The organism is Acidovorax sp. GW821-FHT11A03, assembly GCF_058809075.1.
Genome location: NZ_JBXASG010000007.1, coordinates 57,672 through 105,473 on the forward strand (window position 1 = coordinate 57,672; position 47,802 = coordinate 105,473).

A 47,802-nucleotide genomic window follows, 5' to 3' on the forward strand; every position below is an offset into this window, starting at 1 on the left:
TTAAAGAGCGATCCGCCTGTATCGGAAGCCGAAGCGAACGAGCGACAGAGCCGCGCACTGGAGAAGATGCAGATCATCTTTCTGTGGGCCAACGAAGGCCAAGTGAGCGGCCTTCAGGTTGCCGGTGCAAGTCGTGACTTCCCAGCGACCAACGAGCTCGTCCCGCTCCGGTTCGAGAACTGGGACAGTTCCGCGAACCTCTTGGCGAATGCTGCCTACGGACCGAGCATCACCAATGGGCTTGGGTTTCTAAATCGAGAAAGGCTCTGCACGCCGGCAGGAGAGGCTCTGGCCGCAGCGTTTGAGGAGAGTCTTCCGACGGATGCGCAACTGGGCTGGCTCCGCGACGTGAACGTCCTGGAGGCCCGTCGGAGTCAAATTGAGCGGATACGAGGCGCGTTGGACCTTCAATCTCCTCGAAAGGCTGAGAAGGACGCCTTCCTAGCTGCCTTCTTTCCAAGAAAGCAGGCGAGCCTCGCTGGCGCCCAAGCCAAGAACAGATGGTCAGGAATTCACCTCACGCTGGCGTCGGTTGCTGCGTCCCGCTCCAATAGCGCAACGGAAAGCGAGATTCGCGGAACCATGGCGCGAGGCATTTCCCCGTCTGGGGCACTAGTGATCAAGCCTGGACTCGAGGAAATGCAATCGGTCTGGGCGATCCTACAGCTGCATCAGCTGCAAAGACTAGCTGCCGAAACGCTTTTCGGAGCTGTGCTGATGTGGATCGAGAGGAATCAACTCACGGGAGCGGGCATCGACGAGTGCGTAAAGGCGATGTGCGATTCCGCGGAGAAGGAATATGACAAGCACGGCATCACTTTGTCTGCAGACCTGGAGACGTATCTCAGAGGCTTTCAAGGCAACAAAGGAACGTTCTACGAAGCAGCTTCGCGCGTTCCGGGCACGCCGGCTGACGTGTTGGAATACCTCAGGGTCGTAGGCAGCGCCAACTCTCTCCAGTGGACCGAAGGTGGCTGCCGTGCTGTCGCCGAAGCCGTCACGGCACTAACCTTCGTGGCGATGGAAACACTGAATCTGACACGGTCTGATAAGCATCGTGACCTATTGAACGAACTATCCGCGGAACGCGGCTCCCTGCTATCGATGGCAAGAAGCCAACAACGACTGCGATCCGACCCCGTCAGTAAGTGGATCGCTCATCTCGTTGTCGATTGGACATTCGCCAGGTACTTCGAGGTGGTGACAGGTCGGTCGGAGGGGCCGAACGGCAAGCTGCGATTCGCGTTCACGACTGGCGAAAGCGGACTCGAGATGTGTGGTCCACATGCAGCGCCCTTTGAGCCGAACTTTTCAACAGACAAGCTGCGACACACCCTGCTACTTTGCATCCAGTGCGGACTGGTGCGCTCTACTGGCGACGGTGACCAAACCATGTACTCGCTCACTGCCGCAGGACGCGCTCGAGTCGACTCCTATGAAACGGACAGAGAGGTAGCGTAAGTGAGCTGAACGCTCTATACAGATTGGCAGCATGCATACAGGGTGCCTACTAAGAACCTGACCTTCGCTGGCGTCAGCATCTGGCCGATGGTACGCATTCGCCAAAGATCGCTGGATGACTGCAACCGCTGCAGAACGGCCGTTCACACCGCCAAGCTCACACGCTTTGCCGACAGGGTCTCAACATCAGTTGGAGAGAAACTGCCATCGATTCATGGCAAACCACCGCAGTGACCAAGCCCAGCAAAACGGCAGATCAGGTATTTGCATTGCCAAGAGTTTTGGAAGTCATCTTGCCTGCTGCTGCTTTGCCTTCTCTCAGCCTGTCCAGATAGTCTGCCCACCGTTGCATCATCTTCGTTCGATGAGCCAGATACTGGGTCCTGTTGTAAGCGCGCCCATTGGCGTCCTTCACGGCGTGAGCCAGTTGCGCCTCAATCACCAGCGGGTCGGCATCCAATCGCTCCGCCAGCATTGTTCGCGCCGTGGCGCGAAATCCATGCCATGTTTGGATCTCCGGCGTATAGCCCATCGTGATGAGCGCGGTTCGCACTGAGTTCTCTGAAATAGGCCGACTGTGGTTGCGCTCCCCGGGAAACACCAAGGCGCTGTGGCCCGTCAACGGATACAGCTCCCGCAACACTTTCACAGCCTGGGTTGAAAGAGGCACCAGATGTGGATCCCCATTTTCCTTCCCGTCTTTGCCCCGCTTCATCCGTGCAGCCGGAATCGTCCAGAGGGCAGCATCCAGGTCCACTTCGGCCCAAGCCGCACCGCGCAATTCACCGGGTCTTTGGAACAGCAAGGGCGCCAAATGCAATGCAGCCCGCACAATAGGCCCACCCTTGTAGACTTGGATGGCCCGCAACAGCTCAGCCAGCTTGCCCGGCTCGGTGATCGCGGCAAAATGCTTGCCACGATACGGAGACAACGCGCCTTTGAGGTCTCCCGTGATGTCCCGCCCTACCCTGCCTGTCGCGACGCCATAACGCCAGACTTGGCGAGCCAACATCAATCCACGATCGGCCGTCTCTACAGCCCCGCGCTCTTCCACCTTGCGCAGGGTTGCCAGCAGTTCCACCGGCTCAATCTCAGCTAGGCGACGCCCCCCTAGCCACGGAAAGAGATCACGTTCGAACTGGCGCAGCGAGCGCTCAGCGTGAGAATCACTCCATAGAGGCTTCTGTTTGTCGTACCACTCCAGAGCGACAGCTTTGAAGGTATCCCCTGCACTGGCAGAAGCCTTCAGCCTTTCCACCTTTCTGGCATGCACAGGATTTATCCCTGTCGATTTCTGCAGCCTGGCGGCATCACGAGCCTTGCGAGCTGCCGTCAGGCTGACCGAGGGATAGCTGCCCAGAGCCATGCGCCCTTCCTTGCCCTCATGCCGATACTTCCAGAACCAGCGCCTCGATCCCCCGGGAGCGACTTCCAGGTACAAGCCTCCCGAGTCCGACAAACGCTCCCGCTTCGATGAGGGGGAACAGACGGCGTTGCGGCACTGTGCGTCGGTCAACATGGGGGAACACCTCCAGCGGTTTAGCTCGGATTTCCCCTCTGAAACGGGGGAACAAACGCCGCCAGTCTACCCTTTTCGGATTTTGTTCCCCCGTCTGTTCCCCCGCCTCAGCCTGGCTGCCAGGAGACTCCTCCGGACGTCTCCGCACCGTAACCCATTGATTTACCAAAGAAAAAGGGCGTTCACCGGATGTTGGTGAACGCCCTTGGACGTCGTAATGGTGGAGCTGGCGGGAATTGAACCCGCGTCCGCAAGCCTTCATCGGGCAGATCTACATGTTTAGCGGTCTGATTTGAATCTCGCTGCCTGCGTCGCGCAGTCGCACGCTACACAGGCCGCCAGCACCCTATTTTCTCGCCCCAATCCAAGGTACCCGGATCAGGACCAGCCCATGTAATTATCCTTGCAGCCGGGAGGCGCTGATTGCTCAGAACCCCCTTGCCCAGCCCATCGGCCAACTGTTGCAAGGCTCACTGGCAATTAAGCAGCGAGTGCGAAACGTTCGTCGTTTGCAGTTAGTTTTTTAAATCGAGATTTACGAGCGTGACTCAAGCTCGACATGCACCACACCGATTCCGAACCCACGTCGAAACCAGGACAGCCCCAGAGCTTCTATTTTAGGCGTTCCCCAGCAATTGCAAGAGCTCGAAGGGAGATTTAATTGCGGCATGGGCGCCCCACTCCATCGGATTGGTTTTTGCACCCAGGTAGCCATAGGTTGCGGCCACGGTCCCCATTCCTGCGGCCAAGCCTGCCACGATGTCGCGCTCGTCATCGCCAACATAGATGCACTGCCCGGGCTCCACTTTCAGGCGCGCTGCCGCCTCAAGCAAAGGAGCAGGATGCGGCTTCGCATGGGGAGTGGTGTCCCCGCTGACGACCGCCCGCGCAGTGACGAACAGGGGAATGGAGCGGGTCAGCGGGTCCGTGAAGCGGGCTGCCTTGTTGGTAACCACGCCCCATGCCATGTTGCGTTGCAGTATCTGGGATACGAGTTCTGGAACGCCGTCAAAGATGCTGGTGCGCTCCGTCATGCGCGACTCATAGTTCACAAAGAACTCCTCGCGCATGGTCATGAAATCAGGATGGTCGGGGGCCATACCGAAGGCTTCGCCCAGCATGCCGCGCGCGCCGGCACCCGCCATGGGGCGGTAGCGCTCCAGCGGCAGCGACGGCAATCCGCGGTCCGTGCGCATCTTGTCGGCAGCGGCGCCCAAGTCCGGGGCACTGTCGATCAGCGTTCCGTCCAAATCAAACAACACCGCACGAATATTGTGAAACATGGGTGTGCCCTCAGGCAGTGCGCCGCGTGGCCACAAGATAGTTCACGCTGGTGTCCGCACTCAGCCAATAGCGCCGCGTGAGGGGGTTGTATTCCAGGCCCCGGGTATTTTGTACATGCAGGCCCGCGCCTCGGCAACTTGCGGCCAGTTCGCTGGGTCGAATCATCTTGGCGTACTCATGCGTTCCCCGTGGCAGCATGTTCAGCACATATTCAGCCCCTACGATGGCCAGCATGAAAGCCTTGGCATTGCGGTGGATGGTGGAGAAAAACACCCAGCCTCCCGGTTTCACGAGCTCTGAGCATGCCCTCACCACCGATCCTGGATCAGGTACGTGCTCGAGCATTTCCATGCATGTGACGACATCGAAGCTGGCAGGTTGCTCCTTGGCCAAGGCTTCCACGCTGATTTCCCGGTACTGGATATTGGTGGTCTGAGCTTCCAGCGCATGCAATTGCGCCACGCGCAGGGCCTTGGAGGCCAGATCGATGCCCGTCACCTCTGCGCCCTTGCGGGCCATGGAGTCGGCCAGGATGCCGCCGCCACAGCCGACATCCAGAACGCGCTTGCCCGACAGGTCGCACTGCCCCAGGATCCAGTCAAGCCGCAAGGGATTGATCTGGTGCAAGGGACGGAATTCACTTTCAGGGTCCCACCAGCGATGGGCCAATTCGGAAAACTTGGCCAGTTCGGCCGGATCTGCATTGACGGTTTCACTCATGCCAGAGATTGTCCATAAAGGAAGGAAAATGGAGGATAAAACCCCCAGACGCAAAAAAGCCCCGTTGCCGGGGCTTTTTTGTGAAGCAATCCGAGGATTACTTGGAAGCGCGGGTACCGACCACTTCGATTTCCACGCGACGGTTCTTCGCACGGCCTTCGGCGGTCTTGTTGTCGGCGACGGGTTGCTTTTCGCCCTTGCCTTCGGTGTAGACGCGGTTCTTTTCGATGCCCTTGGACACCAGATAAGCCTTCACGGCTTCGGAACGGCGAACCGACAGCTTCTGGTTGTATGCATCAGAGCCCACGGAGTCGGTGTGACCCACGGCAATGATCACTTCCAGGTTGATGTCCTTGACCTTGGAAACCAGATCATCCAGCTTGGCCTTGCCTTCTGGCTTCAGCACCGACTTGTCGAAGTCGAAGAATGCGTCAGCGGCATAGGTCACCTTGGTAGCGACAGCAGGTGCTGGAGCTGGTGCGGGAGCTGGAGCGGCAGCGGGTGCTGGGGCGGCGGCTGGAGCAGCAGCGGCAGCTGGAGCGGGGGCGACGATCGCGCCATCGCAGCCAGGAGCAGCAGTGGCAGGCGTCCAGTTGGCATTGCGCCAGCAGTATTCGTTGGTGCCGTTCTTCCAGACCAGTTGGCCAGAAGCATCTCTCCAGTTGTCAACGGTTTGTGCGCCAGCGGCGGTTGCGAGCGCTGCAGAGGCAAACAACATCGCCACTTTGTTCAGTTTCTTCATGGTTCTCCTCTTGGGGAAAAAGCCGCAGCCGCGCTGCGAATCAGGACGCTTGGGGTGACCACCACCCGAAGCGTTCAAACGATTGTGCCATACGTAACAGGGCAAAAGCGGTGGAGGCTACCCAGGGCCCGTAGGACAAAACCGGAATTGCTTCGATATGTTGCGTGGTCGCTACACGGTCTTACCTCTAAAATGGTTCTCCTTCGCCGCCACCGCCGTCCCCAATGACCCAGTTTGCCAAAGAAACCCTGCCGATCAGCCTCGAAGAAGAGATGCGGCGCAGTTACCTCGATTACGCGATGAGCGTGATCGTGGGCCGGGCCCTGCCCGATGCGCGCGATGGGCTGAAGCCTGTACACCGCCGCGTACTTTTTGCGATGCACGAGCTCAACAACGACTGGAACCGGCCTTATAAAAAGTCGGCCCGTATCGTGGGAGACGTGATCGGCAAATACCACCCGCATGGTGATTCCGCCGTTTACGACACCATCGTGCGGATGGCGCAGGATTTTTCGCTGCGCCACATGCTGGTGGATGGCCAGGGCAATTTCGGGTCCGTGGACGGCGATAACGCTGCGGCAATGCGGTATACCGAAATCCGGCTGGCCAAGATCGCCCATGAAATGCTGGGCGACATCGACAAGGAAACCGTCGATTTCGGGCCCAATTACGACGGCAGCGAAAAGGAGCCGCTGGTATTGCCCAGCAAACTCCCCAATCTGCTGGTCAATGGCTCGGCCGGTATTGCCGTGGGCATGGCCACGAATATTCCGCCCCACAACCTCAACGAGGTGGTGGATGCCTGCCTGCACATGCTGCGCAACCCGGACGTGTCCATCGACGAGTTGATGGAGATCATTCCGGCGCCCGACTTCCCCACCGCCGGCATCATCTACGGCATCAATGGCGTGAAGGACGGCTACCGCACAGGGCGCGGGCGCGTGATCATGCGCGCCAAATGCCACTTCGAAGACATCGATCGCGGGCAGCGCCAGGCGATCATCGTGGACGAGCTGCCCTACCAGGTCAACAAGAAGACGCTGCAGGAACGCATGGCCGAGCTGGTGCACGAGAAGAAGATCGAGGGCATCAGCCACATCCAGGACGAATCCGACAAGTCGGGCATGCGCCTGGTGATCGAGCTCAAGCGCGGCGAAGTGCCCGAGGTGGTGCTCAACAACCTGTACAAGCAGACGCAGCTGCAGGACACCTTCGGCATGAACATGGTGGCGCTGATCGACGGCCAGCCCCGCCTGTGCAACCTGCGCGACCTGATCAGCGTCTTTCTGCAGCACCGCCGCGAGGTGGTCACCCGCCGCACGGTGTTCGAGCTGCGCAAGGCGCGCGACCGCGGCCACGTGCTCGAAGGCCTGGCCGTGGCCCTGGCCAACATCGACGACTTCATCGCCATCATCCGCAACGCGCCCACGCCGCCCGTGGCCAAGGCCGAGCTGATGGCCCGCCCCTGGGACAGCAAGCTGGTGCGCGAGATGCTCACCCGCACGCGCGCCGATGGCGGCGTGATCAACGCCGACGACTACCGCCCGGACGGCCTGGAGAAGGAATTCGGCATGGGCCAGGACGGCCTGTACCGCCTGTCGGAAACGCAGGCCCAGGAAATCCTGCAGATGCGCCTGCAGCGCCTCACCGGCCTGGAGCAGGACAAGATCGTGGCCGAGTACAAGGAAGTCATGGCGGTCATCGAAGACCTGCTGGACATCCTGGCCAAGCCCGAGCGCGTATCGGTCATCATCGGCGACGAACTCACCTCCATCAAGCAGGAATTCGGCCAGCACAAGCTGGGCGCACGCCGCAGCATCGTCGAATACAGCGCGCAGGACCTCTCCACCGAGGACCTGATCACCCCCACCGACATGGTGGTCACGCTCAGCCACACCGGCTACATCAAGAGCCAGCCCCTGTCCGAATACCGCGCCCAGAAGCGTGGCGGGCGCGGCAAGCAGGCCACGGCGACCAAGGAAGACGACTGGATCGACCAGCTCTTCATCGCCAACACGCACGACTACATCCTGTGCTTCTCCAACCGCGGCCGCCTGTACTGGCTCAAGGTCTGGGAAGTGCCGGCAGGCTCGCGCGGCTCGCGCGGCCGCCCCATCGTCAACATGTTCCCCCTGCAGGACGGAGAGAAGATCAACGTCGTGCTGCCGCTCACGGGCGACATGCGCACCTTCCCGGCGGACCGCTATGTCTTCATGGGCACCAGCATGGGCACCGTGAAGAAAACGGCGCTGGATGAATTCAGCAACCCGCGCAAGGGCGGCATCATCGCCGTGAACCTGGACGACGGCGACTACCTGATCGGCGCCGCCCTTACCGACGGCCAGCACGACGTGATGCTGTTCAGCGACGGCGGCAAGGCCGTGCGCTTCGACGAGAACGACGTGCGCCCGCTGGGCCGCCAGGCCCGCGGCGTGCGCGGCATGATGCTGGAAGACGGCCAGAGCGTGATCGCCATGCTGGTGGCCGAAGACGAAACGCAAAGCGTGCTCACCGCCACCGAAAACGGCTACGGCAAGCGCACCAGCATCACCGAATACACGCGCCACGGCCGGGGCACCAAGGGGATGATCGCCATCCAGCAGAGCGAGCGCAACGGCAAGGTCGTGGCCGCCACGCTGGTGCATGCCGACGACGAGATCATGCTGATCACCGACAAGGGCGTGCTGGTGCGCACCCGCGTCTCCGAGATCCGGGAACTGGGCCGCGCCACGCAGGGTGTGACGCTGATCGCTCTGGACGAAGGGTCCAAGCTCAGCGGCCTGCAGCGCATTGTCGAAAACGATGCCAACGTCGCAGATGCCGAGGCCGACGGCGAAGGCAATCCGGACAGCGCAGCCCCCACGCCCCCCGACACCCCGGAAACACCCGACGCCTGACCTCCCGGTGGATGCGGGGCCTGCGGGCCCCCTCCAGGAATGCTATTGAAAGTGAAGCTGCCAGCGCTTACCCCATAAGCGCTGGCAGCCTTTTTGACCAAGAAACATGATGCGCCCCTACAACTTCTCGGCCGGCCCGGCCGCCATACCCACCGAAGTCCTGGAGCAGGCCGCCGCCGAAATGCTGGACTGGCACGGCAGCGGCATGGGCGTGATGGAGATGAGCCATCGCGGCAAGGAGTTCCTGTCCATCTACGAACAGGCGGAAGCCGACCTGCGCGGGCTGCTGGCCGTGCCGGCGAACTTCAAGATCCTGTTCATGCAGGGCGGCGGCCTCGCCGAGAACGCCATCGTCCCGCTCAATCTCTCGCGCGCCGGCGTGGTCGATTTCGTGGTGACTGGCAGCTGGAGCCAGAAGTCGCAAAAGGAGGCGCGCAAGTACGCCAGTGAAGTCAACCTCGTCGCCAATGCCGAAGACACCGGGTTCACCACCCTGCCTGACCCTTCGACCTGGACGGTCAGCCGGGGGGCCAGCTACCTGCACCTCTGCAGCAACGAAACCATCAATGGCATCGAATTCCACCAGTTGCCCGACCTCAAGGCACTGGGCAGCGATGCCCCGCTGGTCATCGATTTCTCGTCGCACGTTGCCTCGCGCCCGGTGGACTGGTCGCGCGTCGGCCTGGCATTCGGCGGCGCGCAGAAGAACCTGGGACCCGCCGGCCTCACGCTGGTCGTGGTGCGCGAAGACCTGCTCGGCCACGCCCTGCCCGCCTGCCCGAGCGCCTTCGACTACAAGACCGTGGCCGACAACCAGTCGATGTACAACACGCCACCGACCTGGGGCATCTACATCGCAGGCCTGACCTTCCAGTGGCTCAAGCGCCAGACCGAAGGCAGCCTGACCGGCGTGGCCGCCATGGAGCAGCGCAACATCGCCAAGGCCGACCTGCTCTACAGCGCCATCGACAGCTCGCAGTTGTATGTGAACAAGGTCGCCGCCAACTGCCGCTCGCGCATGAACATCCCGTTCTTCCTGCGCGACGAAAGCCGCAACGACGCCTTCCTGGCCGGGGCCAAGGAGCGCGGCCTGCTGCAACTCAAGGGCCACAAGTCCGTGGGCGGCATGCGCGCCAGCGTCTACAACGCCATGCCATTGGCCGGCGTGCAGGCGCTGGTGGACTACATGCGAGAATTTGAACAAAAACACGCCTGAGAAGGCGCAAAACGAACCCGGCATGCCCGTACGCCCCACGAAAGCGCCCTCGGACACACCGGATTCCTTTGCACCTTCTGAACGCCGGTGGCACACCGGTTGACGAGCAGCCCCGCACAGACATCCCCATTCATGAACACTCCGCAAGCCTCACCCGACCTCGCCAGCCTGCGCGTGCAGATCGACTCCATCGACCAGCAACTGCTCACGCTGCTGAACCAGCGGGCGCTGGTGGCCGAGCAGGTGGGGGAAGTCAAGAAACGCGAAGGCACACCCTTCTTCCGCCCCGACCGCGTGGCCCAGGTCATCGAGAAGATCCAGACCGCCAACCCCGGCCCGCTCAAGGGGCCGCACGTGGCCGCCATCTGGCGCGAGATCATGTCCGCATGCCTGGCGCTCGAATCGCCCCAGCGCGTGGCCGTGCTGGGCCCCGAAGGCACGTTCTGCGAGCAGGCGGCCATTGAATTCTTCGGCGGCGCGGCCGACCTGATGTACTGCGCCAACTTCGACGAGGTGTTCCACGCCACGGCCGCCGGCAGCGCCCAGTACGGCGTGGTGGGCGTGGAGAACTCCACCGAAGGCGTGGTGACCCGCTCGCTCGACCTGTTCCTGCACACCCCCACCCATGTGGTGGGCGAAGTGAGCCTGCTGGTGCGCCACAACCTGCTGCGCACCACGAACTCGCTCGATGGCATCGAGGTGGTGCTGGCGCATCCGCAGGCGCTGGCCCAATGCCAGGCCTGGCTGACCAAGCACCTGCCCCATGCCGAGCGCCGCCCCGTGTCGAGCAATGCCGAGGGCGCCCGACTGGCCACCACCAACCCGGCCTGGGCCGGCCTGTCGAGCGAACGCGCGGCCCAGCAGTTCGGGCTGCACATCGTGGCCCACGCCATCCAGGACGACGCCTACAACCGCACGCGCTTTGCCATCATCTGCCTGCCGCACACCCTGCAGACGCCACCGCCCTCGGGCAAGGACTGCACCAGCCTGGTGGTCTCGGTGCCCAACCAGCCCGGCGCGGTGCACGACCTGCTGGTGCCGCTCAAGACCCATGGCGTGTCCATGACGCGCTTCGAGTCCCGCCCTGCCCGCACCGGCCAGTGGGAGTACTACTTCTACATCGACCTCGACGGCCATCCCGCCCAGCCCCATGTGGCACGGGCCCTGGAAGAACTGCGCAGCCTGTGCGCGTTCTACAAGGTCCTGGGCACTTACCCCGTGTCGTCCTGAGGAGCCACCGCCATGTTCGAACAATTGGGACTGATCGGCTGCGGACTCATGGGCGGCTCGTTCGCCCTGGCCATGAAGAAGGCCGGCCTCGTCAAGCGCGTGGTGGGCTACAGCAAGTCGCCCTCCACCACCGACCGCGCACGCCAGCTGGGCGTGATCGATGTGGAGGCGCCCTCGGCGCTGCTCGCGGTGGCCGGCGCCGACATCGTGCTGCTGGCCGTGCCCGTGGCCGCCACCGAGGCCACGCTCAAGGCCATCAAACACCTCGTCACGCCCCAGATGCTGATCATGGACGTGGGCTCGACCAAGGCCGATGTGGTCCAGGCCGCACGCCGCGCCCTGCGCGACCAGGTGGGCTCGTTCGTGCCGGCGCACCCGATCACGGGGCGCGAAGTGTCGGGCGTGGAACACGCCGAGGCCGACCTCTACAGTGGCCGCCAGGTCATCCTCACGCCCATCGAGCGCACGCTCACCGTACAGCTGCAAAGGGCCGACGACATCTGGACCGCGCTGGGTTGCCGCGTGACCAGCATGTCGCCCGAGTCGCATGACGCGGCCTTTGCCGCGGTCAGCCACCTGCCCCATGTGCTGGCCTTTGCGATGATGAACAGCATCACGGGCCAGTCGACCGGCGACGAATTCCTGTCGCTGGCGGGCCCGGGGTTCCGGGACTTCACCCGCATCGCGGCCAGCGATCCGAAGGTCTGGCGCGACATCCTGCTGTCCAACCGGGAAGAGCTGATCGCCCAGTCCAAGCTCTTCCAGCAGGCGCTGCACACCATCGAGCAGGCCATGGAAAAAGGTGACGCCCAGGCGCTGGAAGACATGCTGACGCTGGCCAGCGAGACCCGCGCGCACTGGCGCATGGGCGCGAAGAGAAAATAACCCCCCTGAGTCGCCTGCGGCGCCTTCCCCCAAGGGGGACGCCACCCGTGGCCTGGCAACGCCAGTTCCACGGTGGCACTGGCCTAGGACACGCCGGTGCACAGGCCATTGGCCTAACCGACAAGATACACCGATGTACAGCACCGCATTCCTCGACCTGCCTCCCCTGCAAACCGCGGCGGGCGAAGTCCACCTGCCCGGTTCCAAGAGCATCTCCAACCGGGTGCTGCTGCTGGCGGCGCTCAGCAACGGCACCACCACCGTGCACGACCTGCTGGCATCCGACGACACCCGCGTGATGCTCGACGCGCTGCGCCAGATCGGCTGCACCGTCGACGAAAACGGCAGCACCGTGCACATCACGGGCCTGGGCGGACGGGCGCCCCAATCGCCCGCCAAGCTCTTCATGGGCAATGCCGGCACCGCCATGCGGCCCCTGACGGCTGCGCTGGCACTGCTGGGTGGCGAATTCGAGCTGTCCGGCGTCCCGCGCATGCACGAACGCCCCATCGGCGACCTGGTGGACGCGCTGCGCCAACTGGGCTGTCAGATCGACTACCTGGGCAATGACGGCTACCCGCCGCTGCGCATCGCCCATGCGAACGGCGTGCCTGCCCTGGCGCTGGCGGCGCCCATCCGCGTGCGCGGCGATGTGTCGAGCCAGTTCCTCACCGCCCTGCTCATGGCGCTGCCGCTGGCCGCCGGCGCGCAGGCCATCGTGATCGAGGTCATGGGCGAACTGATCTCCAGGCCCTACATCGCCATCACGCTGCAGCTGCTGGCGCGGTTCGGCATCGTGGTCGAACACCGGGACTGGCAGCGTTTCACCATCCCCGCCGGCAGCCGCTACCAGTCGCCGGGCAGCATCCACGTAGAGGCCGACGCCTCTTCCGCTAGCTATTTCATAGCACTTGGCGCAATCGCAGCAAGCGCCAATGGCCTAAAAGGTATCAAGATCCAGGGCGTGGGGCTGGATTCCATCCAGGGTGACATCCGCTTCGTGGAAGCCGCGCGCGCCATGGGCGCGGTGGTCACGGGCGGCCCCAACTGGCTGGAGATCCAGCGCGGCGCGTGGCCGCTCACGGCCATCGACCTGGACTGCAACCACATCCCCGATGCCGCCATGACGCTGGCCGTGATGGCGCTGTATGCCGAAGGCACCACCACCCTGCGCAACATCGCCAGCTGGCGCGTGAAGGAAACCGACCGCATCGCGGCGATGGCCACCGAGCTGCGCAAGCTCGGCGCCACAGTGGAAGAAGGTGCGGACTTCATCCGCGTCACGCCGCCGGCGCAGGTGCAGGCGTGGAAGGCCGCCAGCATCCACACCTATGACGATCACCGCGTGGCCATGTGCTTTTCACTGGCCGCCTTCAACCCGGCAAGCCTGCCCGTGCGCATCGAAGACCCCAAGTGCGTGGCCAAGACCTTCCCGGACTATTTCGAAGCCCTGTTCTCGGTCACGCAGGCAGCCACGGACCACATCCCGGTGATCTGCATCGACGGTCCCACCGCCTCGGGCAAGGGCACGGTGGCCGCTGCCGTCGCGCAGCGCCTGGGCTACCGCTTCCTGGACTCGGGGGCGATGTACCGCATCACGGCCCTGGCCGCCCTGCGTGCCGGCCTGGCCATCCAGCCGGAGGACGAGCCCCGCATTGCCGCCATGGCCCAGACGCTGCCCGTGCGCTTCGAGGGCGGCCGGGTGTGGCTGGGCAGCGACGACGTGACCGAAGCCATCCGCACCGAAGAGGCCGGCATGAACGCCTCCCGCGTCTCCGCCCTGCCCGCCGTGCGCGCGGCCCTGGTGGACCTGCAGCACAGCTTCCGGCGCCTGCCGGGCCTGGTGGCGGACGGCCGCGACATGGGCACGGTGATCTTCCCGGACGCCCCGCTCAAGGTGTATCTGACGGCCAGCGCCGCCTGCCGCGCCGAGCGCCGTTATAAACAGTTGATTTCAAAGGGTTTTTCAGCTAATATCGAAGACCTTCGCGCGGATCTGGAGGCACGCGACGCCCGGGACAGTTCCCGCAGCGTCGCACCCCTCAAGCCCGCGCAGGACGCTCTGGTCCTGGACAACTCCAACTTGACGATTGATGAAGCCGTCGAGCAGGTGTTGGCCTGGTGGCAGGAGCGTCAGCCCTTCGCAGCCTCTGCGCAGGGCTGACGGCGCGGGGCCCTGGCTAAAATCCGGGTCCCTCAGGCAAAGCCGAAAGGCCTTGCAACAGGCCCACGCAGCCCCTCTCGCGCGCCAGCGCACAGGCTGTGTGGATCGTTAACCTAACCCGCGGTTCTACCGCAAAAAACCACCGCAAGCAGCTATAAAAACAGTAGCAATGGTGCTGCTGGAATCCTGTTTGTGGCAAGGAAACACATGTCCGAATCTTTTGCCGCCCTTTTTGAAGAATCCCTGCAGCGTACGGAAATGCGCCCAGGCGAAGTGATCACCGCTGAAGTCGTGCGCGTCGAGCACAACTTCGTCGTGGTCAACGCCGGCCTCAAGTCCGAAGCCTACGTGCCGCTGGAAGAGTTCAAGAACGACAAGGGCGAAGTCGAAGTCCAAGTGGGTGACTTCGTGTCGGTGGCCATTGGCTCCATCGAAAACGGCTACGGCGACACCATCCTGTCGCGCGACACCGCCAAGCGTCTGGCTTCCTGGATGAGCCTGGAAAAGGCCCTGGAATCCGGCGAATTCGTCACCGGCACCACGTCCGGCAAGGTCAAGGGCGGCCTGACTGTCCTGGTCAACGGCATCCGCGCATTCCTGCCCGGTTCGCTGATCGATACGCGTCCGATCAAGGATCTGACGCCGTACGAAAACAAGACCATGGAATTCAAGGTCATCAAGCTCGACCGCAAGCGCAACAACGTGGTGCTGAGCCGCCGCGCCGTGGTGGAAGCCTCCATGGGCGAAGAGCGCGCCAAGCTGATGGAAACCCTCAAGGAAGGCTCCATCGTTCAAGGCGTGGTCAAGAACATCACCGAATACGGTGCGTTCGTGGACCTGGGCGGCATCGACGGCCTGCTGCACATCACCGACATGGCATGGCGCCGCGTGCGTCACCCATCGGAAGTGGTGACGGCTGGCCAGGAAATCACGGCCAAGATCCTGAAGTTCGACACCGAGAAGAACCGTGTCTCGCTGGGTCTGAAGCAAATGGGCGACGACCCATGGATGGGCGTGAACCGCCGCTACCCCCAAGGCACGCGCCTGTTCGGCAAGATCACGAACATCGCCGACTACGGCGCATTCGTGGAACTCGAACCCGGCATCGAAGGCCTGGTGCACGTCTCCGAAATGGACTGGACCAACAAGAACATCGCTCCCGCCAAGCTGGTTTCGCTGGGCGACGAAGTCGAAGTCATGGTCCTGGAAATCGACGAAGACAAGCGCCGCATCAGCCTGGGCATGAAGCAGTGCAAGGCCAACCCATGGCAGGAATTCGCACAGGACACCAAGCGCGGCGACCGCGTCAAGGGTCCGATCAAGTCGATCACCGACTTCGGCGTGTTCGTGGGCCTGGCTGCCGGCATCGACGGTCTGGTGCACCTGTCCGACCTCTCGTGGAACGAACCCGGCGAAGCCGCTGTTCGCAACTACAAGAAGGGCCAGGAAGTGGAAGCCATCGTGCTGGCCGTGGACGTGGACCGCGAGCGCATCTCGCTGGGCATCAAGCAGCTCGACGGCGACCCATTCACGACCTTCGTGACCGTGAACGACAAGGGCCAGACGGTGACCGGCAAGGTCAAGACCGTGGACGCCCGTGGCGCTGAAATCGACCTCGGCGAAGACATCGTGGGCTACTTGCGCGCTTCGGAAATCTCCCGCGACCGCGTGGAAGATGCCCGCAACGTGCTCAAGGAAGGCGACGAAGTCACCGCTGTGGTGGTCAACGTGGATCGCAAGACCCGCAACATCCAGCTGTCGATCAAGCAGAAGGACATGGCCGACGAACAAGGCGCCATGGCCAACCTGAGCCAGCAATCGAGCCGCGAAAGCGCCGGCACGACCAGCCTGGGCGCCCTGCTGCGCGCCAAGCTGGACAACTCGGAAAAGTAAAGCGCTGACCCGTTAAACGGTCAGACAGCGGGCGCCTCGGCGCCCGCTCTTTTTTCAGCCAAGACTGCCTATGTCCCAAGATTCCATGACCCGCTCAGACCTCGTCGAAGAACTGGCCGCCCGTTTCGGCCAGCTGACACACCGCGATGCCGAATACGCCGTCAAGACCATTCTGGACGCCGTGGGCGAGGCCCTGGTGCGTGGGCACCGCATCGAGATCCGGGGCTTTGGCAGCTTCTCGGTGAACCACCGCCCTCCCCGCATGGGCCGCAATCCGCGCAGCGGCGAGGCCGTGGCCATCCCCGAAAAGCGCGTACCCCATTTCAAGCCCGGCAAGGCCCTGCGCGAAGCCGTGGACAAGCGCACCGCCGAAATGGAAGAAAACTCCGGCACGGCAAGCAACACATCCATTCAAAAATGATAGCTAGCAGCGCTTGATGAGCAAGCGCCAAAGGCCTTTTTGATCTGGATACCAGCCCTCCGGGAGCCCCGCCGCCCCGCATGCGCAAGCTCTTAGAATCGCCCCACCACTGGGGAGACCGATGAAATACCTCCTGTGGCTGCTCAAGGCAGCCATTTTTTTTACGCTGTTTGCCTTCGCGCTGAACAACCAGCAGGACGCCACCGTGCACTTCTTCTTTGGCACCCAATGGCGCGCCCCCCTGGTGCTGGTGGTGCTGACCGCCTTCTCGGCAGGCCTGGCCGTCGGGGTGCTGGGCATGGTGCCGCGCTGGTGGAGGCACCGCGCCGCCGCGCGCCGCGCCCATGCCGCCGTGGCGTCCCCCGCGCCGGCATCGGCCCCCGCCGCCGCGGCCAGCACGGCCCCCCCTGCCCCGCCACCACCGCCCGACCTGCCCTCCGCCCATGGAATTTGACCTGACCTGGATTCTGCTGGGCCTGCCCGTGGCCTTCGTGCTGGGCTGGCTGGCATCGCGCTTCGACCTGCGCCAGCTGCGCGCAGAGAACCGCCGCGCGCCCAAGGCCTACTTCAAGGGCCTGAACTTCCTGCTCAACGAGCAGCAGGACCAGGCCATCGACGCCTTCATCGAGGCGGTGCAGAACGACCCCGACACCTCGGAGCTGCACTTTGCGCTGGGCAACCTGTTCCGCCGCCGGGGCGAATACGACCGTGCCGTGCGCGTGCACGAGCACCTGCTCTCGCGCGGCGACCTCTCCCGCACCGACCGCGAGCGTGCCCAGCACGCGCTGGCGCTCGACTTCCTCAAGGCCGGCCTGCTCGACCGCGCGGAAGAAGCCCTGCACCGCCTGGAGGGGACGCCCTTCGAGGCCCAGGCCCGCCTGGCGCTGCTGGCCATCTATGAACGTTCGCGCGACTGGCCCCATGCCGCCACCATCGCCCGCAAGATGCACGACGCCGATCAGGGCGACTTCAGCACCCGCCAGGCCCACTACCTGTGCGAGCAGGCCCTGGCGCTGAGCACCCAGGGGGACCTGCCCGGTGCCCAGGCCCTGCTGGAGCAGGCCGTGGCCGCCGCCCCGGAGGCCGCCCGCGCGCGCATCGAGCTGGCGCGCCTGCAGCGCCTCATGGGCCAGCCCGCCGCCGTGCTGTCCACCCTGAAAACACTGGGCGAGCGCAACCCCGCCGCTTTGCCCCTGGCCGCCGCGCTGCTCGTCGAGGCCGCCACCGCCACGGGGCGCACACCGGAAGCGCAGGCGCTGCTGCAGGCGCACTACGCTCAGGCACCGTCCCTGGACGTGCTCGAAAGCATCGTGGCCATGGAAGCCGCCGACGACGCCACGCGCGACACGGCACGGCAGCGCTATGTGCAGCACCTGGACAAGGAACGCTCGCTCGTGGCCGCCGCCAAATGGCTGGCCGCCGAGAAGCTGGAGCACGAGGAGTTCCACCCCCAGATCCAGCGTGCGCTGGAGCATGCCGTCAAGCCGCTCACCCGCTACCGCTGCGCGGCCTGCGGGTTCGAGGCACGCCAGCATTTCTGGCAGTGCCCCGGCTGCCAGACCTGGGACAGCTATCCGGCGCGCCGCGTCGAGGAACTCTGAAAGCCGCCGGGCCAGGCCGCGCCACCCCCACCAGGAGACCATTCGCCATGCTGAAGAAACTGCTTGCCCTCTTCGCCGCGCTGTGTGCCGCCGCGGCATTCGCCGCCGTGGACGTGAACACCGCCACCGAGGCTGAACTCGACGGCATCAAGGGCATCGGTCCCGGCCTGTCGGGCCGGATCCTGGAAGAGCGCAGGAACGCGCCTTTCAAGGACTGGGGCGACTTCATCGGCCGTGTCGGCGGCGTGGGACCCAAGAGCGTGGTGAATTTCTCCAGGGAAGGCCTGACGGTCGGCGGCAAGAAATACAGCGCCGCAGCGGCCGCCAGGGCCGAAGCGAAAAACCACCACGGCAGCAGGAAACAAGCCGTGGACCGCAAGCCCCACGGGAGCACGGGGACCGATGCGGCGCCGCCTGCCGCCACGGCGCCAGGGCCCGCTGCCGCCGCCAGCGCTAGCAAAAGCTAAGCACGCTCTTCAGGCTTCAGGCCCGCCTCGGCGGGCTTGTCTTTTTGTGCCCACCGGCTGCACAACGGCAAGGCCCGGGCAGGGGCTTTGGAGCGAACCCCTAAAATTGTTCGCGCATGCCCCTGATCACCCTCATTCTCCTTCCCTTCATCGGCAGCCTTCTGGCGGCCGTGCTGCCCGCCAATGCGCGCAACACCGAGTCCACGCTGGCGGGGCTGATCGCCGTGTTCTGCACCGTGCAGGTCGCGCTGTGTTTTCCCGAGATCGCCGACGGCGGCGTATTGCGGCAGGAGATCGAGTGGCTGCCCGCGCTGGGCCTGAACCTGGTCATCCGCATGGACGGCTTCGCGTGGATGTTCTGCATGCTGGTGCTGGGCGTAGGCAGCCTGGTGGTGCTGTATGCGCGCTACTACATGTCGGCGGCCGACCCGGTGCCGCGCTTTTTTGCGTTCTTCCTGGCGTTCATGGGTGCGATGGCGGGCGTGGTGCTGTCGGGCAACATCATCCAGATCGCGTTCTTCTGGGAGCTGACCAGCCTGTTCTCCTTCCTGCTGATCGGCTACTGGCACCACCGCAAGGATGCGCGGCGTGGGGCACGCATGGCGCTCACGGTCACGGGCACGGGCGGCCTGTGCATGCTGGCCGGCATGCTGGTGCTGGGCCACATCGTGGGCAGCTACGACCTCGACCACGTGCTGGCCGCCGGCGCACTGATCAAGGCGCACCCGCTGTACCTGACCGCGCTGGTGCTGATCCTGCTGGGCGCGCTGACCAAGAGCGCGCAGTTCCCGTTCCACTTCTGGCTGCCCCACGCCATGGCCGCGCCCACGCCTGTATCGGCGTACCTGCACTCGGCCACCATGGTCAAGGCGGGCGTGTTCTTGCTGGCGCGGATGTGGCCCGCGCTCGCGGGCACCGAGGCATGGTTCTGGCTGGTGGGGGGGGCGGGCCTTTGCACGCTGCTGGTGGGTGGCTACGCGGCCATGTTCCAGAACGACCTCAAGGGCCTGCTGGCCTATTCGACCATCTCGCACCTCGGGCTCATCACCCTGCTGCTCGGCCTGAACAGCCCGCTGGCCGCCGTGGCCGCCGTGTTCCACATCATGAACCACGCCACCTTCAAGGCTTCGCTGTTCATGGCCGTGGGCATCGTGGACCATGAAAGTGGCACGCGCGACATCCGCCGCCTGTCGGGCCTGCGCACGATGATGCCCATCACCGCCACGCTGGCCATGGTGGCCAGCGCGGCGATGGCCGGCGTGCCGCTGCTCAACGGCTTCCTGTCCAAGGAAATGTTCTTTGCCGAAACGGTGTACGTGAACACCACGCCGATGCTGGAATGGCTGCTGCCCGTGGCCGCCACCGTGGCGGGCATGTTCAGCGTGGCGTATTCGCTGCGCTTCACGGTGGATGTGTTCTGGGGTCCGCCCGCCACCGACCTGCCGCGCCCACCCCACGAGCCGCCGCACTGGATGCGGGTGCCGGTGGAACTGCTCGTGCTGGCCTGCCTGGTGGTGGGCACGCTGCCTGCCTGGTCCGTGGGCGCCTACCTGGCCGCGGCCGCAGGGCCGGTGGTGGGGGGCGAGCTGCCCACCTACAGCCTGGCGGTCTGGCACGGGTTCAACACACCGTTCGTGATGAGCCTGGTGGCCCTGGGCGGGGGCATCGCGCTGTATGCCCTGCTGCGCTGGCAGCGCGAAAAAGGCGTGCTGGATGCGCCACCGGTCATGCACCACATCAGCGGCCAGCGGCTGTTCGAAGGCACCCTGGCGGCCGTCACCCAGTGGGGCCGCCATGGCCGCCGGATGCTGGGCACCGGGCGGCTGCAGTGGCAGATGCTGTGGCTGGTGAGTGCCGCGCTGGTGGCCTGCGTGCTGCCCCTGTGGGCTCGTGGCCTGCCCATTGGCGACCGGGCGCAGCTGCCGCTGTCTCCGGCCTTCGCGCTGCTGTGGCTGCTGGGCGGGCTGTGCGCCATGGCGGCGGCCTGGCAGGCCAAGTACCACCGGCTGGCGGCACTCACGCTGCTGGGTGGCGCGGGGCTGTGCGTGTGCCTGACCTTCCTCTGGTTTTCGGCCCCCGACCTGGCGCTCACGCAGATCGTGGTGGAGGTCGTGACGACCATCCTCATCCTGCTGGGCCTGCGCTGGCTGCCGCGCCGCGACGAGGCCCTGCGCAAGCCCACGCTGGCCGAAGAGCGCCGCACCCAGCTGCGCCGCTACCGCGACATGGCGCTGGCGCTGACCACGGGTGCGGGCATGGCCCTGCTGTCGTTCGCGATGATGAGCCGGCCCTTCCCCGACAGCACCTCCACCTTCTTCCTGGAGCGCGCGCTCAGCGAAGGCGGGGGCACCAATGTCGTCAACGTGATGCTGGTGGACTTCCGGGGCTTCGACACCTTTGGCGAGATCGTGGTGCTGGGCATCGTGGCCCTGACGGTGTATGCGCTGCTGCGGCGCTTTCGGCCCGCGCGCGAGGTGATGGACCTGCCGCCCCAGCAGCGCGCGCTGCCCGCCGATGTGGACACCGACCTGTCCAACCCGCGCCAGACCGCCGACACCGCCGTGGGCTACCTCATGGTGCCCGCCGTGCTGGTGCGGCTGATGCTGCCGTTCGCGACCCTCGTGTCCATGTACCTGTTCATGCGCGGGCACAACGAGCCCGGCGGCGGCTTCGTGGCGGGGCTGGTGTTCTCGGTGGCGCTGCTGCTGCAGTACATCGTCTCGGGCACCTCGTGGGTCGAAGCCCACCTGCCCCTGTACCCGCGCCGCTGGATCGGCGTGGGCCTGCTGGCCGCGCTGGCCACCGGCCTGGGGGCCTGGGCCTGGGGCTACCCCTTCCTGACCAGCCACACGGCCCACCTGCACCTGCCCTGGGTGGGCGAGGTGCACGTGGCCAGCGCGCTGTTCTTCGACATCGGCGTGTTCACGCTGGTGGTGGGCTCGACCATGCTCATCCTCACCGGCATCGCCCACCAGTCGGTGCGCAGCCACCGCTACAACAACGCACGCACGGCCGATGAGGTGCAGGCCGCCGCGGCGACACAGGGAGAAGGCCCATGGAACTGATTCTGGCCCTGGCCATCGGCGTGCTCACCGGCTCGGGCGTGTGGCTGCTGCTGCGCCCCCGCACCTTCCAGATCATCATGGGCCTGTCGCTGCTGTCGTACGCCGTCAACCTCTTCATCTTCAGCATGGGCCGCCTGGGCCTGGCCATCGACAAGGAGCCCGTGCTGCAGCCCGGCCTGCCCCAGGACCTGGCCCACTACGCCGACCCCATGCCCCAGGCGCTCACGCTCACGGCCATCGTGATCGGCTTCGCCATGACCGCCCTCTTCCTCGTGGTGCTGCTGGCATCGCGCGGCATGGCGGGCACCGACCATGTGGACGGCACCAAGGGCAAAGACGTGCAGGAAATGCCATGATGAAGAACACCCCCCTGAGCGGCTTCGCCGCTTCCCCCCGATCTCGCAGCGCTGTGCGCTGCGGGCAGGGGGACGCAGCCCTCGCGGCGGGGCGGCCCTGGCTCGGCTGCCCTGGCCTGAGGCGCGCCCTTTTCATGCGCAGCGCCATGGAGTCCTGACATGACATCCGTGCACCTCCTACTGGAGCGGCTGATGCCGCACCTGATCCTGGCGCCCATCGCGCTGCCCCTGCTCACGGCCGGGCTCATGCTGCTGCTGCGCGAGGAGCGCCAGCGCACCAAGGTCACGCTCAACATCGCCTCGACCTTCCTGGGCCTGGTGGTGGCCGTGCTGCTGCTCGTGCAGGCCAAGGACCCCGCCCTTCACAACAGCCTGGCGGTGTACCTGCCGGGCAACTGGCCGGCGCCGTTCGGCATCGTGCTCGGCATCGACCGGCTCTCCGCCATGATGCTGGTGCTCGCCAGCACCGTGGCGCTGGCCACCGTGCTGTTCTCGGCGGCGCGCTGGCACCGCGCGGGGGTGCACTTCCACCCGCTGTTCCAGTTCCAGCTCATGGGGCTGGCGGGCGCGTTCCTCACGGCCGACCTGTTCAACCTGTTCGTGTTCTTCGAGATCATGCTGGCCGCGTCCTACGGCCTGCTGCTGCACGGCTCGGGCCGCCCGCGCGTGTCGGCGGGGCTGCACTACATCGCCATCAACCTGGCGGCCTCGTCGCTGTTCCTGATCGGCGTGTCCATGCTCTACGGCATCACCGGCACCCTGAACATGGCCGACCTGGCGCAGAACATCGCCGCCGTCGCGCCAGCGGACCGAGGCCTGCTGCACGCCGCTGCGGCGGTCCTCGCGGTGGCCTTTCTCATCAAGGCGGCGGTATGGCCCCTCAACTTCTGGCTGGTACCCGCCTACAGCGCGGCCACGGCCCCCGTGGGGGCGCTGTTCGCGCTGATGACCAAGGTGGGCGTGTACAGCCTGCTGCGGCTGTGGACACTGCTGTTTGGCGCCGAGGCCGGCGAATCGGCCCAGTTCGGCGGCCAGTGGCTCATCGGCGGCGGCATGCTCACGATGGCCTTCGGCGCCATCGGCATGCTGGGCTCGCAGCGCCTGGGGCACCTGGCGGGCTTCAGCGCCATCCTGTCGTCGGGCACGCTGCTGGCGGCGGTCGGCTTCGGGCAGAACCTGCTCACGGCCGGGCTGCTGTACTACCTGCTCAGCTCCACGCTGGCCGTGAGCGCGCTGTTCCTGCTGGCCGACCTGATCGACCGCTGGCGCAACGACGGCTCCAACCTCGCCCCCTACGAGCAGACCGACGACGCCCCGTTCCTGTCCGCCGACCTGGTGCCCACCGAAGGCATGAACCTCGACGACCAGGAGGAGGCACTCATCGGCCAGGTCATCCCTGCGGCGGCGGCGTTCCTGGGGCTGGCGTTCATGGCCTGCACGCTGATCATCGCGGGCCTGCCGCCCCTGCCGGGCTTCGTGGGCAAGTTCGCCATGGTCCACGCGCTCTTCAATCCGCTGGGCCTGGGGGCATCCCACGGATTCCAACTGGGCGCCGCGGGCTGGATGCTGGTGGCGCTGCTGGTGGGGTCGGGCCTGCTCGCGCTGCTGGCGCTCACGCGCGCGGGCATCCGCCATTTCTGGGCGGCGCACGACCGCACATCCCCCAAGCTGCTGGTGCTGGAAGGCCTGCCCATCGCCCTGCTGCTGCTGGCCAGCGCGGCCCTGGTATGGCAGGCGGGGGCCGTGATGCGCTACACCCAGGCCACGGCCGACGCGCTGCATGCCCCGTCCACCTATGTGCGCGCCGTGATGACCGCCGCGCCGGTGCCCAACCCGCCCCACGCGGATGCGCCCGCACCCCAAGGAACCACGCCCCCATGAAGCCCCGCAACACCCCCGTGCAGCGGCCCTTCAAGCGCCTGGTGCCCGCCCCCGTGCTCTCGCTGGCGCTGCTGGCGCTGTGGCTGCTGCTCAACCGCAGCCTGAGCGCGGGCCACATCGTGCTGGGCACGGTGCTCGCGCTGGCCATCCCGCTGCTCACGGCCGGGCTGCGCCCGTTGCCCGTGCGCATCCGCAAACCCGGTGCCGTGCTGCGCCTGGCATTCACGGTGGTGGCGGACACCACCCGCTCCAACTTGGCCGTGGCGCGCCTGCTGCTCGCGCCGGGCCGCCGGCGGCACCCCTCGGGCTTCGTGCACATTCCGCTGGACGTGCGCGACCCCAATGCCCTGGCCGTGCTGGCCACGATCGTCTGCATCACCCCCGGCACCGCCTGGGCCGAACTCTCGCTGGACCGCAGCATGCTGCTGCTGCACGTGCTGGAGCTGGACGACGCCGAAGCCATGGCCGCCAGCGTCAAGCAGCGCTACGAACGTCCCTTGATGGAGATCTTTGAATGACACCGATCCTGGATTGGGCCCTGCCCATCGCCCTGTTCATGCTGGCCCTGGCCATGGGCTGCGCGCTGATCCGCCTGCTCAAGGGCCCTTCCGCGCAGGACCGCGTGCTGGCGCTCGACTGCATGTACCTCAGCGGCATGCTGGTGATGCTGGTGCTGGGCCTGCTGTACGGCAGCAAGAACTACTTCGAGGCCGCCCTGCTGCTGGCGCTGTTCAGTTTTGTCGGCTCCATGGCCATGGCCAAGTTTTTGCTGCGTGGCGAGGTGATCGAATGACCGAAGCCGCCGCCATCGCCGTTCTTCCGCTGTGGCTCGAAATCATCGTGGCCGTGCTGGTGCTGTCGGGTGCGGGGCTGGCGCTGCTGGGCTCCACCGGCCTGCTGCGCCTGCCCACGTTCTTCGAGCGCGTGCATGCGCCCGCCATCATCGCCACGCTGGGCTGCTGGCTGATCATGCATGGCACGGTGCTGTACTTCTCGGTGGCCGACCGCAGCCTGGCTCTGCATGCGCTGCTGATCGCCGTGTTCGTGGCGATCACGGTGCCGATCATGTCGATCTTCTTGATGCGCGCGGCACTGTTCCGCGCGCGGCAGATGGGGCTGAATGTGCCGCCAAGCCTGAGCCAACCCAGGGCAGCACAGGAAACCGAAGACTCCTGAATTAATAGCTGCCAGCGCTTGATGGACAAGCGCCAGCGGCCATTTTCATCACTATTTTTGGCCTGAAGATCCGAATCCGCCGCCGCCCGGCGTGTGGATTTCAAACACGTCGCCCGGTTGCATCTCGGCCTGGCCGATGTGATCCAGAAGCTCCACCCGGCCATCGCTGCGCACCACCTTGTTGATGCCCACGGCACCCGGCTGGCCGCCCGCCATGCCAAATGCGCCATGGTGGCGGCCGTTCGACAGGATGCTGGCCGTCATGGGCTCCAGGAAGCGCACGCGGCGGATGCCACCGTCGCCGCCCTTCCACTGCCCGGCGCCGCCCGAGCCCTTGCGGATCTCGTAGCCCTCCAGCCGCACGGGGAAGCGGAACTCCAGCACCTCGGGGTCCGTCAGGCGCGAGTTGGTCATGTGGCACTGCACGACGCTGGTGCCTGCAAAACCACCCGCCAGTTGCCCGTTGGCATCCCACACGCCCCCCGCGCCGCTGCCGCCCGAGATCGTCTCGTAATACTGGTAGCGCGTGCTGCCAAAGGTGAAGTTGTTCATGGTGCACTGCCCCGCCGCCATCAGGCCCAGCGCGCCATACAGTGCGTTGGTGATGCAGGTGGAAGTCTCCACATTGCCCGCCACCACCGAGGCCGGCGGGTTGGGGTTGAGCATGCTGCCGGGCGGAATGATGACGTTGAGCGGCTTCAGGCACCCCGCGTTGAGCGGAATGTCGTCATCCACCAGCGTGCGGAACACATACAGCACCGCCGCCATGCACACCGCCGTGGGTGCATTGAAGTTGTTCGTCTGCTGCGCGCTGGTGCCGGTGAAGTCGATGGTGGCGCTGCGGTTCTTCGCATCCACCTTCACGGTCACGCTGATCTGCGCGCCGTTGTCCAGGGGCAGCGTGAACGCACCATCCTTCAGGCGCGTGATGACACGGCGCACGGATTCCTCGGCGTTGTCCTGCACGTGGCGCATGTAGGCCAGCACCACGTCCAGGCCGAATTCGCCGACCATGCGGCGCAGCTCCTGCTGGCCCCTTTCGTTGGCCGCGATCTGCGCGCGCAAATCAGCCATGTTCTGCTGCGGGTTGCGGCTGGGGTATTCGCCGCTTTCGAGCAGAGCGACCATCTCCGCCTCGCGCAGCACGCCGCGCTCGACCAGCTTCACGTTGTTGATCTGCACGCCCTCTTCCTCGATGCGCGTGGAGAACGGCGGCATGGAGCCGGGGGTGGTGCCGCCCACATCGGCGTGGTGGCCCCGGCTGCCCACGTAGAACGTGGGCGCGGCCTCGTCGGCAAGGTAGACCGGCGTGATGACGGTGATGTCTGGCAAGTGCGTGCCACCGTGGTACGGGTCGTTGAGCACATACACATCACCCGGCTGCATCTTGCCCGCGTTCTCGCGGATCACCGTCTTGATGCTCTCGCCCATCGAGCCCAGATGCACCGGCATGTGCGGCGCGTTGGCGATCAGGTTGCCCGCCGTGTCGAACAGCGCGCAACTGAAGTCCAGCCGCTCCTTGATGTTCACCGAATACGCCGTGTTCTGCAGCTGCAGCCCCATCTGCTCGGCGATGTTCATGAACAGGTTGTTGAACACTTCGAGCAGCACCGGGTCCACCGTGGTGCCCACCGCATGCTGCACGGCACGGGCCACGCGGCGGTCGAGCAGCAGATGGTCCAGCTCGGTCAGACGGGCCTCCCAGCCGGGCTCGACGATGGTGGTGGCGTTTTTCTCGGCAATGATGGCCGGGCCGGGGATCACGTCGCCAGGGCGCAAGTCTTCGCGCACCACGAGCGCGGCGTCATGCCACGCGGCCACGCCGTCGATGCCGCCGGTGTACATGCGCACGGTGCTGCGGCGCGGCACCTCGCGCGCGGGCTGCAGCGTGTGGCGCGGCTCCAGGGGCGCGTCGCCGGGCAGCACGGCCTCCACCGACACGGCCTCCACCACCAGGCCCTTGCCCTGCATGAGGAACGCAAAGCGCTGGCGGTAGGCGTTCTCGAACGCGGCGGTGATTTCGGCCAGCGAGCCCAACGGGACGATGAGCGCGGAGTCGCTGCCCTCATAGCGCACGTGCACGCGGCGGTGCACCACGGCTGTGCCTGCACCCGCCTGCTGGCGCTCCAGCTCGGTGCGCGCGGTGGTGGCCAGTTGTTCCAGCGTGGCCTCAATGCCTGCCAGCGCCTCGGGCGCGAGCTTGGCCTCCACCGCCTGCTCGCGGATCACGTTCTGGTCCGCCAGGCCCATGCCGTAGGCACTGAGCACCCCCGCCAGCGGGTGCACGAACACGCGTGTCATGCCCAGGGCATCGGCCACCAGGCAGGCGTGCTGGCCGCCCGCGCCACCAAAGCACTGCAGCGTGTAGCGCGTGACGTCGTAGCCGCGCGCCACGCTGATCTTCTTGATCGCGTTGGCCATCTGCTGCACGGCGATCTGGATGAAGCCGTGGGCGACATCCTCGGCCTTGCGCCCCGCCTGCGTGGCAAGGCCATCAAATTTCTGCACCACGGCATCGCCATCCAGCGCCTCGTTGGCGCCGTGGCCAAACACCTTCGGAAAATGCGCGGGCTGGATCTTGCCCACCATCACGTTCGCATCCGTCACGGCCAGCGGGCCGCCCCGGCGGTAGCTGGCGGGGCCGGGGTTGGCGCCCGCGCTCTGGGGGCCCACGCGAAAGCGCGCGCCGTCGAACCCCAGGATGGAACCGCCACCGGCGGCCACGGTGTGAATGCTCATCATCGGGGCGCGCATGCGCACGCCGGCCACCTGGGTCTCGAACTCGCGCTCGAACTCCCCCGCGTAGTGGCTCACGTCGGTGGAGGTGCCGCCCATGTCGAAGCCGATGACCTTCTCGTGCCCCGCCAGGCCCGCCGTGCGCGCCATGCCCACGATGCCGCCCGCGGGGCCACTCAGGATCGCGTCCTTGCCCTGGAACACCTGCGCATCGGTCAGCCCGCCCGACGATTGCATGAAGAACAGCTTGACGCCCGGCATCTCGCTGGCGACCTGCTCCACATAGCGGCGCAGGATGGGCGAGAGGTAGGCGTCCACCACGGTGGTGTCGCCCCGGCTCACGAACTTCATCATGGGGCTGGTGGCGTGGGAGGCGCTCACCTGCGTGAAGCCCACCTCGCGCGCGATGCGCGCGGCGGCCTCTTCGTGCGCGGTGTAGCGGTAGCCGTGCATGAACACGACGGCTGCGCTGCGCAGGCCCGCGTCATAGGCGGCCCACAGGCGTTCCTTGAGGTGCGCCTCATCCAGCGGCTCGATCACCTCGCCGCGCGCGCCCACGCGCTCCTGCGCCTCGACCACGCGCTCGTACAGCAGCTCGGGCAGCACGATGCGCCGGTCGAACAAACGCGGACGGTTCTGGTACGCGATGCGCAGCGCATCCTTGAAGCCCTTGGTGGTGATGAGCAGCGTGGGCTCGCCCTTGCGCTCCAGCAGCGCGTTGGTGGCCACCGTGGTACCCATCTTCACGCACTCCACCAGTGCGGGTGTCACCGGCTCGCCAGGTGCAAGGCCCAGCAGGTGGCGGATGCCCGCCACGGCGGCGTCCTTGTACTGCTCGGGGTTCTCGGACAGCAGCTTGTGCGTGACCAGGCTGCCGTCGGGCCGCTTGCCCACCACGTCGGTGAAGGTGCCCCCCCGGTCGATCCAGAACTGCCAGCGGGACATGGGGGAAGGTTGGTTGGACATCTTTTGCTATGTTATTGATAGCCTTTTGCGCTTGTGCACCAAGCGCAGGAGCATTGTTGGATTGAAATACCGTGCGTGCCGCGGGTCACAGGGAGGCGGCCGAGCGCGCCGCCTGGTCGTACATGCCGGAAAGCACACGCAGCAACCGGGCCAGCTCGCCAATGTCGCGGTTGAGCGAATCGTCCGCCTGCAGCGCATCGATCAGGCAGCTCTCGCGGATCTCGCGGTAGCGCTGCACGTAGGCGCGGCCGGATTCGGTGGCGGCATAGGTCACTTCCTTGCCATTCTTCTGTGATGCGACGACCCCCAGGTTCTGCAGCTTCTTGAGCGCGTAGTTCACCAGGTGCGTGTCTTCCACGTTCATGATGAAGCAGATGTCGGCCAGGCGTTTGTCGCGCGCGCGGTGCGTCACGTGGTGCAGCACCACCACATCCAGCGGGGTCAGGTCCTTCAGGCCGGCAGCCGACATGCAATGCACCACCCAGCGGTGAAAGGCATTGCCCGCGACGATGAGCCCGAACTCGAACTCGCTCATCTCCGCGCTCTGCGCCGACACCAGGTGCGCGGACGACACGATCGGACCGGAATCGCCCTTGGCCTTGGCCCCTGGTTTCATGAACACCGCCTCCACAACAGTCGAATCTGGCACGGGATATGCATAGGCCATTGTAGGCAACTCGACAATGATTTGTTGGCAATTTGTCAGCGTTTAGGCAAAACACCTATGCCACGGCCGATTGCTTTCTATACAGTGGCTTACCCCCACGATCCACCTTGCGGAGCACTCCATGAAGCGTCGAATCTTCTCCACCACTGCCCTGGGAATGGCCCTGGCACTGGGCATGTCTGCCACCTCGGCCCAGGCCCAGGCCAAATGGGACCTTGCGGCCGCCTACCCGGTGAGCAACTTCCACACGGAGAACCTGATGCAGTTCGCCAAGGACGTGGACACCGCCACCGCCGGCAAGCTCAAGATCACCGTGCATGCCAACGCCTCGCTGTTCAAGGCCAACGAAATCAAGCGCGCCGTGCAGGGCGGCCAGGCGCCGGCGGGCGAAATCCTGCTGGGCAACTTCGAGAACGAAAACCCGCTGTACGGCGTGGACGGCATTCCCTTCCTGGCCACCTCGTATGCCGACTCCAAGCGCCTGTACGACGCGCAGAAGGCCTCGCTGGACAAGCTGCTGGGCACGCAGGGCATGAAGCTGCTGTATGCCGTGGCCTGGCCGCCACAAGGCATCTACTCCAAGAAGGAACTGGCCTCGGTGGCCGACCTGCGCGGCATCAAGTGGCGCGCCTACAGCCCCGCCACCGCCAAGATCGCCGAGCTGATCGGCGCGCAGCCCGTGACCATCCAGGCGGCGGAACTCTCGCAGGCCCTGGCCACGGGCGTGGTGGAAGCCACCATGACCTCCGGCTCCACGGGCTACGACAGCAAGATCTATGAAAGCATCAAGCTCTTTCACGACACCCAGGCCTGGCTGCCCAAGAACGCGGTCATCGTGAACAAGAAGGCCTTCGACGCGCTCGACAAGCCCAGCCAGGACGCCCTGCTCAAGGCCTCGGCCGAGGCCGAGACTCGCGGCTGGAAGGTCAGCGCCGAAAAGACCGAGTGGTACAAGAAGGCCCTCGCTGAAAAGGGCATGAAGATCGTCACCCCCGCGCCCAAGCTCATGGCCGACATGCGCCAGGTGGGCGAGATCATGCTGGCCGACTGGCTCAAGAAAGCCGGCCCGGAAGGCGAAGCGATCATCGCGGCCTACCGCAAGGGTGGCCCGGCCACGGCCGCTGCGGCCAAGAAGTAAGCCGTGACCATGCTGCGCCGCTGGCTCGACCGCATCTACCTCGCCGCCGGCGCACTGGGCGCGGCATTCATCGCGCTCATCTGCGTGCTCATGATCGCGCAGAGCATCATGCGCGAGCTGGGCCTGCGCACCGGTGCCATCAACGACATCGTGGCCTGGTTCTGCGCGGCTGCCGCGTTCCTGGCCATGGCGCATGCCTTCAAGCACGGCGACTTCGTGCGCGTGACGCTGCTGCTGGAAAAGCTGTCCCCGCGCCGCTGCCGCCAGCTCGAGGTGGTGTCGCTGGCCATCGGGTCCGTGGCCGTGGGCTACCTCATGTGGGCGGCCTGCAGCTACACCTACGAGAGCTGGGAGTTCAACGACATCTCCCAGGGCCTCCTGCCCATGCCGCTGTGGATTCCGCAGCTGAGCTTCGCGCTCGGCTCCATCCTGCTGTGGGTGGCCGTGGTCGATGAATTCATCATCGTGCTGCGCGGCGGCGTGCCGACCTTCGTGCGCGCCGTCGAAGAGCGCCATGCCAAGGGCGACTTTTCTTCTGATATCTAGAGAAGCCCCCCTGAGGCGCTGCGCGCCTTCCCCCGAGGGGAATGCCACTGGTGGCCCGGCGAAGCCGGCTCCACGGTGGCACTGGCGTTTGGCAGCGCCAGTTTTTGCGGTGCGCTGGAAGCGCATTGCGGTGTGAGTACCGATAACAACAGGCTGCATCGGGCATAGCGCTCATCGGCCCAGAAAGTTCGATATGGATATCTTGATGGTGGGTGGCGTGTTGCTGCTGCTCATGCTGGTGCTGCTGTCCGGCGGTGTGTGGATCGCCATGACCCTGGCGATCTGCGGCTGGGTCGGGCAGGCGTTCTTCACCTCCACGCAGCCGGCCAAGAATTTGTTCTCGGCGTTCTGGGAGAGCAACGCGAGCTGGGAGCTGGCGGCGCTGCCGCTGTTCATCTGGATGGGCGAGATCCTGTTTCGCACCAAGCTCTCCGAGGAGATGTTCGAGGGGCTGCGCCCCTGGCTCAACCGCGTGCCCGGCCGGCTGATGCACACCACCATCCTGGGCTGCGGCATCTTCGGCTCGGTCTCGGGCTCGTCGGCGGCCACCTGCGCCACCATCAGCAAGGTGGCGCTGCCCGAGCTCATGAAGCGCGGCTACGACGAGAAGCTGGCGCTGGGCGCGCTGGCCACGGCCGGCACGCTGGGCATCCTGATCCCGCCCTCCATCACCATGGTGGTGTACGCCGTGGCCGCCGATGCCTCCATCATCCGCATCTTCCTGGCGGGCTTCCTGCCGGGCATCCTCCTGATGCTGCTGTTCTCGGGCTACATCGGCTGGTGGAGCCTGCGCAACCCCGACAAGGTGCCCGCCGCCGACCCGCCCTCCTCCCTGCGCGAGAAGATCCGCAAGTCGGGCAACCTGATCCCCGTGGGCGTGCTCATCGTGTTCATCGTGGCCGTGCTCGTCACGGGCTACGCCACCGCCACCGAGTGCGCGGCCTACGGCGTGGTGGGATCGCTGGGCCTGGCGCTGTGGAGCCGCTCGCTCACCTGGCAGAACTTCAAGGAAGGCCTGATGGGCACCACGCGCACCAGCTGCATGATCATGTTCATCCTGGCCGGCGCCGCCTTTCTCACCAAGACCATGGCCTTCACCGGCATTCCGCGCGAGCTGGCCCAATGGGTCAATGCCATGCACCTGTCGCCGTTCGCGCTCATCAGCGTGCTGGTGGTCGTGTACCTGGTGCTGGGCACCGCGCTCGACGGCATCAGCATGATCGTGCTCACCAGCGCCGTGGTGCTGCCCATGATCCAGCAGGCCGGGTTCGACCTGATCTGGTTCGGCATCTTCATCGTGCTGCTGGTGGAGATCGCCGAGGTCACGCCGCCCGTGGGTTTCAATCTCTTCGTGCTGCAGAACATGACCGGCAAGGACAGCAACACCATCGCGCGCGCCGCCATTCCTTTCTTCCTGTGCCTGGTGGTGTGCATCGCACTCATCACGATCTTCCCGCAGATCGTGACCATCCTTCCCGACCTGGTCATGGGCGTGGAGAAGTAGCCGCCCTCAGCCGGTCCACGCCGCCGCGCCCGGAAGGCTGCGGCGAGGCCGGCCCCACCGCGGGGCGCAGGCCGTGAACGGCCGGCGTGGGCCACAATAGCGCCCGCATCCAATTTACGGGGAGTGATCGCACCATGCTCGCAGTCGTGGCTATCTGCATCGGCGCCAGTCTGGGCGCGCTGGCGCGCTGGCGGCTGGGCATGTGGCTGAACACCGTGGGAGCGCTCATGCCCTGGGGCACGCTGGCCGCGAACCTCGTTGGGGGCTATCTGGTAGGCGTGTGCGTGGCCGTGTTCCAGGCCCTGCCCCAGCTGGACCCGGTCTGGCGGCTGGCCCTCGTCACAGGCTTTCTCGGCGGCCTCACCACGTTCTCCAGCTTTTCGGCCGAGGTCGTGGGCATGCTGCAGCAGCAGCGCTACCTGCTCGCGCTGGGCACCACCTCCGTGCACCTGCTCGGTTCGCTCACGCTGACCGTGCTGGGCATCCACACTGCTACTCTTTTGCTAGCAGGGCGCGCCTGATCGTGCGTGATAATCGGGCACAACGGCCGCCAACCACCCCCCATTCAACCCACTGCCGACCCGCGCTCGCGCACCGGCCGGCCGCGTTTTCCTGATCTGCCATGGATGCCAACACCCAACTGAATGAACGCCGCCTGGCCGATGCCTGGGCGGAGCTGCAAAGCCACGCCGCCAACGGCAATCCGCTGCACGCCGACGCCTACCGGCTCGCGTTTGCAGACCCCGAATTCCTGTTCCGCCGCGAAACGCGCGGCATCCGCTTCCAGCTGGAGATGCTCAAGCCCGACCTCGGCCAGATCGAGCAGGGCATCGAGAACACCATCGTGGTCTACGGCAGCGCCCGTTTCGTCGCGCCCGACGAGGCCGCGTCCCAGCTGGCCGAAGCCGAGGCCAGCGGCGACGAAGTGCGCCTGCAGCGCGCGCACCAGGCCGTGCGCAACGCCCGCTACTACGACCTGGCCCGCCAGTTCGCTCGCATCGTCGCGGAACACAGCGAGCTGCAGCCGCCCGCCGACCGCATCTACATCTGCACCGGTGGCGGCCCCGGCATCATGGAGGCCGCCAACCGCGGCGCGCATGACGTGGGCGCGCTCAACGTGGGGCTGAACATAGCCCTGCCCCATGAGCAAAGCGGCAACCGCTTCATCTCGCCGACCCTGAGCTTCAAGTTCCACTACTTCGCGCTGCGCAAGATGCATTTCATGATGCGCGCCAAGGCCCTGGTGGCCTTCCCGGGCGGCTTCGGCACGCTGGACGAGCTGTTCGAGGTGCTCACGCTGGTGCAGACGAAAAAGGCCAAGCCCGTGCCCATCGTGCTGTTCGGCACGGACTACTGGAAGCGCCTGATCAATTTCGAGGTGCTGGTCGAACAAGGCACGATCTCGGCACAGGACCTGGGCCTGTTCCACTACACCGACGACCCGCAGGAAGCCTGGGGCCTGATCAAGTCGTTCTACCAGCTGTAGATCCGCGCTGCGTCGCGGCACGGTACGGCACCACCTGCCGGCGGCCGCGTGCGGGGGCGTGGCCTCCCGCCACGCTACTGCGGCCCGTGCGCTTTCTCCGGCTTCTCCCCGCCGATGCGCCACGCCAGCCGGGCGCCGCCCAGCCCCGTCGCGCCCACGGCCCAGAACAGGCCGCTGACCCCGATCACCGCGCCGGCCGACCCGAACAGCAGCGGCATCAGCACGCTCGATGCGTTGATGGCCATCAGCCGCAGGCCCAGCGCCTCGCCCTGGCGGTGCGATGGCGTGATCTGGTGCAGCAGGCTCATCACCATGGGCTGCCCGGTGCCCAGCGCAAAACCCAGCAGCACCGAGCACACCCCCATGGCGAATGCGCTGTCCAGCAGCGGATAGGCCCCGAACAGCACCGCCGTCACCAGCATGGCCCCCGCCATCACGCCGCGCTCGCGCAGGCGCTCGGCGACAAAGGGCATGAGCACGCGGATCACCGTGGCGGCGATCGCAAACGCGCCGAAGATGGTGCCGATCACCGCGGCCGACAGCCCACGCTCGTGCCCCAGCAGCGGCACCGCAAAAGCGTGCACGTCCCAGCATGAGGAGATCAGCCAGTTCACGATCAGCAGGCGGCGAAACGGCGGGTCGTTCAGCAGGTCCCACGCCCGCTGGGGCGGGCCGCCCTTGGCGGCGGCGACGCTGGGCAGTTCCTGCGTGCCGCGCACACACAACCAGCTGAGCAGCGGCAGCAGCGCAAGCAGCACGAAGGCCGCGCGGTAGCCCTCCAGGCTGCCCGCCGCGCCACCCGCGTGGTCGATGGCCAGGCCCGCGCAAAAAGGCCCGATGAAGTTGGACACCGCCGGGCCGATGGACAGCCAGCTGAACACCTGCTTGAGTTCGGTGGCGTCATGGACCGCGCGGCCGGCGTGGCGCTGCACCGCTATGGTGGCCAGGCCCGCCGCCGCACCGGTCATCAGCGCGGAGACACACAGCACGGGAAAGGTCGGAAACACCACCGCCAGCCCCGCGCCCACGCAGGCCACGGCCACCGAATAGCCCACGGGGCGCTTGAGGCCGCGGCGGTCCGCGTACCGGCCCGCGGGCAGGGCAAGGAACACCTGGGTGAGCGCGAACAGCGCCACCAGCAGCCCCACCGCCGCCGCGCTGTACCCTTCGCGCAGCGCCAGCAGCGGCGCGGCCAGGCGCATGCCGGCCATGCTGGCATGCACGCAGACCTGCCCTGCGATCAGACGGGCCAGTGCCCGGTTCACAGCGGGTCGTCCTCCGCGTCCAGTCCGGGCAGCGCCGCCGTGCCACCGCCCACGGGCAGCGGCAGGGTGGCGCCGGGGGGCGCCGGCAGGTCCTGCACATCACGCAGCTTGCGCTGGATGGCGCGGGTGCGCACTCCCACCTCGTCGAAACGCTTGGCCGCCGCGTCGATGGACTTCTTGGTGGCCTCCACCACGTCGCCAAACTTGGCGAATTCGGTCTTGACCATGCCCAGCAGGCTCCACACCTCGGACGAGCGCTTCTCGATGGCCAGTGTCTTGAAGCCCATCTGCAGGCTGTTGAGCATGGCGGCCAGGTTGGCGGGGCCGGTGATCATCACGCGGCAGTCGTTCTGGATGGCCTCGACCAGGCCGGGGCGGCGTATCACCTCGGCGAACAGGCCTTCGGTGGGCAGGTACAGCACGGCGAAGTCCGTGGTGTGCGGCGGCGAGACGTACTTGGCGAAGATCTTCTTGGCTTCGAGCTTGATCGAGGCCTCGAACGCGTTGCCGGCCGAGGCGATCAGCCCCTTGTCGGCCGCGTCCTGCGCGTCCATGAGCCGCTGGTACTGCTCCACGGGGTACTTGGAGTCGATGGGCAGCCACACCGGATGCTCGTCGCTCTTGCCCGGCAGGCGGATGGCGAACTCCACCAGCTCATCGCTGCCCGGCACGGTCTTGACGTTGCGCGCGAACTGGTCGGGCGTGAGCACGTTGTCGATGATGGCGCCCAGCTGCATTTCGCCCCAGGTGCCGCGCGACTTCACGTTGGTCATCACACGCTTCAAGTCCCCCACGCTGCCCGCCAGGGTCTGCATTTCGCCCAGGCCCTTGTGCACCTGTTCGAGCCGGTCGCTCACCAGCTTGAAGGATTCGCCCAGGCGCTGCTCCAGCGTGGCGTGGAGTTTTTCGTCCACCGTGCGGCGCATCTCCTCGAGCTTGGTGGAGTTGTCGGCCTGGATCGCGGCCAGCCGCTCGTTGAGCGCGTTGCGCAGCTGCTCCGCGTTTTGCTGGCTGCCCTGCACCAGCCCCGTGAGCTGCTGCGAGACCGCATCCTGCAGCACCGAGAACTGGTTCCTGATCTGGAAGCCATTGGCTTCCAGCTGGTCCTTGAGCGCGCTAGACATCGTGCCCAGCTGGGTCTGGATGTCGCCCTTGAGCGAATCGAGCGTGAGGCGCGTGGCCGCCTGCAGGGCCTCGAAGCGCTCCTGGATGCGCTTTTCGAACAGCGCGGCGCTTTCGCCCATCGCCTCGCGCGACTTGACGCTTTCGGCCGCCAGCGCGGCCGTGGTGGCCGTGAGTTCGGTGCGAAAGCCCACCAGAGTGGCCGACAGCTCGGTGCGCGCGGTGGCGGCATCGGCCTGGCCCTGCGCCAGATGGGCCAGCAGGGCCTTGCTGCTTTCTTCCAGCCGCCCGGCCACGGCATTCTGCAAGGCATCGAAACGCTGGGCCAGGGCCGCATCCTGCGCGGCCTGGCGCTGCTCCAGCCGCCCTTCGAACACGCCGAACGCCGCCAGCAGTTCAGCGCGGCCGTTGCGGGACTCGGCCACGGCCTGGGCCAGGCGCTCGTCCACCGCGTGGCGCAGGGTCTCCAGCGTGGCCTGCGTGGTGTGCGTGAAGCCGCGCAGCTGCTGGCCCATGCCGTCCAGCGCGCCGTCGTTCTTGGCCACGGCAATCTGCGTGGCCTGGGCGGTGTGTTCCAGCGCCTGCAGGCGGGCCAGCCACTCGGGCGGCAGATCGACGCGGGGGCGGCGCAGCATGAGCAGCACCAGCAAAACCAGCACGAGAGCCAGCGCGGCCAGCAGGATGAGGGTATCGGTAGTCAAGGCAGGAATACTATGTTTTTGATAGCTGCTTGCGCATATGAATAAAGCGCCAGCGGCCCTTCTTGCTTAAATTCTCGATGTCACTGCCGGCCACGCGGGCCGGGCACCGGCTGGTTCACCGGCGTGAGCGGCCCACGCCCCCCCAGGAAGGCGATCAGGTTGTCGGCCGCCAGGTTGGCCATGGCACGGCGCGTGGGCACGGTGGCGCTGGCAATGTGGGGCGTGAGCACCACGTTGGGCACGGTGAGCAGGTCGGGGTGCACGCCGGGCTCGCCCTCGAACACATCGAGGCCCGCTGCCGCGATGCGGCCTTCCCGCAGCGCCGCGGCCAGCGCGGCATCGTCCACGATGCCGCCGCGCGCAATGTTGATGAGCGTGGCCGTGGGCTTCATGAGCGCCAGCTCGGCGGCGCCGATGGTGTGGTGCGAGGCAGGCGTGTAAGGCACCACCAGCACCACATGGTCCGCGGTGCGCAGCAGATCTTCCTTGCCCAGGTAGCTGGCCTTGCATTCGGCCTCCAGCGCGGGCGGCAGGCGCGAGCGGTTGTGGTAGACCACCTTCATGCCAAAGCCGTGCGCGCCACGCCGGGCGATGCCCTGCCCGATGCGCCCCATGCCGATGATGCCCAGCGTGCTGCCGTGGATGTCGCTGCCGGCGAACATGTCGTAGCTCCACTTGGTCCACCGGCCGGCGCGCAGGTAATGCTCGCTCTCGGTCATGCGCCGGGCCGTGGCCATCAGCAGCGCGAAGCCGAAGTCGGCGGTGGTTTCGGTCAGCACGTCGGGCGTGTTGGTGCCCTGCACGCCGGCCGCCGTCATGGCGCCCACGTCGAAGTTGTTGTAGCCCACGGCCATGTTGGCCGCGATCCTCAGGCGCGGCGCGGCGGCCAGCAGGGCCGCGTCGATGCGCTGGCTGCCGGTGGTCAGCACGCCATCCTTGTCGGCCAGGCGCGCGGCCAGCTCGGCCGGGGTCCAGATCACGTCGTCCGGGTTGGCCTCGACCTCGAAGTGCGCGCGCAGGCGCTCCACGATGTCGGGGAAGATGGCGCGGGCGACCAGGATGCGGGGTTTGCTCATGAATCTTTAGTCTCCAATGTATCGATACGGTTGCCGTGCCTTGCAACTGGCGCGGCCCGCACCAGCGGCCACCGTGCAAGGGCCGCCCCGCTGCACTCTGGTGGCATCCCCCTTCCCATCACGCAGCGATGAGAGAAGGGGGAAGCGGCGCAGCCGCGCAGGGGGATGGTCACTACCGGAACCAGATGAAGGTCATGACAATGAACAGCGGCACCAGAATGCCGCCCGACCACAGCATGTAGCCGAAGAAGCTGGGCATCTTCACGCCCCGGTCTTCCGCGATGGCCTTGACCATGAGGTTGGGGGCATTGCCGATGTAGGTGTTGGCGCCCATGAACACGGCACCCGCGGAAATGGCGGCCAGGGTGGGTGCCAGCGTGGTCATCAGCACCGCCGCGTCGCCACCCGCCGTGTTGAAGAACACGAGGTAGGTGGGCGCATTGTCGAGGAACGAACTCAGCAGGCCGGTGGCCCAGAAATACATGGCCGGGTCGGGCGCGCCGTCCGGCCGGGTCACCGCCGAGATGATGGCGCCGAACGGCCCCTGGTTCCCCGCCTTGAGCATCGCGATGACCGGAATGATCGTGAGGAAGATGCCCGCGAACAGCTTGGCCACCTCCTGCATCGGCGCCCAGCCGAACTGGTTGTCGGCATGCACCTGCCGGGGGGTGAGCCACAGCGATGCGAGCGTCACCAGCACAAGCCCCGCATCGCGCACGATGCCCGGCAGCCCCACCAGGGTGCCCGCGACGTCGAACGCCACGCTCGACTTCCAGAAGCCGCTGAGCAGCACCAGCGCGACGACCGCGCCCAGCAAGGCGAAGTTGATCTTCCCGTCGAAGCCGATGGAGCGGCTGTCGGGCGTCGGGTCGGCGGGCAGCACCTCCTCGCGGTGCCGGCAGTACCAGGTGTCCAGCAGGAAGAATATCGCCAGCAGCGCACCGACCAGGAACAATGTTTCCGGAAAGATGTGGCCCACCGTCCAGAAGAAATCGACGCCCTTGAGAAAACCGAGGAACAGTGGCGGATCGCCCAGCGGGGTGAGCGAGCCCCCCGCGTTGGACACGATGAAGATGAAGAACACCACCACGTGCGCCACGTGCCGGCGGTTGTCGTTGGCGCGGATCAGCGGACGGATCAGCAGCATCGAGGCCCCCGTCGTGCCCATGAAGCTGGCCAGCAGCGCCCCGATCGCAAGCAGGGCGGTGTTGAGCCCCGGACTGCCATGCAGGTTGCCGCGGATGTAGATGCCCCCCGCCACGGTGAACAACGCCGTGAGCAGCACCACGAACGGGATGTACTCGGCCAGCAGCGCATGCACCAGGCTGGCCCCGGCCACGCCAGGGCCGAAGGCGATGGCGAACGGCAGCAGAAACGCCAGGCCCCACGCGGCCGCGACCTTGCCGAAATGGTGGTGCCAGAAAATGGGTGCCAGCAGCGGCATGAGCGCGATCGACAGCAGGATGCCCGCGAAGGGCACGCCCCACAGCACCGACAGGGTGCTGCCGTCCACATCCGCGGCCACGGCCAGGCCCGGCAACACGAGCAGGGTGATCAAGAGGCCCAGCGCGCGGGGCGCCGGCATCCGGGTGGCGCGGGCCATCATGCCACCGCGGGGATGTCGAACACCTGGCGCAGGTAGGCCAGGTATTTCTCGTCGTCGCACATGCCCTTGCCCGGCGTGTCGGACAGCTTGGCCACCGGCTGGTCGTTGCAGCGCGTCATCTTGATGACCACCTGCAAAGGCTCGTGTGCGGGCGGGCTGCCCAGGTCGTTGGTCAGGTTGGTGCCGATGCCGAACGCCAGCTGGCAGCGCCCCCGGAACTGCTGGTACAGCTCGATGGTGCGCGGAATGGTGAGCGCATCGCTGAAGATCAGCGTCTTGGTCAGGGGGTCCACCCGGTTCTTGCGGTAGTGGTCCAGGAGGCGCTCGCCCCAGGCGAACGGGTCGCCGCTGTCATGCCGCGCGCCGTCAAAGAGCTTGCAGAAGTACAGGTCGAAATCACGCAGGAAGGCACTCATGCCGTACACGTCGGACAGCGCGATGCCCAGGTCGCCGCGGTATTCCTTGGCCCACATCTCGAAGCCGAACACCTGGCTGTCGCGCAGGCGCGGCCCCAGGGCCTGGCAGGCCTGCAGGTATTCGTGCGCCATGGTTCCCAGCGGCGTCACGCCCAGCTTCATGGCATACAGCACGTTGCTCGTGCCCGCGAACTGGCCGGGGCCCGCGGGTGCGCCGGGGCGGCGGTCGCCCGTGCCCAGGCGGGCCACCAGCACCCGCAGCACCTCTTCGTGCCAGGCGCGGGAAAACCGCCGGCGCGTGCCGTAGTCGGCGATCTTGAGGTCCGACAGGCCCTCGCCCTGCAGCAGCGCGATCTTGGCATCCAGGCGCTTGCGGCCTTCCAGGAAGTCGGGCACCTTTTGCGTGTTGCGAAAGTAGACCTCGTTGACGATGGCCAGCACCGGGATCTCGAAGAGGATGGTGTGCAGCCAGGGCCCGCGGATGGAAATGTCGATCTCGCCGTTGTGCTGTGGCGTGACGGTGATGTACTTCTCGTTGAGCTTGAAGAGGCCCAGGAAGTCCACGAAGTCGCTCTTGATGAAGCGCATGGAACGCAGGTAGGCCAGTTCGGCATCCTGGAACTGCAGGCAACACAGCGAGCGGATCTCGTCGCGGATCTCATTGACGAACGGCGCCAGCTGCACGCCAGGGTTGCGGCACTTGAAGCGGTATTCGACCTGAGCCCCCGGAAACTGGTGCAGCACCACCTGCATCATGGTGAACTTGTACAGGTCGGTGTCGAGCAGGCTGGTGATGATCATGGACAGGGCAGGCCTCAGACCGCGGGCTGGTCAGCAAAGCCTCAAAGTGTAGGCCATCGGGGCATCCCGCACCGTGCAGGGACTCTGCCCCCGCGCCACGGGCATGCGACGCCATGCGCTGGGGAAAAACGCCCTTCGCGCCCTTGGGAGAAGCGCGAGAAGCTAACGGATCAATAGCAGGCCCGCCGGTGCTCAGCCGGCCACCACCAGCTCTTGCAGGACCTTGCGCAGGGCCTCTGGCACCGGCACGGGCCGGCGGGTCTCGCGGTCCACATACACATGGATGAAATGGCCGGCCGCAGCGGTCAGCGGCTCGCCCTGGGCAAACAGGCCCACCTCATACCGCACGCTGGAGCCACCCAGCCGTGCCACCCGGATGCCGGCCTCGATCGTCTGCGGGAAGGCCAGTGGCGCGAAGTAGTTGCACTGGGTTTCAATGACCAGGCCTATGGTCTCGCCCGCATGGATATCGAGCACGCCTTGGTCGATCAGGTGGGCATTCACCGCCGTGTCGAACCAGCTGTAGTACACGACGTTGTTCACATGGCCGTACACGTCGTTGTCCGCCCAGCGCGTGGTGATGGGGCGAAAGGCCCGGTAGGCGCTGCGCGGCTGCGGGGACGGGCGGGCGGCCGGCGCGGACGCAGCGGCAGGGGTGGTGCTGGCGGCAGAAGTCATGGCCGCACATTCTGCCAGCGCTGATGGTACTGCCAGGCCACGCGCCAGGTGTTCAGCTGCGCCAGCACCGTGTCTTCCAGATTGCGGCCATAGCCCCCCGCCATCGCGAAAGCCAGGGGAATGCGGCGCTGCCACGCCCAGTCGAACACGCGCCGGTCGCGCGCCTCCAGGCCATCGTGGGTCACGGCCAGCCGCCCCAGGCGGTCTCCTTCGTGCGGATCGGCACCGGCCAGATAGAAAACGAGCTGGGGCGCGAACCGCTGCTCCAGGGTCTCGAGCGCCTGCTCCAGGGCCTGCAGGTAGTCGGGGTCGGCGCAGCCGTCGGGCAGCTCGACATCCAGGTCGCCGGGCTCCTTGCGGAACGGAAAATTGCGCGCCCCGTGCAGTGACAGCGTGAACACGCTGTGGTCGCCCCGGAAGATGTGCGCCGTGCCGTTGCCCTGGTGCACGTCGAGGTCGATCACCGCCACCCGCAGCGGGCGGGCCACACGCCCCGCGCCCTCCGTGCGCGCCCATTCCACCTGCATGAGCCGCGCGGCCACCGCCACGTCATTGAACACGCAGAAGCCGCTGCCCTTGTCCGCATACGCATGGTGCGTGCCCCCTGCGAGGTTGCCCGCAATGCCCTCGCGCAGCGCCACGCGGGCGGCGGCCACCGTCGCGCCCACGGACCGCCGTGCGCGCTCGGCCATGGCATCGCTCCAGGGGAAGCCGATCTCGCGCTGGGCGGGCGGTGCCAGCGTGCCGTCGGCAATCGCATCGACGTACTCCGGCGTGTGGGCCAGCGCGAGCTCGCTGTCCGACGCGGGCATGGCCACCTGCAGCGACACGCCGGGCAGGTGCTGCGTGATGCGGTCGCGCAGCAGCCGGTACTTGGCCATCGGGAACCGGTGGCCCTCGGGAAGCGGCAGCACGAAATGGTCTGCGTAATAGGCATGCATGACGCGATTGTGGCAAGCGGCGGATTTCTGGGGCGCCGTCCCTAATTTGCTGCAGCGCAACAAAAACCCCTTGCAATACCACGCCAAGTGCCTAAAATTCATCCCATGCTGCACTGCAACATGACTCACCAGGTCAGGGCCAGCGCAGATGTCCGCGAACCACCTTGGCCCCCGGGCCCCATTTTTTAGGAGATATGACATGACGCTGACCGCTGAACAAATCCTGGCCTCGCACAAAGCCAACATCGAAACCCTGTTCGGTCTGACCACCAAGGCCTTCGAAGGCGTGGAAAAGCTGGTCGAACTGAACGTGACCGCTTCGCGCGCTGCCCTGTCGGAAGCCGCCAACCACACCCAGGCCGTCCTGGGCGTGAAGGATGCGCAAGAGCTGCTGGCCCTGCAAGCCGGCCTGTTCCAGCCACTGGCTGAGAAGACTGCCGCCTACAGCCGCCACCTGTACGACATCGCTTCGGGCACCGGCGCTGAATTCGGCAAGGCTTTCGAGAGCCAGGCCACCGACGCGCAAAAGGCATTCACCAACCTGGTGGACAGCGCCGCCAAGAACGCTCCCGCCGGTTCCGAAACCGCCGTGGCCGTGATGAAGAGCGCCGTCTCTGCCGCCAACAACGCTTTTGAATCGGTGCAGAAGGCCGTCAAGCAAGCGTCCGACGTGGCCGAAGCCAACTTCAACGCCGTGGCCAGCACCGCTGCCAACGCCGCCAAGACCGCTGCACCCCGCAAGCGCTGATGAGCCATCTGCGGTCTGGAGTGCAACCTCTAGGCCGCGTTCAGGGAATACCCTGATAATTCAACCACGCGCTGCGGAAGCCCTCCACAAGCGCACCAGTTGTCTCCTTGGATCCTCTCGAAACCCCCGTTTCAGGGATCCTTTTAAAGCCCGGTTCATGACCGGGCTTTTTTTTGCCCGTGTCCTGGCAACACCCTTCCGGCGCTTGCGCTGCGTCAGGAATTCCCTCTGAATTCCTTGGCGCGCCCCAGACATTTATTAAGAATAATTCGCGTTTGTTTTATCATCGCCAGAGTTACAACCTTGAAAGACGCATCCATGTCGAAGACTGTGAAAGCCTTGTTGAGCGCGTGCACGCTGGCCGTTGCCGCCGGCGCCGTTTCCGCCCAGGACCAGGTGGTGAATCTCTACTCGGCCCGCCACTACTCCACCGACGAAGCGCTGTACAGCGGATTCACCAAGGCCACGGGCATCAAGATCAACCGCGTGGATGCGGACGACGCCGGCATCCTGGCACGCCTGAAGGCCGAAGGCACGGCATCTCCGGCGGACGTGATCCTGCTGGTGGATGCCGCCCGCCTCTACAAGGGGGAAGTCGACGGCCTGTTCCAGCCCATCCAGTCCAAGGTGCTCAGCGACGCCATTCCCGCCAATCTGCGCAGCGCGCCAGCGGCAGACGGGGGCATTTCCTGGTTCGGGCTGTCCACGCGCGCACGCGTGATCGTCTACAGCAAGATCAAGGTGCAGAAGTCGGAGGTCGACACCTATGAGGAGCTCGGCGACCCCAAGAACAAGGGCAAGCTGTGCATCCGCTCCGGCTCGCATCCCTACAACCTGAGCCTCTTCGGCGCCGTGACCGAGCATCTGGGCGAACAGAAGGCGGAGGCCTGGCTCAAGGGCATGGTGGCCAACCTGGCGCGCCCTCCCAAGGGCGGGGACACCGACCAGATCAAGGCCGTGGCCGCGGGCGAATGCGATATCGCCGTCACCAACAGCTACTACCTCGCGCGCATGATGCGCTCGACCAAGCCCGAGGACGTGGCCGTGGTCAACAAGGTCGGCGTGGTGTTCCCCAACCAGGATTCCTGGGGCACGCACCTGAACATTGCCGGCGGCGCGGTGGCCAAGCACTCCAAGAACCAGGCCAACGCCATCAAGTTCCTCGAGTACCTGGTCAGCCCTGAAGCGCAGAACTACTTTGCCAACGGCAACAACGAATGGCCCGCCGCCAAGGGCGTCAGCATCGACAACCCCGCTCTCAAGGCCATGACCGGCGGTGCGCCCTTCAAGAGCGAGACCATTCCGATCAGCGCGGTGGGCGCCAACACGACCAAGGTGCAGCAGATGCTGGACCGCGTGGGCTTCCAGTAACCCGCCCGTGCGGCCCCGCGGCGCGGGGTTTGCGCCAGGCCCGGCCTCGCCGGGCTTTTTTTCGCCTGTCGGAAACCAGGCGGATGCGCCATAATTGACGTTTACGTTAACGTCACTCACTGGAGACAGAACATGGACATCAAAGGCAAGGTTTTCATCGTGACCGGCGGCGCGTCCGGCCTGGGCGAAGGCACGGCGCGCATGCTTGCCGCCCAGGGCGGCAAGGTGGTCATTGCCGACATGCAGGCGGAAAAAGGCGAGGCCGTGGCCAAGGACATTGGCGGTGCCTTCGTGAAGTGCGATGTGAGCAGCGAGGCCGACGGCCAGGCCGTGGTGGCGAAGGCCGTTTCGATGGGCAAGCTGATGGGCCTGGTGAACTGCGCGGGCATCGCACCCGCGGAAAAGACGGTCGGCAAGAACGGTGCGCACGCGCTGGCCGTCTTCAGCAAGACCGTCACCGTGAACCTGATCGGCAGCTTCAACATGATCCGCCTGGCCGCCGAGGCGATGTGCAAGAACGACCCCGAGCCCACGGGCGAGCGCGGCGCGCTGATCTCCACCGCCAGCGTGGCCGCCTACGACGGCCAGATCGGCCAGGCGGCCTATTCGGCCTCCAAGGGCGGCGTGGTTGGCATGACCCTGCCCATCGCGCGCGACCTGGCCCGCAACGGCATCCGCAACATGACGATTGCGCCCGGCATCTTCGGCACGCCCATGCTCTTTGGCATGCCCCAGGAGGTGCAGGATGCGCTCGCGGCCGGAGTGCCCTTCCCCAGCCGCCTGGGAACGCCGCAGGACTATGCCAAGCTCGTGCAGCACATTTTCGAGAACGACATGCTCAACGGCGAAGTGATCCGCCTGGACGGTGCGATCCGGCTCGCACCCCGCTGATGCTATTCAATTTATAGCATCCAGCGCTTATTGCGAAAGCGCTGGGAACATTTTCCCCCATGATTCCCGAGCCCTGGACTTGTCCGGGGCTGTTTCATGGAAGAACCAGGGCGGAGGCCGGGCGCTTCCCCCAGGCGCCACGGGGCGGTGCGGCGGCACGGCGGTGCGTCCGCCAGCCTAGGCCGAGTGCCGCTGCGGCGCCGGGCGCGGCGGCTGCGCGGCGGGCAATACCGAATCCCCCGTACCCAGCGGCCGCTGCATCAAAACGGTGTCCAGCCAGCGGCCTTTCTTGAAGCCCACGGAGCGCAGTGCGCCAATGCGCTCGAACCCCATGCGGGCATGCAATGCCATCGAGCCGGCGTTGTCATCGCCCTGCCCCACCACCGCGAGCATCTGGCGCCACGGCCCCGCCTCGCAATGCCGGATGAGTTCGCCCAGCAGCGCAGCCCCGAGGCCTCTCCCTGAAAGATCGGGCGCCACGTACACCGAGTCCTCCACCGTGTGGCGGTAGGCCACCCGGGCCCGGTACGGCGCGGCGTAGGCAAACCCGGCCACCATGCCGTCCAGTTCCGCCATCAGATAGGGCAGGCCGGCAGCCACCACGGCAGCGCGCCGTGCGCGCAGTTCATCAACCGTCGGAGGTATTTCCTCGAAAGAAGCCAGCCCGTGCAGCACGTGGTGGGCGTACAGCGCCTGGATGGCGGGCAGGTCGTTCTCGCTGGCGCCGCGCACCACGGGTGCGGAGCGCCCGGCGGCGGCTGCTGCGCGAGTCCGGTTCGGTGGCGCTGGCGGGGTGGATTTCAAGATGGGCAGGGGAATGGTCGTCGAGGTGTGCATGACCGACAGTGTGGCAAGCTTCCATGCATAAAAGAAGCTTTCTCAAGTTATGCAAAGTATGAGAAATTCTTTGCCATGGAACGCATCAATCTCGACCAGCTTCACGGCTTTGCCACCGCCCTTGAACTCGGCAGCTTCTCTGCCGCGGCGCAGCGCCTGGACCTCACCCAACCGGCCGTGAGCCTGCAGGTGCGCCAGCTCGAAAAGCGCCTGGGCACGCCTTTGATCGAGCGCGTCGGCCGGGTGCTGCGCCCCACGGCGGCGGGTGCCGAGTTGCTGGCCCATGTGGGCCGCATCGATGCGGTGGTGGCCGAGGCCCTGGAGGCCGTCTCCCGCCATGCCGACAGTGCCACCGGTCGCGTACGCCTGGGCACCGGCGCGACGGCCTGCATCTACCTGCTGCCACCGGTGCTGCGGTCGCTGCGGCAGTGCTTTCCCGGCCTCGACATCACCGTGCGCACCGGCAACACGGCCGACATTGTCCAGGCGGTGGAGGACAACACGCTGGACCTGGGACTGGTCACGCTGCCCGCCAGCGGGCGCATGCTGGAGGTGTCACCCCTGCTGGACGACTCGTTCGTCGCGATCGCCCCGCGAGGCACCGCGCTGCCGGCGCGGATTGGCGCCAAGGAACTGGCGCGGCATCCCGTGCTGCTGTACGAGCCCGGCGGCCACACCCGCCGGATCGCCGATGCCTGGTTCGCCCGGGCGGGGGTGGCACTGCAGCCGGCCATGTCGCTGGGCAGCGTGGAGGCGATCAAGGAGCTGGTCGCGGCCGGCCTGGGCTGCGCCGTGCTGCCGGGCATGGCCGTACGGGACGGGCACCAGGGCAACCTCGAAGTACGGCCACTGTCGCCACCCCTGCGCCGCACATTGGCCGTCGTCATGCGCCGGGACAAGCGCCTGCACCGGGGCCTGCGCGAAACAATGGCGGCCCTGCAGTCACTGGGATGAGGGAAAAGCAGGAGCCCGCCGCCATGCCGTCAATGCAGGGGTGGGTGGCAGTGACAAGACCGATATCCGCCATGAAACCCACAAAAACAACTGGAAATGGGCAAAGAAAAACGGACTGCAGCAATCAATACTGCAGTCCGTTTATTTGGACCACGACACAACCAGCGACGGGCTGTGCCATGTGAATCTGGCGGAGTGGACGGGACTCGAACCCGCGACCCCCGGCGTGACAGGCCGGTATTCTAACCAACTGAACTACCACTCCTGGCAGGCAGCTTTTCGCTTGCATCTCTCAATACAAGCCAAGCGCTACAACTTGGCGACCCTACGGGGATTCGAACCCCGGTACTCACCGTGAAAGGGTGATGTCCTAG

At 66.0% G+C, this 47,802-nt stretch carries 40 protein-coding genes, 1 tRNA gene and 1 other RNA gene (1 of these 42 cut by a window edge); 26 read left to right on the forward strand and 16 right to left on the reverse strand.

Annotated elements, in window-relative coordinates; translation table 11 throughout:
* A protein-coding gene (locus tag AC1RVY_RS18105) for a hypothetical protein (RefSeq protein ID WP_492807576.1) crosses the window boundary here: on the forward strand, nucleotides 1-1,461 show its 3' portion. The gene continues 156 nt to the left of window position 1, outside the view; 1,461 of the gene's 1,617 nt are visible here — the last part of the coding sequence; its start codon lies beyond the left edge, outside the window; it ends in the stop codon at nucleotides 1,459-1,461.
* A gap of 256 nt (nucleotides 1,462-1,717) precedes the next feature.
* On the opposite strand, the gene AC1RVY_RS18110 is transcribed toward AC1RVY_RS18105, so the two are convergent.
* The 5 genes from AC1RVY_RS18110 to ompA form a co-directional block, all read right to left on the reverse strand.
* Entirely contained in the window at nucleotides 1,718-2,980 is a 1,263-nt protein-coding gene (locus tag AC1RVY_RS18110; protein WP_492807578.1) for a tyrosine-type recombinase/integrase, read from the reverse strand.
* 218 nt (nucleotides 2,981-3,198) lie between these two features.
* Nucleotides 3,199-3,585: a transfer-messenger RNA gene (gene ssrA, locus AC1RVY_RS18115) on the reverse strand.
* A gap of 12 nt (nucleotides 3,586-3,597) precedes the next feature.
* Nucleotides 3,598-4,263, reverse strand: coding sequence for an HAD family hydrolase (locus AC1RVY_RS18120; RefSeq protein ID WP_369643984.1), 666 nt, complete (start codon nucleotides 4,261-4,263; stop codon nucleotides 3,598-3,600).
* A 10-nt stretch (nucleotides 4,264-4,273) separates the two neighbouring features.
* Nucleotides 4,274-4,984: a bifunctional 2-polyprenyl-6-hydroxyphenol methylase/3-demethylubiquinol 3-O-methyltransferase UbiG gene (gene ubiG / locus AC1RVY_RS18125; protein WP_492807580.1), complete on the reverse strand. Its 711-nt coding sequence runs from the start codon at nucleotides 4,982-4,984 to the stop codon at nucleotides 4,274-4,276.
* A gap of 97 nt (nucleotides 4,985-5,081) precedes the next feature.
* Nucleotides 5,082-5,726, reverse strand: a complete 645-nt coding sequence (ompA, locus tag AC1RVY_RS18130) for an outer membrane protein OmpA (protein WP_218297478.1) — start codon at nucleotides 5,724-5,726, stop codon at nucleotides 5,082-5,084.
* 224 nt (nucleotides 5,727-5,950) lie between these two features.
* Here ompA and gyrA point away from each other — a divergent pair, with 224 nt between their 5' ends.
* The 16 genes from gyrA (at nucleotide 5,951) to mnhG (ending at nucleotide 24,978) form a co-directional block, all read left to right on the forward strand.
* Nucleotides 5,951-8,623 (forward strand): DNA gyrase subunit A, encoded by a 2,673-nt coding sequence (gene gyrA / locus AC1RVY_RS18135; RefSeq protein ID WP_492807582.1) that lies wholly within the window; start codon nucleotides 5,951-5,953, stop codon nucleotides 8,621-8,623.
* 106 nt (nucleotides 8,624-8,729) lie between these two features.
* Nucleotides 8,730-9,839: a 3-phosphoserine/phosphohydroxythreonine transaminase gene (gene serC / locus AC1RVY_RS18140; RefSeq protein WP_218338748.1), complete on the forward strand. Its 1,110-nt coding sequence runs from the start codon at nucleotides 8,730-8,732 to the stop codon at nucleotides 9,837-9,839.
* 132 nt (nucleotides 9,840-9,971) lie between these two features.
* A complete protein-coding gene (gene pheA, locus AC1RVY_RS18145; protein WP_218297481.1) occupies nucleotides 9,972-11,069 on the forward strand; it encodes a prephenate dehydratase in 1,098 nt (365 codons plus the stop codon).
* A 12-nt stretch (nucleotides 11,070-11,081) separates the two neighbouring features.
* Nucleotides 11,082-11,954 carry a prephenate dehydrogenase gene (locus tag AC1RVY_RS18150; RefSeq protein WP_218297482.1) on the forward strand — a complete coding sequence of 291 codons (873 nt, stop codon included), beginning with the start codon at nucleotides 11,082-11,084 and terminating at the stop codon, nucleotides 11,952-11,954.
* A 133-nt stretch (nucleotides 11,955-12,087) separates the two neighbouring features.
* Entirely contained in the window at nucleotides 12,088-14,118 is a 2,031-nt protein-coding gene (locus AC1RVY_RS18155) for a bifunctional 3-phosphoshikimate 1-carboxyvinyltransferase/cytidylate kinase (protein WP_492807585.1), read from the forward strand.
* Nucleotides 14,119-14,310: 192 nt separating this feature from the next.
* Nucleotides 14,311-16,011 carry a 30S ribosomal protein S1 gene (rpsA, locus tag AC1RVY_RS18160; protein ID WP_370627717.1) on the forward strand — a complete coding sequence of 567 codons (1,701 nt, stop codon included), beginning with the start codon at nucleotides 14,311-14,313 and terminating at the stop codon, nucleotides 16,009-16,011.
* An 85-nt stretch (nucleotides 16,012-16,096) separates the two neighbouring features.
* Nucleotides 16,097-16,432 (forward strand): integration host factor subunit beta, encoded by a 336-nt coding sequence (locus tag AC1RVY_RS18165; protein ID WP_255590831.1) that lies wholly within the window; start codon nucleotides 16,097-16,099, stop codon nucleotides 16,430-16,432.
* A gap of 121 nt (nucleotides 16,433-16,553) precedes the next feature.
* On the forward strand, nucleotides 16,554-16,886 hold the full coding sequence (locus AC1RVY_RS18170; RefSeq protein ID WP_218297485.1) for a LapA family protein: 333 nt from the start codon (nucleotides 16,554-16,556) through the stop codon (nucleotides 16,884-16,886).
* Complete coding sequence (gene lapB / locus AC1RVY_RS18175) at nucleotides 16,876-18,033, forward strand: lipopolysaccharide assembly protein LapB (protein WP_492807588.1); 1,158 nt, start codon at nucleotides 16,876-16,878, stop codon at nucleotides 18,031-18,033. Before AC1RVY_RS18170 ends, lapB begins: the two co-directional genes overlap by 11 nt.
* A gap of 47 nt (nucleotides 18,034-18,080) precedes the next feature.
* Nucleotides 18,081-18,500, forward strand: coding sequence for a ComEA family DNA-binding protein (locus AC1RVY_RS18180; RefSeq protein ID WP_492807590.1), 420 nt, complete (start codon nucleotides 18,081-18,083; stop codon nucleotides 18,498-18,500).
* 116 nt (nucleotides 18,501-18,616) lie between these two features.
* Nucleotides 18,617-21,565, forward strand: a complete 2,949-nt coding sequence (locus AC1RVY_RS18185; protein WP_492807592.1) for a monovalent cation/H+ antiporter subunit A — start codon at nucleotides 18,617-18,619, stop codon at nucleotides 21,563-21,565.
* Nucleotides 21,556-21,921, forward strand: coding sequence for a Na+/H+ antiporter subunit C (locus AC1RVY_RS18190; protein WP_142146595.1), 366 nt, complete (start codon nucleotides 21,556-21,558; stop codon nucleotides 21,919-21,921). The genes AC1RVY_RS18185 and AC1RVY_RS18190 overlap by 10 nt, the downstream gene beginning before the upstream one ends.
* Before the next feature lie 159 nt (nucleotides 21,922-22,080).
* The gene (locus AC1RVY_RS18195; protein WP_255590832.1) at nucleotides 22,081-23,802 is read left to right on the forward strand and encodes a monovalent cation/H+ antiporter subunit D; all 1,722 of its coding nucleotides are present in this window, start codon (nucleotides 22,081-22,083) and stop codon (nucleotides 23,800-23,802) included.
* On the forward strand, nucleotides 23,799-24,320 hold the full coding sequence (locus tag AC1RVY_RS18200; protein WP_218297489.1) for a Na+/H+ antiporter subunit E: 522 nt from the start codon (nucleotides 23,799-23,801) through the stop codon (nucleotides 24,318-24,320). The genes AC1RVY_RS18195 and AC1RVY_RS18200 overlap by 4 nt, the downstream gene beginning before the upstream one ends.
* Nucleotides 24,317-24,595, forward strand: a complete 279-nt coding sequence (locus AC1RVY_RS18205; RefSeq protein WP_055402533.1) for a K+/H+ antiporter subunit F — start codon at nucleotides 24,317-24,319, stop codon at nucleotides 24,593-24,595. Before AC1RVY_RS18200 ends, AC1RVY_RS18205 begins: the two co-directional genes overlap by 4 nt.
* Entirely contained in the window at nucleotides 24,592-24,978 is a 387-nt protein-coding gene (mnhG, locus tag AC1RVY_RS18210) for a monovalent cation/H(+) antiporter subunit G (protein WP_218297490.1), read from the forward strand. Before AC1RVY_RS18205 ends, mnhG begins: the two co-directional genes overlap by 4 nt.
* Nucleotides 24,979-25,029: 51 nt before the next feature.
* On the opposite strand, the gene AC1RVY_RS18215 is transcribed toward mnhG, so the two are convergent.
* Together AC1RVY_RS18215 and AC1RVY_RS18220 are read right to left on the reverse strand one after the other, a co-directional pair.
* A complete protein-coding gene (locus tag AC1RVY_RS18215; protein ID WP_492807595.1) occupies nucleotides 25,030-28,680 on the reverse strand; it encodes a hydantoinase B/oxoprolinase family protein in 3,651 nt (1,216 codons plus the stop codon).
* Between the two features lie 85 nt (nucleotides 28,681-28,765).
* Nucleotides 28,766-29,296 (reverse strand): winged helix DNA-binding protein, encoded by a 531-nt coding sequence (locus AC1RVY_RS18220; RefSeq protein ID WP_218297492.1) that lies wholly within the window; start codon nucleotides 29,294-29,296, stop codon nucleotides 28,766-28,768.
* 172 nt (nucleotides 29,297-29,468) lie between these two features.
* Here AC1RVY_RS18220 and AC1RVY_RS18225 point away from each other — a divergent pair, with 172 nt between their 5' ends.
* The 5 genes from AC1RVY_RS18225 to AC1RVY_RS18245 all read left to right on the forward strand — a co-directional run bounded on the left by AC1RVY_RS18225 (nucleotide 29,469) and on the right by AC1RVY_RS18245 (nucleotide 34,021).
* The gene (locus tag AC1RVY_RS18225) at nucleotides 29,469-30,485 is read left to right on the forward strand and encodes a TRAP transporter substrate-binding protein (protein ID WP_218297493.1); all 1,017 of its coding nucleotides are present in this window, start codon (nucleotides 29,469-29,471) and stop codon (nucleotides 30,483-30,485) included.
* 9 nt (nucleotides 30,486-30,494) lie between these two features.
* Nucleotides 30,495-31,031 carry a TRAP transporter small permease gene (locus AC1RVY_RS18230; protein WP_218297597.1) on the forward strand — a complete coding sequence of 179 codons (537 nt, stop codon included), beginning with the start codon at nucleotides 30,495-30,497 and terminating at the stop codon, nucleotides 31,029-31,031.
* Between the two features lie 193 nt (nucleotides 31,032-31,224).
* Nucleotides 31,225-32,535 (forward strand): TRAP transporter large permease, encoded by a 1,311-nt coding sequence (locus AC1RVY_RS18235; protein WP_218297494.1) that lies wholly within the window; start codon nucleotides 31,225-31,227, stop codon nucleotides 32,533-32,535.
* Between the two features lie 134 nt (nucleotides 32,536-32,669).
* The gene (gene crcB / locus AC1RVY_RS18240) at nucleotides 32,670-33,056 is read left to right on the forward strand and encodes a fluoride efflux transporter CrcB (RefSeq protein WP_218297495.1); all 387 of its coding nucleotides are present in this window, start codon (nucleotides 32,670-32,672) and stop codon (nucleotides 33,054-33,056) included.
* A 101-nt stretch (nucleotides 33,057-33,157) separates the two neighbouring features.
* Nucleotides 33,158-34,021, forward strand: a complete 864-nt coding sequence (locus AC1RVY_RS18245; protein WP_218297496.1) for an LOG family protein — start codon at nucleotides 33,158-33,160, stop codon at nucleotides 34,019-34,021.
* Nucleotides 34,022-34,095: 74 nt separating this feature from the next.
* Here AC1RVY_RS18245 and AC1RVY_RS18250 read toward each other — a convergent pair whose 3' ends face one another.
* From AC1RVY_RS18250 to AC1RVY_RS18280, 7 genes are all read right to left on the reverse strand, one after another.
* Nucleotides 34,096-35,286, reverse strand: a complete 1,191-nt coding sequence (locus AC1RVY_RS18250) for an MFS transporter (RefSeq protein WP_492807596.1) — start codon at nucleotides 35,284-35,286, stop codon at nucleotides 34,096-34,098.
* The gene (locus AC1RVY_RS18255; protein WP_218297498.1) at nucleotides 35,283-37,109 is read right to left on the reverse strand and encodes a DNA recombination protein RmuC; all 1,827 of its coding nucleotides are present in this window, start codon (nucleotides 37,107-37,109) and stop codon (nucleotides 35,283-35,285) included. The genes AC1RVY_RS18250 and AC1RVY_RS18255 overlap by 4 nt, the downstream gene beginning before the upstream one ends.
* Nucleotides 37,110-37,189: 80 nt before the next feature.
* On the reverse strand, nucleotides 37,190-38,185 hold the full coding sequence (locus AC1RVY_RS18260; protein WP_369642360.1) for a 2-hydroxyacid dehydrogenase: 996 nt from the start codon (nucleotides 38,183-38,185) through the stop codon (nucleotides 37,190-37,192).
* 172 nt (nucleotides 38,186-38,357) lie between these two features.
* Nucleotides 38,358-39,770: a sodium:proton antiporter gene (locus AC1RVY_RS18265; RefSeq protein WP_369643898.1), complete on the reverse strand. Its 1,413-nt coding sequence runs from the start codon at nucleotides 39,768-39,770 to the stop codon at nucleotides 38,358-38,360.
* A gap of 17 nt (nucleotides 39,771-39,787) precedes the next feature.
* A complete protein-coding gene (pncB, locus tag AC1RVY_RS18270) occupies nucleotides 39,788-41,008 on the reverse strand; it encodes a nicotinate phosphoribosyltransferase (RefSeq protein ID WP_218297501.1) in 1,221 nt (406 codons plus the stop codon).
* A 192-nt stretch (nucleotides 41,009-41,200) separates the two neighbouring features.
* Complete coding sequence (locus AC1RVY_RS18275; RefSeq protein ID WP_369642359.1) at nucleotides 41,201-41,686, reverse strand: acyl-CoA thioesterase; 486 nt, start codon at nucleotides 41,684-41,686, stop codon at nucleotides 41,201-41,203.
* Complete coding sequence (locus AC1RVY_RS18280) at nucleotides 41,683-42,627, reverse strand: histone deacetylase family protein (RefSeq protein WP_369642358.1); 945 nt, start codon at nucleotides 42,625-42,627, stop codon at nucleotides 41,683-41,685. Before AC1RVY_RS18280 ends, AC1RVY_RS18275 begins: the two co-directional genes overlap by 4 nt.
* Before the next feature lie 199 nt (nucleotides 42,628-42,826).
* On the opposite strand from AC1RVY_RS18280, the gene AC1RVY_RS18285 reads away from it, so the two are divergent.
* From AC1RVY_RS18285 to AC1RVY_RS18295, 3 genes are all read left to right on the forward strand, one after another.
* The gene (locus AC1RVY_RS18285) at nucleotides 42,827-43,375 is read left to right on the forward strand and encodes a phasin family protein (RefSeq protein ID WP_094290910.1); all 549 of its coding nucleotides are present in this window, start codon (nucleotides 42,827-42,829) and stop codon (nucleotides 43,373-43,375) included.
* 318 nt (nucleotides 43,376-43,693) lie between these two features.
* On the forward strand, nucleotides 43,694-44,746 hold the full coding sequence (locus AC1RVY_RS18290) for an extracellular solute-binding protein (RefSeq protein WP_369642357.1): 1,053 nt from the start codon (nucleotides 43,694-43,696) through the stop codon (nucleotides 44,744-44,746).
* Nucleotides 44,747-44,878: 132 nt separating this feature from the next.
* Complete coding sequence (locus AC1RVY_RS18295) at nucleotides 44,879-45,637, forward strand: 3-hydroxyacyl-CoA dehydrogenase (RefSeq protein WP_218297505.1); 759 nt, start codon at nucleotides 44,879-44,881, stop codon at nucleotides 45,635-45,637.
* A 177-nt stretch (nucleotides 45,638-45,814) separates the two neighbouring features.
* Here AC1RVY_RS18295 and AC1RVY_RS18300 read toward each other — a convergent pair whose 3' ends face one another.
* Nucleotides 45,815-46,474, reverse strand: coding sequence for a GNAT family N-acetyltransferase (locus tag AC1RVY_RS18300; protein WP_492807600.1), 660 nt, complete (start codon nucleotides 46,472-46,474; stop codon nucleotides 45,815-45,817).
* A gap of 75 nt (nucleotides 46,475-46,549) precedes the next feature.
* Between AC1RVY_RS18300 and AC1RVY_RS18305 the strand changes: the two genes are divergently transcribed.
* Nucleotides 46,550-47,428: a LysR family transcriptional regulator gene (locus AC1RVY_RS18305; RefSeq protein ID WP_369642356.1), complete on the forward strand. Its 879-nt coding sequence runs from the start codon at nucleotides 46,550-46,552 to the stop codon at nucleotides 47,426-47,428.
* A 188-nt stretch (nucleotides 47,429-47,616) separates the two neighbouring features.
* Here AC1RVY_RS18305 and AC1RVY_RS18310 read toward each other — a convergent pair.
* Nucleotides 47,617-47,693 (reverse strand) — tRNA-Asp (locus AC1RVY_RS18310).
* Nucleotides 47,694-47,802: the final 109 nt, after the last annotated feature.

Excerpts from the sequence above, each read along its gene's own strand:
- AC1RVY_RS18205 (WP_055402533.1), top strand. The coding sequence starts at position 24,317 with ATGACACCGATCCTGGATTGGGCCCTGCCCATCGCCCTGTTCATGCTG.
- AC1RVY_RS18170 (WP_218297485.1), top strand. The coding sequence starts at position 16,554 with ATGAAATACCTCCTGTGGCTGCTCAAGGCAGCCATTTTTTTTACGCTG.
- AC1RVY_RS18225 (WP_218297493.1), top strand. The coding sequence starts at position 29,469 with ATGAAGCGTCGAATCTTCTCCACCACTGCCCTGGGAATGGCCCTGGCA.
- AC1RVY_RS18180 (WP_492807590.1), top strand. The coding sequence starts at position 18,081 with ATGCTGAAGAAACTGCTTGCCCTCTTCGCCGCGCTGTGTGCCGCCGCG.
- AC1RVY_RS18215 (WP_492807595.1), bottom strand. The coding sequence starts at position 28,680 with ATGTCCAACCAACCTTCCCCCATGTCCCGCTGGCAGTTCTGGATCGAC.
- pncB (WP_218297501.1), bottom strand. The coding sequence starts at position 41,008 with ATGATCATCACCAGCCTGCTCGACACCGACCTGTACAAGTTCACCATG.
- serC (WP_218338748.1), top strand. The coding sequence starts at position 8,730 with ATGATGCGCCCCTACAACTTCTCGGCCGGCCCGGCCGCCATACCCACC.
- lapB (WP_492807588.1), top strand. The coding sequence starts at position 16,876 with ATGGAATTTGACCTGACCTGGATTCTGCTGGGCCTGCCCGTGGCCTTC.
- AC1RVY_RS18110 (WP_492807578.1), bottom strand. The coding sequence starts at position 2,980 with ATGTTGACCGACGCACAGTGCCGCAACGCCGTCTGTTCCCCCTCATCG.
- AC1RVY_RS18300 (WP_492807600.1), bottom strand. The coding sequence starts at position 46,474 with ATGCACACCTCGACGACCATTCCCCTGCCCATCTTGAAATCCACCCCG.
- AC1RVY_RS18120 (WP_369643984.1), bottom strand. The coding sequence starts at position 4,263 with ATGTTTCACAATATTCGTGCGGTGTTGTTTGATTTGGACGGAACGCTG.
- AC1RVY_RS18190 (WP_142146595.1), top strand. The coding sequence starts at position 21,556 with ATGGAACTGATTCTGGCCCTGGCCATCGGCGTGCTCACCGGCTCGGGC.
- AC1RVY_RS18280 (WP_369642358.1), bottom strand. The coding sequence starts at position 42,627 with ATGCATGCCTATTACGCAGACCATTTCGTGCTGCCGCTTCCCGAGGGC.
- AC1RVY_RS18165 (WP_255590831.1), top strand. The coding sequence starts at position 16,097 with ATGACCCGCTCAGACCTCGTCGAAGAACTGGCCGCCCGTTTCGGCCAG.
- AC1RVY_RS18155 (WP_492807585.1), top strand. The coding sequence starts at position 12,088 with ATGTACAGCACCGCATTCCTCGACCTGCCTCCCCTGCAAACCGCGGCG.
- AC1RVY_RS18265 (WP_369643898.1), bottom strand. The coding sequence starts at position 39,770 with ATGCCGGCGCCCCGCGCGCTGGGCCTCTTGATCACCCTGCTCGTGTTG.
- AC1RVY_RS18290 (WP_369642357.1), top strand. The coding sequence starts at position 43,694 with ATGTCGAAGACTGTGAAAGCCTTGTTGAGCGCGTGCACGCTGGCCGTT.
- ubiG (WP_492807580.1), bottom strand. The coding sequence starts at position 4,984 with ATGAGTGAAACCGTCAATGCAGATCCGGCCGAACTGGCCAAGTTTTCC.
- AC1RVY_RS18185 (WP_492807592.1), top strand. The coding sequence starts at position 18,617 with ATGCCCCTGATCACCCTCATTCTCCTTCCCTTCATCGGCAGCCTTCTG.
- mnhG (WP_218297490.1), top strand. The coding sequence starts at position 24,592 with ATGACCGAAGCCGCCGCCATCGCCGTTCTTCCGCTGTGGCTCGAAATC.
- AC1RVY_RS18235 (WP_218297494.1), top strand. The coding sequence starts at position 31,225 with ATGGATATCTTGATGGTGGGTGGCGTGTTGCTGCTGCTCATGCTGGTG.
- AC1RVY_RS18220 (WP_218297492.1), bottom strand. The coding sequence starts at position 29,296 with ATGAAACCAGGGGCCAAGGCCAAGGGCGATTCCGGTCCGATCGTGTCG.
- AC1RVY_RS18295 (WP_218297505.1), top strand. The coding sequence starts at position 44,879 with ATGGACATCAAAGGCAAGGTTTTCATCGTGACCGGCGGCGCGTCCGGC.
- crcB (WP_218297495.1), top strand. The coding sequence starts at position 32,670 with ATGCTCGCAGTCGTGGCTATCTGCATCGGCGCCAGTCTGGGCGCGCTG.
- ompA (WP_218297478.1), bottom strand. The coding sequence starts at position 5,726 with ATGAAGAAACTGAACAAAGTGGCGATGTTGTTTGCCTCTGCAGCGCTC.
- AC1RVY_RS18150 (WP_218297482.1), top strand. The coding sequence starts at position 11,082 with ATGTTCGAACAATTGGGACTGATCGGCTGCGGACTCATGGGCGGCTCG.
- AC1RVY_RS18275 (WP_369642359.1), bottom strand. The coding sequence starts at position 41,686 with ATGACTTCTGCCGCCAGCACCACCCCTGCCGCTGCGTCCGCGCCGGCC.
- AC1RVY_RS18200 (WP_218297489.1), top strand. The coding sequence starts at position 23,799 with ATGAAGCCCCGCAACACCCCCGTGCAGCGGCCCTTCAAGCGCCTGGTG.
- AC1RVY_RS18195 (WP_255590832.1), top strand. The coding sequence starts at position 22,081 with ATGACATCCGTGCACCTCCTACTGGAGCGGCTGATGCCGCACCTGATC.
- AC1RVY_RS18305 (WP_369642356.1), top strand. The coding sequence starts at position 46,550 with ATGGAACGCATCAATCTCGACCAGCTTCACGGCTTTGCCACCGCCCTT.
- AC1RVY_RS18285 (WP_094290910.1), top strand. The coding sequence starts at position 42,827 with ATGACGCTGACCGCTGAACAAATCCTGGCCTCGCACAAAGCCAACATC.
- pheA (WP_218297481.1), top strand. The coding sequence starts at position 9,972 with ATGAACACTCCGCAAGCCTCACCCGACCTCGCCAGCCTGCGCGTGCAG.
- AC1RVY_RS18260 (WP_369642360.1), bottom strand. The coding sequence starts at position 38,185 with ATGAGCAAACCCCGCATCCTGGTCGCCCGCGCCATCTTCCCCGACATC.
- AC1RVY_RS18230 (WP_218297597.1), top strand. The coding sequence starts at position 30,495 with ATGCTGCGCCGCTGGCTCGACCGCATCTACCTCGCCGCCGGCGCACTG.
- AC1RVY_RS18245 (WP_218297496.1), top strand. The coding sequence starts at position 33,158 with ATGGATGCCAACACCCAACTGAATGAACGCCGCCTGGCCGATGCCTGG.
- gyrA (WP_492807582.1), top strand. The coding sequence starts at position 5,951 with ATGACCCAGTTTGCCAAAGAAACCCTGCCGATCAGCCTCGAAGAAGAG.